Origin of the sequence: Sphaerisporangium rhizosphaerae, from assembly GCF_042665155.1 — a bacterium.
Classification (GTDB): Bacteria; Actinomycetota; Actinomycetes; order Streptosporangiales; family Streptosporangiaceae; genus Sphaerisporangium; species Sphaerisporangium rhizosphaerae.
Window position 1 is genome coordinate 115,344 of sequence record NZ_JBHTCG010000007.1, and the last position, 55,897, is coordinate 171,240.

Genomic DNA, 55,897 nt, shown 5'->3' on the forward strand with positions numbered 1-55,897 from the left:
TCAAGCACATCCGTGCCGACGACGCCGATGGTCAGGGCCGCTGGTCGTTCTCCTCCCAGAAGGCCACCTTGCGCCGTCTGGACAAGGCGTTCACCGCGTTCTTCGCCCGGGTCAGGGCCGGGCGCACGCCAGGCTTTCCCCGCTTCAAAGGCGAAAACCGGTTCGACACCATCCAATGGCCCAAGAATGGTGACGGCTGCCGGTGGGACTCCCAGCCCGAACACCCCACCGCGACGTTCGTCCGGCTCCAGGGCGTCGGGCACGTCCGTGTCCACCAGCACCGCGCCGTGCGCGGCACCATCAAGACGATCAGCGTCAAGCGGGAGGGCATCCGCTGGTACGTCATCCTGTCGTGTGACGACGTGCCCGCCGCATCCCTGCCCGCGACGGGCACGACGGCCGGTATCGACCTGGGGGTGGCGTCGCTGGCCACCACCAGCGACGGCGAGCATCTGGTCAACCCGCGCCACCTGACCGCCTCCGCCGATCGCCTGGCCGCCGCGCAGCGGGAGCTTGCCCTCAAGAAGCGGGGGTCCAAGCGGCGCCGAAAGGCTGTGGCCCGCCTCGCCGCCCTGCACGGCAAGGTCCGCCGGCAGCGCCTGGACGGCGCGCACAAGGCCGCCCTGGCGCTGGTCGCCGCCTACGACGTCATCGTGCACGAGGACCTGCGGATCGCGAACATGACCCGCTCGGCCTCCGGCACGCTCCAAGCGCCCGGCACCAACGTGGCACAGAAATCCGGCCTCAACCGGAGCATCCTGGACGCAGGTTGGGGGGTGTTCCTGACGATCCTGTCGCACAAGGTTGAAAGCGCCGGTCGAGAGCTGATCGCGGTGAACCCCGCCAACACCTCCCGAACGTGCGCCCGATGTGGGCACTGCGCGAAGGAGAACCGCATCACCCAGGCCGAGTTCTTCTGTACGGCGTGCGGGCATGCCGCGCACGCCGACGTGAACGCGGCACGCAATATCTTGAGGGCAGGGCTTGCCCTTCGCGACGCTGCACAAGCGGCCTAGCGAGAAGCCGCTCCCTGCAGGGAGCGGAGGAGTCACTGACATGCCCGGCACGCTAGTGACCGGCCGTGCAGGACGGCTCGAGGTCGGCTCGAAAGCGGGCTTCTAGCGTGCGGGCATGCGAGTGGTGCGGATAGGGGTGCTCGGCGCGTCCCGCGTGGCGCCGGAGGCGCTGTTCGGCCCGGCGCGGGCGGTCCCCGGGGCCGAGGTGGCGGCGGTCGCGGCCCGCGACCCCGAGCGGGCCCGCCGCTACGCGGCCCGGCACGGCGTGCCGCGGGTCCTGCCCGGCTACCAGGCCCTGCTGGACGACCCGGGCGTGGACGCCGTCTACATCGCGCTGCCGAACGCCGCGCACGCCGAGTGGACGCTGCGCGCGCTGGCGGCCGGCAAGCACGTGCTGTGCGAGAAGCCGCTGGCCGCCAACGCCCGGCAGGCCGCCGAGGTCGCCGCCGCCGCCCGCCGGACCGGTCTGGTCGTCATGGAGGGCATGCACTACCGCCACCACCCGCTCGCCGAGCGCATGCGCGTCCTCGCGGGCGAGGCGCTCGGCACGGTCACCCGCGTGGAGACCGCCAACTGCTGGCCCGTCCCGCGCTTCGACGGCCTGATCTACGACTACGCGCTCGGCGGCGGGGCGACGATGATCGCCGGGTGTTACGCGATCGACTGCCTGCGCCTGGTCGGCTCCGCGAGCCTCGGGGAGCCGTCGGCGACCGGCGCCCGTGCCCTGTTGCGCGGCCCCGGCGCCGACCGGGCCATGACCGGGGAGTGCGTCTTCCCCGGCGGGGCGACCGGCCGGTTCCGCTGCTCACTGTGGAGCGCCGCCCGGCCGTCGATGTCGGTCCGGGTAACCGGGGAACGCGGCGAGATGCGGGTGACCGGCTACCTCATGCCGCATCTGTTCCACCGGATCACGGTGCGGGCGGGCGGGCGCACCTGGCACGAGCGGCTGCGGGGCGAGCCGACCTACCACGGCCAGCTCCGGGCATTCGCCGCCGCCGTCCTGGACGGGGCCCCGGTCGCCACCGACGCCGCCAACGCCACGGCCACCCTGCGCCTGATCGACGCCTTCTACCACCACGCCGGCCTCCACCCCCGCGGCCTCCCCTGACTCAGGCCCCCTGCGAGCGCGTCACCCGCGGGGATTGCCCGTCGCCCGGTGGCTTTCATCTCATGTCGACCTCGGCTTGCCGCGTGCGGTGGCTCAAGCCCGGGCGAGGTCCGGGGCCGCTCCCTCGGTGCGCAGGGCCTCGGCGGCCCTGGCCAAGGACTCCCGGTCGGCGGCGTCCTCGCCGCGCCGCGGCGGGAGCAGGGCCAGCGCCGTGCTCCCGGCGCCCACGGCGCGGTGCCGCCGCGCCAGCGTGGTGAGGCTCTGGGACGGGCCCGCCTCCAGCAGGACCAGATCCCCGCCGGACAGCAGCGCGTCCAGGGCCGCGCCGAACACGACGCAGGCGGAGGGTTGCCGCGCCCAGAACCCCGGGTCACGGGCCTCCCGCTCGGTGAGCGGAGCGCCGGTGTAGCACGAGTAGACCGGGATGCCCGGGGCGCGCAGCGGCAGGGCGGCGAAGGCCGCCTCGTCCTGCGGGGCCGTCGCGGCCACCGACGGGCTGTGGAAGCCGATGGTGGCGCGCACCGGCCTGCAGGTGATGCCCCGCTCACGCAGCTCGGCGGCGGCCCTGGCCAGAGGCGCCGCCGCCCCGGCGAGCATGACCTGCCGGGGCCCGTTCACCGCCCCGATCACCACCTCGCCGTCCAGATGCGGCGCCAGTTCCGCCGGGGTCGCCGCCACGGCGAGCATGCCGCCGGGCGGCGTGCGGCTCAGCCGGACCAGCCGCTCCCACATCACCCGGACGGCGTCGCTCAGGGTGAAGACCCCGGCGAGCGTGGCGGCGGCCATCTCGCCCACGCTGTGCCCGAGCAGCGCGGCGGGCCGCACACCCCAGCTCATGACGGTGCGCCCGAGGGCGTAGTCCACGGCGAACAGCAGCGGCTGGGCGCGCAGCACGTCGTCGATGGGCACGGCGGGGTCGGCCGACAGCCAGTCGGCGCGGATGCGCGCGCCCTCCCGTCCCAGCTCGGCGAAGATCTCGTCCATCGTCGCGGTGAACACCGGGTCGTGGTCGTACAGGCCCGTCCCCATCCGCGTGTGCTGCGCGCCCTGCCCGGGGAACAGCAGCGCGACCGGACGGGGCCCGCGCGGCCGGTCGAGGTCTGCGCGGGCGGTGCCCGTCCCGGTGTCCTTGACGGTTCCCATGGCGGGGTCCTTCCTGCTCGGCTCCGGCGGTCATGGTCGGCCTGGACCATCGAGACCCGCTCGACCCCCGGTCGCGCCCCCCGTCGGCCGGGGTGCCGGAACGCCTCGGCGGCCCCGCCGGTCAGGTGGTCACCGGCCGGGCGCGCGGGAAGGAGATTCGAGCGCGACTCCGTCAGGGGTCGAACCGGGCGGCGCACAGTCAGGGGGCCGGTGCAGGACGCGAACCGTCTGACGCGAGTGGTCGATCGACACATGCCGGGGCGGTGAGCTCGCCACAAGCGAGCCCGCTCCGGCCGTCGCCCGTACACGCGCCCCGAGGAGACCGATGCGCCCACGCGACATCCACATCGCCGCGACCGGCAGCGCCCTGGCCCCGCTGGTCACCGTCGAGGAGGCCCTGGCGCGGGGCGACTGCGACCCCGACACGGCCCGGCGCACCGAGGCGCTGTCGGTCGCCGTCGCCGGGGAGGAGTCGCCCGCCGAGATGGCCGCGGCGGCGGCCCGCGCGGCGCTCGGCCGCTCCGGGCGCGACCCCGCCGACATCGGCCTGATCCTGCACGCCGCCGTGTACTACCAGGGCCACGACCTGTGGCCGCCGGCCTCCTACGTGCAGCGGACGGCCGTCGGCAACCGGTGCCCGGCCGTGGAGGTCCGCCAGATGTCCAACGGCGGGATGGCGGCGATCGACCTGGCCGCCGGGTACCTGAGCGCGGCCCGCCCCGGATCGGCGGCCCTGATCACCGCGGCCGACAGGTTCTCTCCGCCCGGTTTCGACCGCTGGCGCAGCGATCCGGGCACCGTGTACGCCGACGGCGGCGTCGCCCTGGTGCTGGCGCGCGGTCACGGCCTGGCCCGGCTGCGGACCATCGTCACGGTCTCCGACCCCGAGCTCGAGGGCATGCACCGCGGCGACGACCCGTTCGGCGTCGCGCCGTTCAGCGTCCGGCGACCCATGGACCTGGAGGTGTGGAAGCGCGCCTTCGTCGCCCGTACCGGGCTGTCCGCCTGCCTGAGCCGCATCGCCGCCGGCCTGCGCGAGGCGGTGGACACGGCGTTGGACGAGGCCGGGGTGAAGCTGGCGGACGTCGACCGGTTCCTGCTGCCGCACTTCGGGCGGCGGCGCCTCGCGGCGGCGCTGCTGCGTCCGCTCGGCGTGGACGTCGAACGCACGACGTGGCCGTGGAGCAGGCGCGTCGGTCACCTGGGGGCGGGCGACCAGATCGCCGCCCTGGACCACCTGCTCTCCTCCGGCGCCGCGGCCCCCGGCGACACGCTCATGCTGCTGGGCATCGGCGCCGGATTCACCTGGTCGTGCGCCGTCCTCGAGGTCACCGAGCGCCCGCGCTGGGCGACTCACTCTCCCGGCCGCCCCGCACCCGGGGAGTGAGCGGAGCCCCCGCGGGCATGACCCCCAGCGCGTCCGGCGCCTGCGTGGGTGTGGTGCCGAGCGCGTTCGGGGTCAGTGGCAGCCGGGCCAGGGCGACGGCGAGCGCGTCGGCCGTCAGCGCCTCGCCGCGCGCGGCCAGGTAGCCGTCGGGGCGGATCAGCAGCCAGTGGCCCTCGACCGGGGCCAGCAGGCCCGGCACCCCCGGGCCGGGCGGCAACGGGTTCGGCAGGCCGGAGCCGGGGCGCGGTGACATCGTGCGCACCGACAGCCAGGCCCCGTACCGCGCGTCCGCCTCCGCCGCGACGGCGCCGAACGCGTCCCGCGGGCCGCCGGTGTAGGTGAGCAGCGTCCAGCGGGGGTCGCGCAGCTCGGCCAGCACCGCCCGCCACGCCGGGTCGGCGGCGCGCGCGGCGTCGGCCTGGGCCACCCGCTCGCCCTGCCCCGGCCCGGAGGCCGCGCCGCCGGAGGGGCCGCGCGGCCCCGGGCCGGAGGCCGCGTCGCCGGAGGGGGTGGTGAGCGAACCGCTGGCGTAGTGCAGGCCCAGCCCCGACACCCCGCCGAGGATGGCGCGCTGCATCCGCACGCGCAGCCGCGGGACGGCCCGCAGCACGGCGAACACCACCGGCAGCAGCCCGGCCAGCACGGGGTTCCTGAGCTGGATGAGCCGGGTCGCCCGCTTGGTCGAGGCGAGCAGCGTGCGGCCCACCGGCACCCGTTCCTCGCCGTAGCTGTCCAGCAGCTCCTCGCCGGCCTGCCCGTGCACGACCATGGCGAGCTTCCAGGCCAGGTTGAACGCCTCCTGCACGCCGGTGTTCATGCCCTGACCGGAGGCGGGGCTGTGCACGTGGGCGGCGTCCCCGGCGACCAGGCACCGCCCCTCGCGCATGCGCGGCGCCATGCGCTGCTGGAAGGTGAACACCGAGATCCAGCTCGGCTCGGCGACGTGGAAGGCGCTTCCGACGCCGGCCGTGATCAGCGATCCGAACCGCCGCGCCACCGCCGCCGGGTCGGGGTCGTGCTCGACGGCCGCGGTGTCCAGCAGCCGCCAGCGCCCGGGCTCGATCATCGGCACCGTCATCATGGTGACGCCCGGGCAGCGCACCCAGTAGATGCTGTCGCGCGGCAGGTCGGTCTCCACCTGGGCGTCGGCGATCAGCCACGTCTCGCTGGACTCGCCCAGCAGCGGCAGCCCGAGGAGCTTGCGCACGGTGCTGTGCCCGCCGTCGCAGCCGACCAGCCACGGCGTCTCGGCGTGCTCCACCGTCCCGTCCGGGCGGACGAGCTTGGCGCGCACCCCGCCGGCGTGCTGCTCGAAGCCGTCCAGGCGCACCCCCCACTCCACGGCCACGCCGCGCCGGGCGGCCGCCGCGCGCAGGGTCTCCTCGGTGGTCACCTGGTCGATCGCGATCGTGAACGGGAAGCGGGTGGGCGTCTCGGCGTAGTCCGCCTCCAGCCGGGTCAGCCTGCGTCCCCGCTGGTACATCGTGAAGGAGGTGATCCGCCGCCCGCGCGGCAGGATGTCCTCGACGATCCCCATCTGGTCGTAGACCTCCAGCGTGCGGGGATGGGTGGCGATCGCCCTGCTCGTCGTCGCCGGGCCCTCCCGGGCGTCCACCAGTCGCACCCGCACCCCCCACCGGGCCAGCTCATGGGCCATGGTCAGCCCCACAGGTCCCGCGCCGGCCACCAGGACCTCGGCCGGCTCCTCGCGTGCGTCGTTTCCCAGCGTCATGGCGGGATGGTCACGCCGCCCCCTCGAGAACCGGTCGAGCCGCCGCCCTCCACCGCGTTTCGAGTGGCACTCGAGGCGCGTTACGCAAGGTCATGACGGGTCCGGAAGGGCCCGTCCTCCGTACGGAAGGAGCCCGATCATGTGCGGAGCCTCGGTGTCCCGGAGGTGCCGATGAAGCGCCGGGTCGCGATCACCGGGATCGGCGTGGTGGCGCCAGGCGAGCCGGGGGCGAAGGCCTTCTGGGAGCGGATCACGTCGGGGTCCACGGCCACCAGGCCGATCAGCTTCTTCGACCCCGCCCCCTACCGGTCGCGCGTCGCGGCCGAATGCGACTTCGACCCCGTCCGCGAGGGACTGTCGGCGCAGGAGGTGCGGCGCCTGGACCGGGCCGCGCAGTTCGCCGTCGTGTGTGCCAGGGAGGCGCTGGCCGACGCCGGCCTGCACGACGGCGACCTGGCCCCCGAGCGGACCGGCGTCAGCCTCGGCAGCGCCGTCGGGTGCACCATCAAGCTCGAATGGGAGTACGCCGTCGTCAGCGACGCGGGCCGGCTGTGGGAGGTCGACCCCGCCTACGCCGTCCCGCACCTGTACGACTACTTCACCCCCGGCTCGCTGGCCGCCGAGGTGGCCTGGGTCGCCGGCGCCGAGGGCCCGGTCACCGTCGTGTCGGCGGGCTGCACCTCCGGCCTGGACGCGGTGGGGCACGGCTGCGAGCTGATCGGCGAGGGCACGGCGGACGTCGTGCTCGCCGGCGGCACCGACGCCCCCATATCGCCCATCACCGTGGCCTGCTTCGACGCCATCATGGCGACCTCGAACCACAACGACGACCCCGAGCACGCCATGCGGCCCTTCGACCGCACCAGGAACGGCTTCGTGCTCGGCGAGGGCGCCGCGGTGCTGGTGCTGGAGGAGTTGGAGCACGCCCGGCGGCGCGGCGCCCGCGTCCTGGCAGAGATCACCGGGTTCGCCAACCGGAGCAACGCCTACCACATGACGGGGCTGCGCTCCGACGGCAAGGAGATGGCCGAGGCCATCCGGGCGGCGCTGGACCGGGCACGGCTCGCGCCCGAGGAGGTCGGCTACGTCAACGCCCACGGCACCGGAACCAAGCAGAACGACCGGCACGAGACCGCCGCCTTCAAGGCCGCCCTCGGCGCGCACGCCTACGACGTGCCCGTCAGCTCGATCAAGTCCATGCTCGGGCACTCGCTCGGCGCGATCGGCTCCATCGAGATCGCGGCCTGCGCGCTGGCCATCGAGCACGGCGTGGTGCCGCCGACCGCCAACCTCCGCGAGCCCGACCCCGAGCTGGACCTGGACTACGTCCCGCTGACGGCCCGCGAGAAGAGGCTGGACGCCGTGCTCACCGTGGGCAGCGGCTTCGGCGGCTTCCAGAGCGCGATGGTGCTCCAGCGCCCGGGGACCGCGGCATGAGCGCCGTCGTCACCGGCATCGGGGTGCTCGCTCCGAACGGGCTCGGCACGGAGGAATTCTGGAGCCGGACGCTGGACGGGGTGAGCGGCATCGGCCCCATCACCCGCTTCGACGCCTCGCGCTACCCGGTGCGGTTCGCGGGCGAGGTGCCCGGGTTCGCCGCCCGCGACCACCTGCCGGGGCGGCTGGTCCCGCAGACCGACCGGATGACGCAGCTCGCGCTGACCGCCGCCGACTGGGCACTGCTGGACGCGGCCGCCGACCCCGGCGACTTCGGCGAGTACGACATGGGCGTGGCCACGGCGGCCTCGGCCGGCGGGTTCGAGTTCGGACAGAAGGAGCTGCAGAACCTGTGGCGGCTCGGCCCGCGGCACGTCAGCGCCTACCAGTCGTTCGCCTGGTTCTACGCCGTCAACGCGGGCCAGATCTCCATCAGGAACGGCCTGCGCGGGCCCATGAACATCAACGTCGCCGAACAGGCGGGCGGCCTTGACGCGGTCGCCCAGGCCAGGCGCATGGTGCGCGGGGACACGCCGCTGGTGGTGACCGGCGCCGTCGACGCCTCGCTGTGCCCGTGGGGGCTGGTCGCCCAGTTGCCGAACGGCCGGCTGAGCACCGGCGACGACCCGCGGACCGCCTACCAGCCGTTCGCCGCCGGCGCGCGCGGTCACCTGCCGGGGGAGGGCGGGGCGATCCTCGTCGTCGAGGACGCCGAGAGCGCCCGCCGCCGGGGCGCGCCGCACCTGTACGGCGAGGTCGCCGGATACTGCTCCACCTTCGACCCCGCACCGCGCACCGGGCGCCCGCCGCGCCTGGCCGCGGCCCTCCGCGGCGCGCTCGCCGACGCCGGCATCGACGCCGGCGCCGTCGACGTCGTCTACGCCGACGGCGCCGGCGTGCCCGAGCTGGACCTGGCGGAGGCCGAGGCGATCGCCGAGGTCTTCGGCAGGAACGGGGTGCCGGTGACGGCGCCCAAGAGCATGACCGGCCGGCTGAACGCGGGCGGGGCGGCTCTGGACCTGGCGGCGGCGCTGCTGTCCATCAGGGACGGGGTCATCCCTCCGACGGCCGGCGTCACCGGCCCCGACGAGCGTTACGGCCTGGACCTGGTGACCGGCGCCCGGCACGTGCGCGTCGGCGTCGCGCTGATCATCGCCCGCGGCTACGGCGGCTTCAACGCCGCGATGGTCGTACGGCGATGCCCCCCGGCCGCGCCGCGGCCCGCACGGGCCGCGGCCGTCATCCAAGGAGAAGGAACATGAGCGAGTTCACCATCGACGACCTCAAGCGCATCCTGCGCGCCTGCGCGGGCGAGGACGAGGCGGTCGGCCTGGACGGCGACATCCTGGACAGCGGTTTCGAGGAGCTCGGCTACGACTCGCTGGCCCTGCTGGAGACGGCGAGCCGCATCGAGCACGAGGTCGGCGTCGCCGTGCTGGACGAGGAGATCGGCGAGGTGACGACCCCCCGCCAGTTGCTCGACCTGGTGAACGGCCGGCTGGTGCAGAAGGTGTGAGCCACTCCGCACCCCGGCCCACGGACCGCACACCCGGCCGGCCCAGGAACCCGCCGCCTCGGCCGGTCCGCGGTCCGCGGTCCGCCGCTCCGCCGGAGCCCGCACCCTCCGGTGGCGCGGCACCGGGCCCTGTGGCCCGGTGGAGAGGTCGCGGCCGGGTCGTCCGCGCGGACCGCGGGCGCCCGGTCCGCCAGGGGCTCGAGGTGAGGACGGCGCATACGGGCGGGGATCACCAGGGCGGCGGCGCTCCGCCTCGGTCGCCGTAGCGGGCGCCGGAATCGCCGCACCACGGCCCGCCGTCTCGGAGCCGATGGTTGTGGCACATGGCGGGGGAGAGGAGTGCCCGGTGGACGGGCGTGGTCGCCGACTAGACCAGGGCGCGTGCGCCGGTGCGCAGCACGTCCTCGTGCGCGTGCTGCAACTCGGGGGAGGGGTCCAGGCCGAGCTCCTCGCTGAGCAGGCCGCGGGCGTTCTGGTAGGCGTGCAGCGCCTCGCTGCGGCGTCCGCACCGGTTCAGCGCGACGACGAGCTGCGCGTGGAACCACTCGTTGAACGGGTGGGCGGTCACCAGCGCGCGCAGCTCGGCGATGAGCTCGTGGTGGTGCCCCAATTCCATTTCCGCCTCTATTCGGAGCTGCAGGGCGGCGATACGTCTTTCTTCCAGATGAATGGCATAACCATGCAGAAGCCGGCCGTAGTTGACGTTGGAAAGCGGCGCCCCGCGCCACAGTGCGAGCGCGTCCGCCGTTTTGCGGGCGGCACCCGCGGTACGGCCGTCATTACGCAGCGCACGCGCCTGCCCGACAAGGGTCTCGAAGGTCAGGTAGTCGGTCGCCTCGAATTCGATTCTGAATATGTACCCCGGCGGCGACGTGGCGAGCATCCGGTTGGAGGTGGCCTCGCCGAGCTCGCGGGAGAAGGACTTCCGTAGCTGGTAGATGTAGGTTTGGGCGGTGGTGACCGCGCTGTGCGGGGGGTGGTCCCCCCACAGCTCCTCGATAATCGCGTCCAGGCTCACCACCTGGTTGGCGCGCATGAGCAGCAGCGCCAGAACCTGCCTTTGCTTGCTGGATGTCGGCGTGCACATCCGGCCACCGCTGACCACTTCGAGCGGACCTAAAAGATTGAATCTCACCGGAACCCTCCAAAGACGGGTGCAATGCCGTGCTGACGGCCGTCCTGCGCGGAGCTCCCTGCCGCGTGTCAAACGTAGTTCGGGGATATTTGCCGGTCAATGCGGGGGCGCGCAGTCTTAGGGAATAATTAAGATGTTGAATACGGGTTACCGGAAGCCCCTCCAGGGGGCGGGCCGGGGTGTGAGATCGGACATGGCCGCCCCGCCGTCGCCGCCCCTGGCGCTCGCCGGCGTCCCCGTCCGTCCCCTTCGTCCCCCTGCTCCGCGCGTCGCCGCGCGCGGTCCGCGCGCCCTCGATCGGGGCTCAAGGAGGGCCCGAGGAGGGCCCGAGGAGGGGCTGCGAGGTTTCGGATGCCGGTCCGAACCGCGGTCGCAGCATGGGAGGCGTCCACCATGTCCATCCCGGAGTCCATCTCGGAGTCGCGCACGCTCGACATCAGCCTCGCGGAGGGGGAGCCGCTCGCGGCCGCCGGCGACATCGCGGGCCCCCGGGTGGACGACCTGCTGCGCAGGGCGGCCGCGCGGGCGCCCTCGCGCGCCGCGCTGCGCTGGACGGGGGGCGAGATCACCTACGCCGAGCTCGACGCCCGCGTGGACCGGTGCGCCGCGGCGCTGGCAGGCCTGGGCGTCGGCCCCGGCGACGTCGTGGCGGTCGCCGCGGTGCTCGACCCGCTCTTCGCCGTCGGCTACTACGGGATCGCCCGCGCCGGGGCGGTGAGCGTGCCGGTGAACCCGCTGATGCGCGCCGAGGCGCTGGAGCACATCCTGCGCACATCCGGCGCGGTGGCGGCGGTCCTGAGCCCGCAGGTGCGCGCCGCGCTGGACCCGGCGCTCGACCGGCTGCCGGAGCTGCGGCACGTCCTGCTCACCAGGCCCGACCCGGCCCGCCCCGAGGCCGTCGTGCTGGACGACCTGATGGCGCGGGCCCCCGCCGCGCCCCCGCCGTCCCCGGCGCCGGAGCCGGGCGGGCAGGACGTGGCGGCACTGCTGTTCACCAGCGGCACGACGGGCGCGCCCAAGGCGGTGCGGCTCAGCCACCGCAACCTCACGGTGAACGCGGCCCAGACCGCGCACGCCCACCGGCTCACCCCCGGCTCGGTGATGTTCAACTACCTCCCCACGTTCCACCTGATGCACCTGAACATCGCCGTCCACGCCGCCTGCACGCAGATCCTGCACGAGGACCCGGACGTGTCCGCCTCCCCCGAGGCGGCCGTCCGCCAGGGCGTCACGCACTACTACAGCCTGCCCATGCGGCTGACGCGGCTCGCGGCGGACCCGCGCCTGGCCGAGATGCGGCTCCCCGGCGTGCGCGCCATCCTGTCCGGCGGCTCCGCGCTGGCGCCCGCGGTGACGACGAGGCTCGCCGCCCACTTCGGCGTCCCGGTGGCGCAGGGCTACGGCCTGGCAGAGGCCTCGCCGCAGACCCACTTCGACCTGCTGGAGGACCCCCGGGCGGGGTCGTGCGGGCCGCCGTCGGCCGGTACGGCGTGCCGCGTCGTGGACGTGGACACCCGCCGCGTGCTGCCCGTGGGAGAGAAGGGGGAGATCCAGGTGCGCGGGCCGCAGCTCATGCTGGGGTACCTGGGCGAGCCCCCGTCGGCGCACCTGGACCAGGAGGGCTGGTTCTCCACCGGCGACATCGGCCGCATGGACCCCGAAGGCCGCCTGTTCGTGGTCGACCGGCTCAAGGACGTCTTCAAGTGCGACAACTTCCTCGTCTCGCCCACCGAGATCGAGCGGGTGCTCGCCCGCCACCCCGCCGTCGCCGACTGCGTGGTCCTCGACCGGCCGGACGAGTTCAGCGGGGCGGTGGCCTGCGCGCTGGTCGTCAGCTGCGTCCCCGGGACCGACCCGGCGGAGCTGGCCCGCTTCGTCGACGACCAGGTCCCCTACTACCAGCGGCTGCGGCACGTCGAGCTCGTCGAGACGATCCCGCGTTCGCAGAACGGCAAGATCCAGCGCCGGGAGCTGCGCGCCCGGCTGCTGGACGGGCCCGGTGCCGGCGCGGCACCGCAGAGCCGGGGCGCCGGGCGACCGGAGGGCCGTGGCACCGATGAGAGGAGCAAGTCCGTGGTCACCATCATCAACAAGCTCACCGTCACGGGGGACCCGATCGAGTTCGAGCAGCTGCTCGGCAAGATCAGCGGCTACATGAAGAGCCGTCCCGGTTTCGTCAGCCACCGCCTGTACCGCTCGCTGAAGGACCCCAACGTGTTCGTCGAGACCGGCGAGTGGGAGGACATGGCCTCCCACCAGCAGGCCGTGATGGGCAGCGGGTTCCAGGAGGTCCTCCCGGAGCTGATCAAGCACGCCAAGGCCGAGATCGACCTCTACCAGACGGTCGAGGACTGATCGCCGATGACCACCGACGCCGGGCTCCACACGGTGATGCTCATGCGGGAGCTGGCGCTGAGCGCCGGCTACGCGGGCATCCTGCGCGCCGCCGCCGAGCTGCGGCTCGCCGACGCCCTCGGCGAGGCCCCCGCCACGGTCACCGAACTGGCCCTGGAGGTGGACGCCGACCCCGAGGCCCTCGCCCGCCTGCTGCGCGCGCTGGCCGTGCACGGCGTCTTCGCCGAGGACGGGCAGGGACGCTACACCCACACCGAGATGTCGCGGCTGCTGCGGGCCGACGCGCCGCGCAGCATGCTCTACATGGTGCTGTGGGCCACCGAGCCCTGGACGTGGGCGCTGTGGGGCCGGCTCGCCGAGGCCGTGCGCCGGGGCGGCGAGGTGTTCGGCGAGGTCTACGGCAAGGACTTCTTCACCCACCTGCACGAGGACGCCCCGGACTCGGCGCAGGTGTTCGACCGGGCCATGACCCAGTCGAGCGTCATGTCCGCGCGCATGGTGGCCGAGATGCTGGACCTCGACGGGGCGGGCGTGGTCGCCGACATCGCCGGCGGCCAGGGCTACCTGCTGGCCACGCTCCTGGAGCGCCACCCCACGGTGCGGGGGGTGCTGTTCGACCTGCCCAAGGTGCTGCTGAACCCCGACCCGCGGCTGGCGGAGGGCGGGACCCTGGCCGGGCGCGCCCGGCTGGTGCCCGGCGACTGCCGCGAGTCGGTCACCCCCGGGGCCGACGTGTACGTGCTGAAGAACATCCTGGAGTGGGAGGACGAGAGCACGCTGCGCGCCCTGCGCAACGTCAGGGCCGCCGCGCGTCCCGGCGCCAAGGTCGTCGTCATCGAGAACCTGGTCGACGGCAGCCCTGAGATGAAGTTCGCCACCGCCATGGACCTGTTGCTGCTGCTGAACGTCGGCGGGCGCCGGCACACCAAGGACGGGCTGGTCGGGCTGATCGGCCAGGCCGGGCTGGAGGTCACCGACCTGCGCCGGGTCGGCCCGTACCTGCACATGATCGAGAGCACCGTGCCGGGCGCCTGACCCGCGCGGCGCGGGACGGAGGCGAGGGGGCGGGCACGAGCCGATCGTGCCCGCCCCCTCACCCATGCCCGGAAACGGCCGGACGTCCCCCAGGAAAGAGCCCTGCACCCGGGAAGAGCCCCGCCGGCCGGAAGGGACCCGCCGACCGCCAAGAGCCCCGCCGGCCGGAAGGGACCCGCCGACCGCCAAGAGGCCCGCCGGCCGGGAGGAACCCGCCGACCTGGAAGAGTCCTAGGAGACGGCGGAAGGCCCCGGCCGGGTGGGCCGGGGCCTGGGCGGGCGGGCGGGTCAGGCGGGTGAGGCGGCGCCGGGGACGAACAGCTCCGCCGAGACGCGCAGGCCCGGGTCGCCGTAGGCGATCTTCTTGAGCATCGAGCGGTAGACGGGGGAGCGCGACACGACCCGCGCCAGCGCCGGCCGCACCATCGAGGCGAACCCGCCGGTGGAGAGCATGACCCTGCTCTGCGCGCGCTGGATCCTGGTCATGCTGTCCACGCTGGGCCTGCGCCTGAGGGTGAAGGCGCCGAGGAACGACGCCCGGGCGTCGCGGGACCGCAGGGAGGCCAGCAGGATCGGATGGACCGCCACCGCGTCCTGGATGGCCAGGTTGATGCCCTGCGCGCCGATCGGCCCGTGGGTGTGCGCGCTGTCGCCGATCAGCACCAGCCCGTCCCGCACCCACCGGTCGGCGCCGCCGGCGAACACGTCCAGCAGGGTCAGGTCGGTGAGCGCCCCGATGCGCTCGCGCACCAGGTCGGCGTACTCGGGGATCGCCGCGCAGATCTGCCGCTTGACGTGGTCCACGCCCTCGGCGGCCAGAGCGGCGTAGCCCTTGTGCGGGAGCGTCCAGCCGACCTGCACGCCGTCGGGCACCGAGGCGTAGGTGAGCACCGGGTTGCCGCCGTCCAGGAACACCCTGACCACGCGGGGCGGCGCCCCGGCGGCGGGGAGCTTGAACCACAGCACGTCCTGGTCGAAGACGTCCAGGCGGGTGTAGCCGATGCCGGCCAGGCGGCGCACCTTGGAGTACCTGCCGTCCGCGCCGACCACGCAGTGCGCGACGATCGCGTGCCGGCCGCCCCGTCCCTCGCACAGCGCGCCCCTCACCGCGCCGTCCTCCTCCAGCAGTCCGGTGACCCTGGTCCCGCCGAGGTAGGTGAAGCGGTCGTGGCGCAGGCAGTGCTCCAGCAGCTCCTGGAGCAGGTGGGGCTGCGGGATGGCGAGCAGGTGGTTGTGCGGCCCGGGCAGCCGGCGGTAGTCGCCGTCCAGCAGCACCCTGCCCCGGTCCACGAGCTGGAACCTGTCGTGTTCGTGGCTGCCGCGCTCGCGGGCCCCGGCGAGCACGCCGAGGGAGTCCAGCAGCGCCGTCCCGCCGGGTTGCAGGATCTCGCCGCGGTACTCGCGGTCGAAGGACGACGCCCGCTCGACGAGCGTGACCCGCGCGCCCGAGCGCAGCAGGACCAGCGCCAGCGTCAGACCGGCGGGACCGCCGCCGACCACGCAGAAGTCGGTCTCGATCTGCCTCTCGGGGCTCTTCCCGACGTCCTGATCGGTGTCCACCCCGGTGTCCGCCGTGATGTCCCGCCTGGTGTCCGCCGTGGGGCCCGCCGTGGTGTGTCGGCCGGTGTCCGTCATCGCCGTCCTCGTTCCTGTCACCGCGGCGGGGCCGCCCGGCCCGGCCCCGGTCACGAAAGCAGCCCCAGGCCGCCGTCCACGTTGATCACCTGGCCGTTGATCCAGGCGGCCTCGCCCGTGCTGAGCAGGGCGACGACCGCGGCGACGTCCTCCGGCGTGGTCAGCCGCCCGGCGGGCGTGCGCCGCGCCAGGAAGCGGATCGCCTCGGGATTCGGCGTGTCGGGCCCCTTGTCCAGCTTGGTGGTGGAGACGCCGTTCACGGTGACGCCGTGCGGGCCGAGCTCGACCGCCAGATAGCGCACCAGGCTCTCCAGCGCGGCCTTGGCCACCCCGAGGCTGACGTACATGGGGATCACGCTGTGCGCGCCGACGCTGGACACGGCGATGACCCGCCCGTCGTCGCCCATCAGCCCCTCGAAGGCCGGTGCCGCGAACAGCAGCGGGTTCAGGGCGGCGGCGACGTCCCCGTGCAGCGCCGCGACGTCGGGCCGGATGGCCGGCATGGGACGCCAGGACGCCGCGTTGTGCACGAACACGTCCAGCCGGCCGAAGCGGCGGCGGATCGCGCCGAGCAGGCGGGCCACCGCGTCGCGGGCCGTCATGTCGGCCCGCATGGTCAACGCGGTGCCGCGCAGCCCGGCCAGGCCGCGCAGCGCCTCGTCGGCGTCCTTGTCGGAGTGGGCGTAGTTGAGGATCACATCGCAGCCGGAGGCGCAGAGCTTGCGCGCGATGGCCAGCCCGAGGCCGCGGGTGGCCCCGGTGACGAGCGCGACCCTCCCGTCGAGCCGCACGGAGGGGTCGGGCGCGGTGAGCGGGTCACTCACCGCGCGCCCCCGCGCCCGTCCGGGACTCGACGAAGGACTTCGCGTGCCGCAGCGTCGTGGTGCTGTTCGCGCTCAGCGCCTGCCGCACCCGCGTACGGGCCTCGGCGAGGGTGGCGTCCGGCCCGAGGAGCTCCTTGACCGCCTCGGGCCGGATCACCACCGTGTGGGAGGAGGTCACCTCGACGCCCTCGCCGCTCTCGCGGAACGACCAGCACCCCGTGTGCGCCGTCATGATCGCGGGCACGACGACCTGCTTGTAGACGATGCGCGAGCAGGGCGTGCACACCCGCACCGACGAGGTGGTGTGCGTCGACCCGTCGGGGGACCTGGTGTCCATCTCCATGACCTGCAGGCCCGGCACATCCTCGGTCAGCTCGACGCGCGCCACGTGCGGCAGCCGCTCCGGCCAGTCCTGGCACCGGTAGATGTAGTCGTAGGCGTCCTTCGCCGGGCCGTCGATGAGCACGGTGTCGTCGAACGACAGCATCAGCTCGCCGAAGGCCAGGCTGCGTTCGGCCGACTCCTTGAGCCCGGCCAGCTCCTTGTCGCTGTTGCGGTCGACCGCGCGCCGGATCCACTCGACCTTCTCGGGGTCGTCGCCGACGGCCGCGAAGTCGTGCTTGAGCACGACCTCGGTCCGCCCGCCGGGCAGGGGGCGGATCACCCACTCGCCGCCCATGGACGCGGCCGGCGGGCGCGGGTCACGCTGGCGGAAGGCCACCCGGCGCTCCTCGCGGCGCAGGGACCGGGCGGAGGTCCAGCTCCGCACCTCTCCGTTGGCGGTCGCCCAGATCCTGATCAGCTCCTCGGTGTCGTCGCCCTCGGCCCGCTCGGCGTGGATCGTCGGCCCGAAGTGCAGGGGCCAGGCGCCGACGTCGGCGATCAGCCCGTAGACGGCGTCCGCGGGCGCGTCGATCGTGACGGTGTGTTCGGTGACGTACGTGGTCTCCACAGCTGCTCGCCCTTTCCGCGCCTCAGTAGTTGCCGAGCCCGCCACAGATGTTGATCGCCTGGGCCGTGACCGGGGCCGCCGCGTCGCTGACCAGGTAGGACACCATCGCCGCCACCTCCTCGGGGGTCGTGTAGCGGCCCAGCGGGATCTTGGCCTCGAAGCGGCGCAGCACCTCTTCCTCGGAGATCCCCCAGTGGGCGGCGTACCCCTGCCGGACCCGCTCGGCCATCGGCGTCTCGACGTACCCGGGGCACACCGCGTTGACGGTGATGCCGGTCGGGGCCAGCTCCAGGCCCAGGGCCTTGCTGAAGCCGACGACGCCGTGCTTGGAGGCCGAGTACGGCGCGCCGAGCACGACGCCCTGCTTGCCGCCGGTGGAGGCGATGTTGACGATGCGCCCGAAGGACCGGCCGGCCAGGCCGCCGGCGGACAGGACCTCCCGGGTGACCAGGAAGACCCCGGTGAGGTTGGTGTCGATGACGCTGTGCCACAGCTCGTCGGGGATCTCCGCGGTGACCCCGCCGCCGCTGCGCCCGGCCGCGTTGACCAGGATGTCGACCGGCCCGTACCGGTCGGTCGCGGCGGCGACCAGGGCCCGCACCTCCTGCGCGGACCGCACGTCGCAGCTCGTGCCGTCCACCTCCAGGCCCTCCTCCGCCAGGTCCTTGACGGTGGCGGCCACGTCGGCGGCGGTGCGGGCGCAGATGTAGACCCGGATGCCCGAGCGCGCGAGCGCGCGCGCCACGCACAGCCCGATCCCGCTGGTGGCTCCGGTCACCAGTGCGGTCCTCGGCGCTTGGTCTGTCATGGGGGCTCCCTCCGCGTAAGGTCGGCTCACCGGGCCCCGGCCCGGGCGTCCGCCGTGCCGCGCCGTGCCTCGGCGACGTAGCCCGGCAGGTACTTCTCGAACACCCCGGCGTAGTAGCCGGGGCCGAATCCGCACAGCTTCACCTCGGGCACCAGCTCGGTGAGCTTGGCGATGGAGATGTCGTGCCTTCCCTCGTCGCGCACCTCGACCAGACGCTTGTCGGCGACCACGCCGAGCCGTTCCTCCAGGTGGGCGACGACGGTCTGCACGGGGATCGCCACGCCCGAGCCGACGTTGACGACCTCCCGCCGCACGCCGAGGGCGAGCAGCCGGTCCAGGCACATCACCACGTCGGCGATGTCGATGAGGTCCCGGCACACTCCGCGGTGGATGTACACGGTGCCGGACAGGATCTGCCGCACGAGCGCCGGCGGGAACTGGTGCGGCCTCTGGTGCGGGCCGACCAGGTGCGTCAGCCGCAGGACCAGGTGGTCCAGCCCCGAGTCGCGCAGTACGGCCTCCATCGCCAGCTTGTGCCGCGCGTACGGCGTGCTGGGGAAGACCGGGCCCCGCTCACGGCCCGGCGGGCCGTGGGTGCCGTACATGCCCTTGGACGCCGTCGACAGGTAGACCAGCCGCCGCCCGCGGGCGCGGCAGCGCTCGACGACCTCGTACAGCATGGTCGCCTCGCGCGCGAAGTCCTCCATCGAGGCGTTCGATCCGCTGGACACCCCCGCCGCGAACACCACGGTCCCGGGGTGCGAGCCGGCGATCGGCTCCAGATTTCGCGCGACGAACCCGCGCCCGACGATCTCCACCGGCTCACTCCTCGCGCTCAACGGTCTCGGTCGAGCATCCGGAGGTCCGTTCGGGCGGGGTTCGACTCCCGCTCGAGCCCGCGCTCCCGTCCGGTCCTCGGCTCTACCTCCAGGGGGGCTCGAGAGCGGCGCAGCACCATGCGGCAGCAGAGACCGAAGGCGAATCCACGGCCCTTCAAGGAGGAGGCGGCATGACCGCAGACCAGGCGACAGCCGAGAAGCTCATCGACATGATCATGAACTACTCCCGGGCGCAGCTCGTGCGCACCGCCGTGGAGCTGAACATCGCCGACCGGCTCGCCGGGGGCCCGCGCACCGCGGGTGAGCTCAACGAGGAGATCGGCGGCCATCTCGACGCGCTGAGCCGCTTCCTCAAGGCGTGCACCGCGATCGGCCTGCTGGAGGAGCCCGAGCCCGAGCGGTTCGCGCTCGCGCCGCTCGGGGAGTTCCTGCGGACCGACACCCACGCCGGCTCGGCGATCTCCAAGGTGGCGCTCGGCGCGGCCGGTCCGGGCATGTACCGGATGGGCGAGTACTTCACCGAGGTGGTGATGACCGGGCAGCCGGTCGCCAAGTCGGCCTTCGGCCTGGACTTCTACGACTACTACGCCGCCAACGCGGTCGAGGGCGCCCGGTTCGGCCAGATGATGGCGCTGATGACCCACGGCTGCGCCGAGGCGCTGGCCACCACCTTCGACTTCGGCCCCTACCGGAAGATCATCGACATCGGCGGCGGGCACGGCATGCTGCTCAGCCGCATCTTGGAGGCCGCGCCGCACACCACGGGGGTGGTGTTCGACATGCCCGAGACGGTGGCCGGGGCCCGCACGTACATGGAGGAGCAGGGCCTGGCCGACCGCGCCGAGTTCGTGGCGGGCGACTTCCACTCCGAGCTGCCCTCCGGCGGCGACCTCTACACGATCAAGACGGTGCTGTGCGACTGGGACGACGAGCACGTCGCGCGCATCCTGGCCAACCTGCACCGGGCGACCACGCCGGGCACCGAGGTGCTGCTCATCGACTGGATCATGCCGGCGGACGCCTACGGCAACAAGGACTTCCTCATCGGCCTGTACCTGGGCAGCTTCAACATGCTCGCCCAGTCGGGCGGCAAGATCCGCACGCTGGCGGAGTGGACGGCGCTGATCGAGGGCGCCGGCTTCCAGATCAGCGACACCCTCACCCTGCCCGACCCGCCCACCCACTGGGACGTGCTCCGGCTCACCCGCCGTTAGACGCGACCAGGGCCCGCGTCCCCGCAGAGGGCGGCGCGGGCCCTTCGCCGTCCCCAGGCGCCGGCGGGGAGGTCAGGAAGGGCGGGCGGCGGCGCCGCGCAGCCGGGGCAGGAAGCCGTCGAGCAGGCAGTCGAGCCCGTAGGCGAAGTCGAGGTCGGGATCGCTCTCCTCGCCCTCCTGCTCGATGAGGCGGCTGAAGGTGGGGTAGCCGCCGCCGGCCACCACCTCCTCGATGTAGGGCTGCACGGTGGCCGCCCACTGCTCCTCGGTCATCCCGTTGCGCCGTTTGGCCTCCTCGCCGGCCAGTTCCTGCAGGACGAAGCCGGTGACGTAGCTGGTCGTGGCGCCGACCATGCGCGCCATCTCGGGCAGGCGCAGCCCGTGCCCGTCCAGGGCGGCCAGGGTGTACTCCAGGTGGCGCAGCGCGTTCGGGCCGAGCGGCGCCCGCGAGGAGGCGGCCGCGACGAACCACGGGTGGCTGCGCAGCACCGCGCGGGTCTGGGTGGCGATGAGCACCAGCGCCGCGCGCCAGTCTCCCGCCGACCTCTCGGGCAGCTCGATCATGCCGTAGACCTCGTCGACCATCAGGTCGAGCAGGTCGTCCTTGTCGGGGATGTGCCGGTAGAGCGACATGGTGCCCGCGCCGAGCCGCACGGCGATGGCGCGCATCGACAGCGCGCCCAGCCCCTCGGCGTCCGCGATCTCGATCGCCGCGGCCACGATCTGCTCCCTGGTCAGCGCCGGGCGGCGGGCCGAGCCGGAACGCCCGAGGCGCGACCATACCAGCCCCGCGCGCGGCGCGGGCCCCCCGCCTTGTCGCTCGCCCATGCGCATCTCCCTTCACGTGCCCGGACGCCCTGCGGCTCCGGCGAGTTCCCCCACCGTCCATTATCCGGGTTGCGTACACCGCACCCTGGGGCGTACGCTCGTATCATAAAGCGTACTAAGTACGCATGACAATGGCGGAGAGGAGGCAGGCGATGGCGGACACAGAGGCTCCCGTGATCGAGGCGGAGGGCCTGCGTAAGCGATACAAGAAGACCATCGCGCTCGACGGCGTCGATCTGGCCATAAAGCCCGGCACCATCTGCGGCCTGCTCGGGCCGAACGGCGCGGGCAAGACGACCGTGATCCGCATCCTCACCACCCTGCTCCGCCCCGACGGGGGCACCGCGCGGGTGGCGGGCTACGACACCGTCAAGCAGGCCGAGCTCGTGCGCTACCGCGTCGGGCTCGCCGGCCAGTACGCCGCGGTGGACGAGCTGCTCACCGGCCGCGCCAACCTGGAGATGATCGGCCGCCTGTGCCACCTGCCCCGCAAGGAGGCCCAGCGGCGCGCCGACGAGCTGCTGCACCGCTTCGCCCTCACCGACGCGGCCGAGCGGCTGGCCAAGACCTACTCCGGAGGCATGCGCCGCCGCCTGGACCTGGCGGCCAGCCTCACCGTCGAGCCGCCCATCCTGTTCCTGGACGAGCCCACCACCGGCCTCGACCCGCGCAGCCGCGCGGGCATGTGGACGCTGATCGCCGAGCTGGTCGAGGCCGGCACGACGGTCCTGCTCACCACCCAGTACCTGGAGGAGGCCGACCGCCTGGCCGACCAGATCGTCGTCATCGACGCGGGCAAGGTGCTGGCCACCGGCTCGCCGGCCGAGCTGAAGGCCGCCACCGGAGGCGAGCACGTGGACGTCGTCGTGCGCCGCGACGACGAGGTCGAGACCGCCCGTGCCGCCCTGGCCCGCCTGGCCTCGGCGCGCCCCCGGGTCGAGCGCCACCTGCGGCGCATCACCGTCCCGGTGACCGGCGGGCCCGCGGCCCTGGTCGAGGCGGTCCGCGAGCTGGACGCCCGCTCGGTCGGCATCGACGACATCTCCCTGCGGCGCCCCACCCTCGACGACGTCTTCCTGCGCCTGACCGGGCGGCTCGCCGACCGGTCGGGCGACACCCCCACCACCGACGAACTGACCTCGCAGGGAGCGGCACGATGAGCATCCCCGGCACTCTGGTCCTGCCGCTGCCCCCGCGCGGCTGGCGCTCGCGCCTGCGCTGGACGGTGGCCGACTCGCTGACCATCACCCGGCGCAACCTCAGCCACATCAGGCAGGTGCCCGAGCAACTGATCGACGTCACCCTGCAGCCCATCATGCTGGTGCTGCTGTTCGCCTACGTCTTCGCGGGCGCCATCCACATCAGCGGGGGCGACTACCGCGAGTACCTGGTGCCCGGCATCTTCGTGCAGTCCATCTTCTTCACCGCCGGCGGCACGGCGGTGAACGTCTCGCTGGACATGACCCGCGGCATCAACGACCGGTTCCTGTCGCTGCCGATGGCGCGGTCGGCGGTGCTGCTCGGCCGCACGGTGTCCGACCTGTTCGAAAGCGCCATCAGCCTGGTCATCATGGCGCTGTGCGGGCTCATCGTCGGCTGGCGGGTGCACACCGACGTCGGCTCGGCCGCCGCCGGGTTCGCCATGCTGCTCGTGCTGGCCTACGCGGTGAGCTGGGTGGCGACCTACGTCGGCCTGGTCACCCGCGGGCCCGAGGCCGCGACCGGTGTGACCATGGCCGTGCTGCTGCCGCTGACCTTCGTCGCCAACACCTTCGTGCCGACCGAGGGCATGCCCGCGCTCGTGCGCCCCATCGCCGAGTGGAACCCGATCAGCGCCGCCGCGGCGGGCGCGCGCACGCTGTTCGGCAACCCGAGCGTGATGCCGCAGGGCGGCGCCCCCGCCTGGCCGCTGCAACACCCCGTCCTTGCCACCTTCGCCTGGTCGGCGGTGCTGCTGGCGGTGTTCGCCTCGCTGGCGATCCACCGCTTCCGCAACGCCATGGCCCGCTGACCCCGCCCGCCGGCCCCGCCCGCCGACCTCGTCCGCGGGCCTCCGGCGGGGCTCGACCGGCGACCGGCATCGTGACAGGACCCACGACGACAGGAGCGGACATGGATCTGAATCTGCGGGGCCGGTCGGTGCTGGTCACCGGGGCGAGCGGCGGCATCGGGCAGGCCATAGCGCGCGTCTACGCCGCCGAGGGCGCCAAGGTGGCCCTGACCTACCACACCGGCGCGGAACGGGCCGAGAAGCTCGCCGAGGAGCTGACCCGTAGCGGCGCGGCCGACGTCATGACCGTGCGCTACTCGCTGGAGGACCCGGCGACGGTGGCCGCCGCCGTCGCCGCCCTCGAACGCTGGGACGGCCCGGACGTGCTCGTCGCCAACGCGGTCCGCTGGGGCACCCGGCGCGCCCTCGGGCAGCGGCTCTGGGAGGTGCCCGAACACGACTGGGAGCCGGTGATCGGCCACAACGTCGCGCCGACCCTGCGCACCGTCCAGCTCGCGGTCCGCGGCATGGCGGCCCGGCGCTTCGGCCGCGTCGTGCTCATCTCCTCCCACGTCGCGCTCAACGGCCACCCCGGCCAGGAGTTCTACGGGGCGGCCAAGGCGGCGCTGCACGGCTTCTGCCGCAGCCTCGCCTGGGAGGCCGGCGGGGAAGGCGTGCTGGCGAACGTCGTGTGCCCGGGCCTGACCCTCACCGAGCGCGCCCGCACCGGCCTGCCCGACCACGTCAGGGAGGCCGAGGCGGCGCGCACGCCGACCGGCCGGCTGAGCTCGCCCGAAGACGTGGCGCGGACGGTGGCCTTCCTCGGCTCCCCGGCCAACGGCAACATCACCGGTCAGCTCCTCACGGTCGCCGGAGGCCGCTAACGCCCCCGGCAAGGAAGGACGATCACCATGCGCATCATGCGGTTGCGTACGACGACCCCCATGGCGGCGGCCCTGCTGTTCGTGCTCCTCGCCGCCCCGGGCGGCTGCGGCGCCGGGGCGGCCATCACCGCCGACTCGGTCGCCCGCATCGGCGCCGACGCCTTCGCGGACGCCGGCCACCCCTTGGCCCACGGGCTCGACTGCACGGCCAAGTCCAAGGGCGCGGTCAAGTACGACGTCGACTGCACCGGCCGCACCAAGGACGGCAAGAAGGCCACCCTGACCGCCAAGAACGTGGCCGAGGACTCCCACGACGACGACGGCGTCTTCGTCGGCAAGGTGGACGGCAAGACCATCTTCAGCCGTAAGTGCCTCGCCTGCTGATCCTCGACCGGCTTTCGAGAGGCCGCTGTGAGCATGTGGTTCCCACCGGAACGGCCGAAGGGAAAGCCGTGGAACGCCGAATCGTCGACCTCGCGCACGTGGTGGCCGAGGACATGGTCGTGAGCCCGTTCATGCCCAGGCCCGTCATCGGCGCGATGCTCGACCGCGCCCAGTCGGCCCGCTTCCTCGCCGAGGGGGTGTCGTGCCTGATGTCGAAGATCGAGGTGGTCGGGAACACCGGCACCTACCTCAACGCCCCGTACATGTTCCACCAGGACGGCCCCGACCTGGCCGCCCTCGACCCGGCGCGCCTGGTCGACCTGCCCGTGCGGGTCGTCCGGGTGCCCGAGGGCGTCGTCGCGATCGACCCCGAGGCGCTGGGCGAGCTCGGCGACCTCTCGGGCGCGGCGCTGCTGATCAACACCGGCCACGACCGCCACTACGGCGGCGAGGCCTTCTTCGCCGCCTCGCCGTTCCTGACCGCCGACGCGGTCAAGCACGTGATCGCGGCCGACCCGGTGCTCGTCGGCATCGACTCCCACAACATCGACGACGGGACCGACAACCACAAGCCCGCGCAGAACCTCCTGCTCGGCGCGGGCATGTGCGTCGTGCAGCAGCTCACCCGGCTCGGCGAGCTGCCCGAGCACGGCGCCCGGCTGACCGTGCTCCCCATGCCCGTCAAGGGCATGGCCAACATCCCCGTCCGCCCGGTCGCCCTGACCGGCTGACCCGCCACCCGCGCCGGGGCCGGGCCGGTACCTGGTGCGCTGACCACCTGCGTTCACCGGGCGCGGCTCTCTACCCCGCCACGTGCTGTGGATGATCGGCGCCGGGTCGGCGGGTCGTGGTACGGCGATGCCGGCGCCGGTTACGGCGCCTGAACCGGTGAACGGTCCGGGCGGCTCGCCGGCCGGGTATGGGAAGGCCCTGCGGCGGCATGAAACCAGGCGGGCCCTGCGGCGGCACCAGGGAGGGCGGATCCGGCGGCGTGCCGGGTCATCCCTGGTCGACCATGCGCATCATCGGCGGGGCGTAACGCTCGCCGGCGGCGCAGCCGGGCGGGAACAGCTCCTCGACCCGGCGCAGCTCGGCGGCGGTGACCGGCATCGTGGCCGCCGCCGCGTCGCGCTCCACGTGGCCGGGGTCCAGCGTCCCGGGAATGACCGCGACGTCTCCGCCCCTGGACAGCAGCCAGGCCAGCGCCAGCTCGGCCGCGCCGTGCCCCAGCTCCGCGGCCAGGGCGGCGAACCGCGCGGCGAGGTCCAGGTTGCGGGCCAGCGCCTCGCCCTGGTGGCGCGGGTCGCGGTGACGCCAGTCGTAGGGTGGCAGCGCGCCCATGTCGGGCCGCTCCCCGGTGAGCATGCCCAGGCCGAGCGGGCGGTAGGCGACGAACCCGATGCCGAGCCGCCGGCACGCGGGCAGGATTTCCCGCTCCACGTGGCGCTCCCACAGGGAGTACTCGGTCTGCACGGCGGTGAGCGGCTGGACGGCGTGCGCCTGCTCGATCGTCGCCGCGGCGGCCTCGCACAGCCCGACGTGGCGCACCTTGCCCTCCGCCACCAGCTCCGCCATCGCCCCCATGGAGTCCTCCACGGGCACCGCGGGGTCGACACGCGCCAGGTAGTACAGGTCGATGACGTCGGTGCCCAGCCGTTTGAGCGACGCCTCGCAGGATCGCCGGACCGCCTCAGGGCGCCCGTCCAGGCCGGGCGGGCCCGCGTCGCGGTGCACGACGCCGGTCTTGGTGGCGACGACGGCCTGCTCGCGCCGGCTGCCGAGCAGCCGTCCGAGGGCCTCCTCGCCCGCGCCGCCGCCGTAGTAGCCGGCGGTGTCGAACATCCGCACTCCGAGGTCCAGGGCGCGCGCCACGGTGGCCGCCGCCCGCTCCCCGCGCCCGGCCGGCGTGGCCAGGCCCATGCAGCCCAGGCCCACCGCCGGCACCGTCAGTCCCTGTCCCAGGGTCGCCTCGCGCATCGCCGTGCCTCCTCGGTCGTTCAGCCCTCGGTCGTTCAGCCCTCGGTCGTTCAGCGCTCAGTCGTTCAGCACGGCGACGGCCCGGGCCCAGCCGGCGCCCGCGCCCGCGATCTTGACGGGGAAGCAGACGACCTGGAAGCCGAACGGCTCGGGCAGCGCGTCCAGGTTCGCCAGCCGCTCGATCTGGCAGTACTCGCGCTGCCTGCCCAGGAAGTGCGCGGGCCACAGCACGCTGGTGTCGCCGGTCTCGTGGTAGGTCCTGATGATGTGCGGGAATGGCGCGTCCAGGCTGAAGGCGTCGGTGCCGATCACCTTCACGCCCATGTCGAGCAGCAGCCGCGTCGCCGGCCCGTCCAGCCCGGTGAAGTCGGTGAAGTAGGCCGGTGTGCCCACTCGGGCCGCCGCACCGGTGTTCAGCAGCACGATGTCGCCCGGGCTCGGGGTGTACCCGATCCTGGCCAGCTCCTTCTCGATCACCGTCGGCCCGGCGGCGCCCGTCCCGAACGAGGTGAGGTCCAGGACCACCCCGGGCGCGAAGAACCAATCCAGCGGCATCGCCTCGATCGTCCTCGGCGTGCCGTAGGAGGCGGCCGAGCCGTAGTGGGCGGGCGCGTCCACGTGGGTGCCGGTGTGCACCGTCAGCGAGAGGGTGTCGTTGTTGAGGAACTCCCCGCCGGGCAGGGCGTCCACGTCGAACTCGATGCCCATGTGGGCGCGCAGCTCCTCGCTCATGTGGCGCGCCCCCTCGGCCGGGGACATGGCCGTGTGGATGACCGGGTCGGGTTCCCAGAAGCGCGCGTCGATGGGCGAGGACAGGTCGATCAGCCGCATTCCAACTCCCGCGTCACAGGTCGGCGGCCGGCTCGGGCGAGCCGGGGCTCACAGCCGTCACCGTCCACCGCGCTGCTCGAAAGGCGCTCGAGGCGGTCTCCAGCCGGCGCGGTCACGCTGGGCGGGTCACGCCACCACCGCGGAAGGGACGGCCCCATGGTGTTGCCATCGGTCATCGGCACCCTGTCGATCGACGAGCTGCACGTGCGCGTGCAGCGCTTCTACGCCGAGCAGATGCGCCTCCTCGACACCGGAGCCACCGGCGAGTGGGCCGAGACGTTCACCGAGGACGGCACCTTCAGCGTGCCGACGTTCGCCGAGCCGGTCCGTGGCCGGGCCGCCATCGCCGCGGGGGCGCGGGAGGCGGCCAGGGCCCGGGCGGCGGCCGGCGTCGTCCACCGCCACTGGATGGGCATGCTCACCGTCGAGCCGGGCGAGGACGGCACCGTCCGCGCCCGCTCCTACGCCCTGGTCATCGAGACCCCGCTGGGGAAGGCGTCCAGCGTCCACCGCAGCACCGTGTGCGAGGACCTCCTGACCCCCTGCGCCGACACCTGGCAGGTCCGCGAACGCGTCGTCACCCGGGACGACCTGCCTGCCCGCTGACCCCCTCGGCCGCCCCGCCCGATGGTCCCGCCCGGCGCCGGCCCTCGCCCGCCGTGCGTCCCGGTGCGTCCCGGTGCGCGGTGGGACGCGGGCGGCGCCGGCCGTGCGGGCGGGCGGCCGGTGAACGCCGACCGTCCGATGACCCGGCGTTGATCGTCGGCTGACCTTCCTCCCCCTAGCGTTTCGATTCGATGGCCGGCCGTAAGCCGGGTGCTCGGAGCGCGAAGGGGAGTCATGCAGCGGCGCACGTTGCCGGTTCGGTCGCCCGGGGGTCGTAGCTGATGCGGGAGGCCCGACGCGGGGCCGCCCGGCCGCTGCTCGCCGCCTGCGCCCTGACCCTGACGACGACCATGTCGGCCTGCGCCGGTGAGGGGCCGCGTCCCGCGGCCACGCCGTCCGCCCCGGCGCCCACGGCCGCCGCCGCCGCGCCCGTGCCGCACGGCGGCGCGAAGAAGGCGCCGGCCCGGGACGTCTACGCCGGGGATCGGGCCGGGATGCTCAGTCCGGTCGTCGCCTCCTTCCCGTCGCTGGTGTACGTGCCGAACAGCGAGAGCGGCACGGTCAGCGTCATCGACCCCAGGACCTACAAGGTCGTGCGCCATTTCCACGTCGGCCGCCGGCCCCAGCACGTGGTCCCCTCCTGGGACCTGAAGACGCTGTGGGTCAACAACAACGACGGCAACACGCTGACGCCGATCGACCCGGCGACCGGCGAGCCGGGCAAGCCGATCCGGGTCGAGGACCCCTACAACCTGTACTTCACCCCGGATGGCGCATCGGCGCTGGTCATGGCCGAGCGGCTCAACCGGCTGGACTTCCGCGACCCGCACACCTTCGCGTTGCGCGGCTCGCTGCCGATGCCGTGCCGGGGGATCAACCACGCCGACTTCACCGCCGACGGTGAGACGATGCTGGCCAGCTGCGAGTTCTCCGGCCACTTGGTGGCGATCGACCTGGCCCGGCGCGAGGTGCGCGAGGTGGTGAGCCTGCCGCACCGCGGCATGGCCCACCACCCGAACATGCCGCAGGACGTCAAGCTGTCCCCGGACGGCACGACCTTCTACGTCGCCGACATGGCCGCGGGCGGGGTGTGGCTCGTGGACGCCCGGGACTTCAAGGTGGAGGATTTCGTCAGGACCGGCGCCGGCGCCCACGGGCTCTACGTCAGCCGCGACTCGCGGAACCTGTACGTCTCCAACCGGGGCGCGGGCTCGGTGTCGGTGGTGTCCTTCGCCCGCCGCCGCCCGGTGGACACCTGGCGCATCCCCGGCGGGGGCTCGCCGGACATGGGCGGGGTGTCGGCCGACGGCCGGCGGCTGTGGCTGGCCGGCCGCTACCACGGTGTCGTCTACGTCTTCGACACCGAGAAGGGCCGGCTGATCCACACCATCCGCGTCGACGCGGGCCCCCACGGCCTGGCCGTCTACCCCCAGCCGGGCGCCCACTCCCTCGGCCACACGGGCGTCTTCCGGTAAGGCGCCCGCACGGCGGCGCTCAGCCCACCGGGACCTGGTAGTCCCTGGCGAGGTCGGAGACGGCGGCCTCCTTGAGGATGACCGTGCCGCCGACCGCCGTCTTGTCCGGGACGACGACGTAGGAGGCGCGGGAGGCCGGCTGGTCGACGTGGGAGAAGTCCATCGGCCGGCCGAATCCGCCGTCCCAGGAAGGCTGCGACCGGTGCGCCCTGACGATGCCGTCACGGCTGAGGTCCTTGTTCGCGCACGCCTGCTTCAGCGCGTCACCCACGATCATCGCCGCGCCGTAGCCCGCGCCGACGCCGCTGTCGACGGGCTGCCCGGGGTACTTGGCCCGGTAGTCGGCCACCAGCTTCTGGACGGCCGGGATGGGCGCGCTCATGGGCGCCGCGGCGGTCATGACGTAGAAGCTCTCCAGCAGCGCGGGCGCGGCCGGGGTGCCGAGCAGCTGCGGGCTGTAGGCCGAGTTGCTGCCGACGAACGGGATGTCCATGCCCTTGGCGACGGCCACCCCGACCAGGGAGGCCGCCTGCCGCGGGCCCACCGACACCATGATCGCCTTGACGCCGGCGTCCTTGAACGCCGACACCTGGGCGCTCATGTCCTGGTCGGTGGCCTTGATCTTCTGCTCGACGACGGTGAGCCCCAGCTTGCCGGCGGCGTACTTGGACCCGTTGAGCGCGCTCGCGCCGTAGTCGCCCTCGAAGTACAGGTGGCCGATCTTGTCGCCGGACCTGATGCCCTTGTCCTTGGCGAGGAAGTCCACCCCGTTGATCATGTCGATGTCGTAGGTGGTGCCGGTGACCTGGACGGCCTGCCCGCCGAGCAGGCTGGTGGCCCAGGCCATGGGCAGCGTCAGCATCTTGTCGTCCTCGATGCGCCGCTTGAGCGCCGTGACCATCGGCGAGCCGATGAACTGGGGGACGGCCGCGGACTTCGGCGCGATCTCGGTGTAGGCGGCCACCGCCTTCTGCACGTCGTAGCCGTGGTCGCGGACGATGCCCGCGAGCTTGCGCCCGCACACCCCGCCCGCCGCGTTGGCCTGCTCGAAGTACAGCTGCTGCGCCTGGGTGAGGCTCTTGCCGAAGGAGGCGTAGGGGCCGGTCAGGTCGGTGAGGATGCCGAGGGTGATGGCGTCGGCGCTCACGCCGGGGCCGGTCTTCACCCCGTCTCCGCCGGTGGCGGGCTCGCCGCCCGTGGCCTTGCCGCTCGCGCACGCGCCGGCCGTCAGCGCGAGCGCGAGCGCGGCCAGCGGGACGCCTGCCGTACGCATGCCGGATCTGCCCATGTCAGCTCCTGGTGTCGGGGGAGGGAGAGGGAGTGGGGGAGTGGGGGGCGGGCGCCCGCGGGGCGCGGGCGAGGAGGGTCACCCGGGCTCCGGCCGCCGCGCGCAGCCGGGCGAGCAGCCCGGCCAGGCCGCCGGGAAGGAAGAGGACCACGGCGACCACGGCGGCGCCGTACAGGATGCGGGCCGCCTCGGCGGGGGAGAGGCCGCCGGAGCCCGGCTCGGCGATGAGCGGCAGGTCGTCGCTGTAGCGGGTGAGGAGCTGGGGCAGGACCGAGACGAACACCGCGCCGAGGACCGCGCCGCCGACCGACCCCAGGCCGCCGATGACGATCATGGCGAGGTAGTCCAGGGACAGCAGCACGCCGAAGTAGTCCGGCACGGTCCGCTGGAACACCAGGGCGAGCATCACCCCGGCCAGCCCGCCGTACATGGACGACAGCACGAACACCCCGGCCCGATAGCGGGCGACCGGGACGCCCATGACCCCGGCGGCGATCTCGTGGTCGCGGATGGTGTTCATCGTCCGGCCGGGCCGCCCCCGCAGCACTCCCCGGGCGAACGCCGCGGCGCCGAGCACGAGCAGCAGTCCGAGGAACCACAGCCGCTCCAGCGAGCCGAACGGCACGCCGAACAGCACCAGGGACGGGGTGTCGGCGAAGACCAGCCCGAACAGCTCCATCGGCGGGACGGCCCGCCCGTTGTACCCGCCGGTGAGCGGTTCGGCGTTGAACAGCACGTGCTGGCCGAGGAAGATCAGCGCCAGCGTGGCGATGCCCAGGTAGGCGCCCTTCAGCCGCCCGGCGATCGGGCTGAACAGCCCGCCGGCCACCCCGGCCGTCAGCACCGCGAGCGCCGCGGCGAGCGGGGTGGGCAGCCCGAGACCCGCCGCCGCGTGCGAGGCGCCCACGCCCGCGGCCGGGGCGTCGGCGAAGTAGACGTAGGAGTAGGCGCCGACGGCGAGGAAGAAGGCGTGGCCCATCGACAGCTGCCCGGTCGAGCCGGTCAGCAGGGCGATGCCGATGGCGCCGACCGCCGCCGACATCGCGAACAGCCCGGTCTGCAGCCAGAACCCCTCCAGGTAGAAGGGGATCGCGATCGCGGCCGCCGCCCCGGCGGCCCACACCAGTGCCCGGCGCGCCCGGGAGCGGCCGTCAGACACGGACGGTCTCCCTGGTGCCGAACAGGCCGGCCGGGCGCAGCAGCAGGATGACGACCATGACCAGGAACGGCGCGACGTCGCCGATGCCGCGCCCGAGGAAGGCGAGCTGGTTCTGGTAGCCGCTCATCAGCGCCTCGGTGACCCCGACGATCAGACCCCCTGCCAGCGCGCCGGTGGTGGAGTCCAGCCCGCCGAGGATGGCCGCGGGGAACGCCTTGATCGCGGCCAGGGAGGTGCCGCGGTCCAGCCCGGGCGTGGGGAACACGCACAGGAACAGCGCGGCCACCGCCGCGAGGGCCCCGGCGACCGCCCACGCGCTCAGCGAGACCCGGCCGAGGCGGATGCCCATCAGGGCGGCGGTCTCGGCGTCCTCGGCGGTCGCGCGCATCGCGATGCCCCAGCCGGTGTACTTGAACGCCAGCAGGAACAGCGTGATCAGCGTCGCGGCCGCGCCGAGCGCGACCAGCCGCGTCTCGGCGACGGTCACCTGGCCGAGGTGGACGACCGCGTCGCCCCAGGGGTCGCCGAGCGCGAGGATCTCGGTGCCGATCTGGCGGGTCAGCTCGGTGGTCAGGACGATGTCGACGCCGATCGTCACGATGGCCAGCACGTTGTGGGACCCGGCGCCGGCCCGCCGGATGATGAGGAACTCGATCAGCGCCCCCACCGCCGCCGCGGCGGCGACGCCCACCAGCAGCGCGGCCCAGAAGCCGGTGACCGGCTGGAGCCGGGCCACCAGGTAGCCGCCGGCCAGCAGCAGCGAGGCGTGGGCGAAGTTCACGACCTCGGTGGCCTTGAAGATGACGACGAAGCCGAGGGCGATGAGCGCGTAGACGGCCCCGATGGAGATCCCGTTGAGCAGGAGCTCCAGGAATGTGATCACTTGTCCTCCTGGTCGGCGCTCGGGCCGAGGTAGGCCCGGATGACCTCGGGGTCGTCCTGCACCTGTCCGGGCGTGCCGTCGGCGATGCGGCGCCCGAAGTCGAGCACGGTGATCCGGTCGGCCAGGCGCATGACCATGCCCATGTCGTGCTCGACCAGCAGGACCGAGATGCCGAGGCCGCGGCGGACCTCGGCGATCAGCCCGGCCATCTCGGCGCGCTCGCCGGCGTTCATCCCGGCCACCGGCTCGTCCAGCAGCAGCAGCCGCGGCTCCATGCACAGGGCGCGGGCCAGTTCCACGCGCTTGCGCACCCCGTAGGGCAGCAGCCCGACCGGCGTGCCGAGCAGGCCGCCGAGGCCCGCGAACTCGGCGATCTCGGCCGCCCGTTCCCGGTGCCGCGCCCATTCGCGGCGGGCGGCGGGCAGCCGCAGGCCGGAGGAGACGAACCCGGCGCGGGTCAGCCGGTGCCGTCCGAGCATCAGGTTGTCGATCACCGGCTGGTGACCGGACAGGGCGATGTTCTGGAACGTCCGCGCGACCCCGAGCGCGGCGATGCGGTGCGGCGCCAGCGCCGTGAGCTCCGCGCCGGCGAAGCGGACGCTGCCCGAGGCCGCCCGGTACACCCCCGACAGCACGTTGAAGCAGGTGGACTTGCCCGCCCCGTTCGGCCCGATGACCGCGTGGACGCTGCCCGGCGCCACGGTGAAGCTCACCTCAGACAGCGCGGTCAGCCCCGCGAACCGCACCGTCACCTCCCGGACCTCCAGCAGCGCCGGGCCACTCGTCCCGTCCCGCGACCCAGGCATACCGTCCGGTTGGTATGACCCGGTCACGCCGCTTCGCTCAGTGGTGCCATCCGGTCGGGGCGACGAGCTCATTCCGCCTCGGTCCGGGATACCGTCCGGTTGGTATGACGGGGTCATCCCTGCCACCTCCCGATCGCCCGCCGTCCGGCGGGGCCGTCCAGGGGCCGGCCGTCCGCCGGGTCGCCCATGCCGAGGTAGCGCCGCCGCACCTCGTCGCCCGCGGCCAGTTCGGCGGCCGGGCCCTCCAGGGCCACCTCGCCGACCTCCAGCACATAGGCGTAGGAGGCCAGCGACAGCGCCGGCGCCACGTTCTGCTCGATCAGCAGCACCGAGGTGCCGCGCGCGTTGATCTCCTTGACCGTCTCGGCGATGCGGGCGGCCATCATCGGCGCCAGGCCCAGCGTCGGCTCGTCCAGCAGCAGCATCGACGGGCGCGCCATCAGGGCCCGGCCGATCGCGAGCATCTGCTGCTCGCCGCCCGACAGCAGCCCCGCCCGCTGGTGGGCCCGCTCCGCCAGCACCGGGAACAGGCCGAGGACCTCCTCGCGCGCCGCCGCCGAGCGCCGGCCCCCGCCGAGCCCGCCGGCGCGCAGGTTCTCCTCGACGGTCATCCGGGCGAACACCCGCCGGCCCTCGGGGACCTGCGTCACCCCGCGCGCCACCACGGCGGGGGCCGCGAGCCCCGACAGTCGTGTCCCCGCCCAGCGGACCGTCCCGCCGCCGATCGCGCCCCGGTGGAAGCGCAGCGTCCCGGAGATGGCCCGCAGAAGCGTGCTCTTGCCCGCGCCGTTCGCGCCCAGCACGGCGACGATCGCCCCGGGAGGCACCCGTAAGGACACCCCGCGCAGCGCGGGAACCGCTCCGTAGCTCACCGCCAGTCCGCTGACCGTGAGCCCGGCGTCGGCCGGGGGCGCCGTGGCCGCCATCGCTCCTCCTTCGGGTCGGTGAGCCACATACGAACGCCGCTCGCGCACCGTCGTCCAGATGCGGCGGTGAAGTCGCAACCGGTGCCCACCGCCGCGGGAGGGCCGTTGTGCGCCCGCACAACGGCGCGTCACGAAACGAAACCGAACCTTGTTCCGTACGGGCGGCGGATGGCAATCTACGAAAGATGCCCGCCAAGCGAAACGAGCACGTTGACGACGATGTGCGGCACGTCCTGCGCATCGTCGCCGCCCGGCTGCTCGAACGGCTCCCGGAGCTGGCCGACGAGCTGGTGGCCCGGGTGCGCGAAGGCGACGAGGCCTACCGCAGGCTCGTCTCGCCGGAGGAGCACCGGCAGAGCACGGAAGAGGGCCTGCGCATCGGCATCTCCGCCATCCTGCAGCGGCCCCAGAAGCGCCGCGACCTGGAATTCGCCCGGTCCATGGCCCGCCGCCGCGCCGAGCAGGGGCTGCCCATGGACTCCCTCATGCGCATGTACCGCCTGGCGGCGCAGGTCACCTGGGCCGGGTTCGTCGACCTGGTCGAGCGCGAGCACCCCGAACTGCTCGGCGCGCTCGTGCGCACCGCCACCCACGTCTGGCACGCCATCGACCGGCAGGCGCTGACCGCGGCCGAGACCTACCGGCGGCGCGAGAAGGAACTGCTCGGCCGCGGCACCGAGCGGGTGAACGCGCTGCTGGACGACCTGCTGGAGGGCACCGGCGACGCCGCCGTCGCCCGCTCGGCCGCCGCCGCCCTCGACCTGCCCGAGCGCGGGCGTTATGCGGTCGTCACAATCAGGCTGCCGGTCCGCCAGACCCCCTGCGCCGACTCCCACCCCGAGACGCTCGGCGCGATGCGGCTGGTCTGGCGCATGCGCACCCACTACGAGGTCGCCGTCGTGGCGCTCGGCGACGGCAGCCTCGACCGCCTGGTCGAGGGCATGGCCCCGGTGGTCTGCGGCCCGGCGGGGGTCAGCCCGGTCGTGGAGGGGCTGGAGGAGCTGGCCTCGGCCAGGAAGCTCGCCGAGCTGGCCATGCGCACCTGCGCGGGATGCGGGCCCGAGATCGCCCGGCTGGACCGGCGGCTGCCGGCCGCGCTGGTGGTCGCCCAGCCCGAGCTGTCCGGCCGGCTGACCGGCGAGGTGCTCGGCGCGCTGCTCGCGCTGGACGCGGCCGACCGCGAGGTGCTGCTGGCCACCCTGTCGGCCTGGCTGCGCTGCGAGGGCTCGGCCGTGCGCGCCGCCGGCCAGCTGTACTGCCACCGCAACACGGTCTTCAACCGCATCCGCCGCGTCGAGCGGCTCACCGGGCGCTCGGTGTCGCGTCCCCGCGACATCGTCGAGCTCGCCCTGGCCCTGGAGGCCGTCCGCCTCCTCCCGGCCGGCTGACCGCCCGCCGCCGGGCGCCCGGTCCCCTTCTCCCTGGGCGGCTGACCACCCGCCGGGCGCCCGGTCCCCTTCTCCCGGGGCCGCTGACCGCCCGCCGCCGGGCGACCGGTCCCGTCTCCCCGGGCGGCCGACCCGGTCGCGGCCCGGCGGCGGGGTTGGTGAAGCAGGGCGGCGGGATGACCTTGAATTGGCCGGTGCGTGACCGGTGTCTTCCTAACGTGGCGGTAGCCGGGCGCACCAGGCGTTCCGGGCACGAACACGGCCAGATCGGAAGCACCGCCGGTGATCAGAAGAGCGCTCGACATCCTGGGGCCGCCCCTGCTGCTGCTCGCCGTCGCGCCGGCCCTCGGCCTGGCCGCCCGGACCTCCGAGTGGACCGGCGCCGACCTGCGCCTGGACGAGACGGTGCGCGCGACGCGGTCCGCCCCGCTGACCGAGCTGGCCCACGCCCTGCACGCGGCCTTCACCCCGCCCGCCGGAGTGACCATGATCGCGCTGCTCACGGCCGTCCTGCTGCTGGTCCGGCGGCCCCGCACGGCGGTCGTCACGTTCCTGCTGGTCACCGTCGGATGGACGATCAACTCGGTGGTCAAGGCGCTCATCGACCGGCCCCGGCCGCCGGTCGCCTTCCAGCTCGTCCCCGAGCTCGGGCACGACAGCTTCCCCAGCGGCCACGTGGCCCTGACCATGTCACTGGCGTTCGCCGCGGCCTACCTCGCCCACGGCACCCGGTACTTCCCCGTGGTCGCCGCGGCGGGCGTGCTGCTGGTGGTCGCGCAGGCGCTGGCCCGGCTGTACCTGGGCGTCCACTACCCGACGGACGTGGCCGGGTCGATCTTCACCAGCACGGCGGGCGCCTGGGCCGTGCTGCGGCTGAGCGCCGCCCGCGAGAGCCGCCGCGTCCGGGGCCGGCCCGGCGAGAAGGACGACCCCCGCCCGGTCACCGGCCTGCCCATCTGACGAAGCCTCGCGCCCACCCGGCCACCGAGGTCACGGGGAGCCCGGGCCCCGTCCCGGGGCCGGAGAGCCCGGGCCCCGTCCCGGGGTTCAGCTTCGCGAGTCGCGCGGGGAGCCGGGCGCGCCGCCCGCGACGGCGGCGATCGAGGCGGCCACGTCCGGATCGAGGGCGAACGCCGTGTCCAGCCGGGTCAGCGCGAGCAGCCGGCGCAGGAACCCCTCGGCGCCCGCGAGCCGCACCCAGCCCCCCGACGCGGCCACCCGCTGGCGGAGGTCCAGCAGCAGCCACACGCCGCCCGAGTCGCAGAACCGCAGCCCCGCGACGTCCAGGATGACGCGGTCGCACCCCTGCGCCAGCAGGCCGTCCAGAGCCTGGCCCGTCTTGGCCCGCGTGGTCGCGTCGAGCTCGCCATCCAGCGTGACCACCGTGCAGGCGGGGTCGCGGTGGGGGACGATCGCCAGCTTCAAAGGCATCCGGCCGCTCCCTTTGCCGAACGTCGAAGACGGCAGCGTCAGCTCACATGGACGGGGGTTGTCGTCGTTCCTGTCGTTCTCCATCGTCGCATCGGGCCATCGCCTCCGGCTCCCTTAGGCGCGCTATGTACCTGGATCGAGACCTGGTACCGCACCGTACGCCAGAAGGGTCATTTTTATATGTAATGCTGACGATATGGAGTCGGCACCTTCGGAAACCGTCTATCCCCAGTCCATCGAGTCGAGCGAGCTGCTCGACCGCACCCCTGGCCTGTGGGTGGACGCCAGCGACGACGACGATCCGGTCCTGCTGTACGCCGACGGGCGCACCGTGGACACCTGGCGCGAGCATTATCCCTATACCGAGCGGATGTCGCGCTCGGAATACGACCAGACCAAGCGGCTGCTGCAGATCGAGCTGCTGAAACTCCAATACTGGATCAAGGACACCGGCGGCCGCCTGGTGATCCTTTTCGAGGGCCGCGACGCCGCGGGCAAGGGCGGCACGATCAAGCGGTTCATGGAGCACCTGAACCCGCGCGGGGCGACCGTCGTCGCCCTGGAGAAGCCCAGCGAACGCGAGCGCACGCAGTGGTACTTCCAGCGGTACATCGCCCACCTGCCCGCCGCGGGGGAGATCGCCCTGTTCGACCGGTCGTGGTACAACCGCGCCGGCGTCGAGCGGGTCATGGGCTTCTGCAGCCCCGAGGAGTACCAGGAGTTCATGCTCCAGGCCCCGCTGCTGGAGCGGATGCTCGTGCGAGAGGGCATCAGCCTGGTCAAGCTGTGGTTCTCGGTGTCGCGCCGCGAGCAGCGCACCCGGTTCGTCATCCGCCAGGTCGACCCGGTCCGGCAGTGGAAGCTGTCACCGATGGACCTGCAGTCGCTGGACAAGTGGAACGACTACACCAGGGCCAAGGAGGACATGTTCCTCAACACCGACACCGAGGACGCGCCCTGGACCGTCATCAAGAGCAACGACAAGAAGCGCGGCCGCATCGAGGCCATGCGCCACGTGCTCAGCCTGTTCGAGTACGCCAACAAGGACCACGAGGTCGTCGGCGCCCCCGACCCGCTCATCGTCCGCTCGGCCGCCGACATCGTCGATGAGGACAAGTCGGACCGCGAAGGGGGCCCGCTGGACCTGCCCGCCGCCGAGACCGGGGAAGCGAGATGACCACGCCACGCCATGCCCCCCAGGCCACCCATGCCGCCCGCGCCGCCGCGAACGCGGCCCGGTGAGTGGGAGCGACCGCGTTGGAGACGGCATTCCTACCTTTCGGCGACATCTCACAACGCCACCCGGGCGTCCTTAACACGGTGCGGGCAGATGACTACCGGGGGGTCGCATGACTTCATCAGGCTTTGGCAGGGCGCAACCGGACAGCGACCGCGTCCTGCACCTGGCCGGGGACCCTGACGCCGTCGCCCGCGCCCGGCGCCTGGTCTCCTCGGCGCTGGGCAAGGGCCACCCGCTCCACGACGACTGCGTCCTGCTGACCAGCGAGATCGCCACCAACGCGGTGGTGCACTCCGACTCCGGGCACGGGGGCACCTTCACCCTCAGCGTGTCCTACTCCGCCGACTGGGTGCGCATCGCCGTCCAGGACGCCGGCTCCCTCGACCCGCCGTTCGGGTGGCGGCCCTCCTCGCCGCTCGACACCGGCGGGCGGGGCCTGCTCCTGCTGGAGGCGCTCGCCCACCGCTGGGGGTTCATCAGGGAGGCGGGGACCAACAACGTCTGGTTCGAGATGCACGTCGACCTGCTCAACCCCTCGGCGCCCTCCAACGGCTCCCTGCGGGTCGCCCGCTGACCCGGCGGGGACGGGTCAGGGCAGGTCGGGGACGGGTCAGGGCAGGTCGAGGCGGCACAGGCCCTCGGCCAGCACCTTGGTGGTCAGGCGGGTGCGGCTGTCGCAGCCCAGCTTGGCGAAGATGTGCTCCAGGTGCGTGGTCACCGTGCGCACGCTGAGCACCAGCGCCGCGGCGATCTGGGGGTTGGAGTCACCCAGCGCGACCTGGGTGAGCACCTCCACCTCCCTCGAGGTCAGGTCGTAGGGCAGGGCGCACGGCCGCTCGGCGATGACCGCGCCCTGGATCGCGCCGTGGAAGCCGACGCCCGCGCGGTGCACCCGCACCTCGCGCCACTGGCCGCAGGAGTCCAGCCACAGCCCCCGCCGCGACAGCTCGCGGGAGTCGATGAAGTCCCGGGCCAGCTCGGCCATCGCCGGCTCGTGCTCCAGGGCCCGTGACGGCGGCCATCCGGCGACCGAGCGGCGCCGCCCGCCGCGCTCGAAGGCGACCGCGTGGAAGCCGGGCGGCAGGCCCATCGGGTCGATCACGCACCTGGTCAGGTCGGTGACGTGGGCCAGGGTGCCCGAGACCGCGGTGAGCACCGTCGCGGTCTCGGGTGGAAGCGTGTCGCGGCTGCTGACGTGCAGCAGACCGGTGTAGCGGCCCTCGTTCACGAACAGCGGCGCGGTCAGCCCCGAACGCCAGCCGTACGGCTCCAGGTGCCTGCGGTAGTACAGCTCGGTGCCCGGGGAGCCCATCGACAGCGGGACGCGCGAGCTCATGGCGCGCCGGTAGGGATCAAGCCCGGCGTACTCCTCGGCGGCGTCCTCGTCCACCCGCGCGTACCCCGAGGAGACCAGGCTGCGGTGGCGCCCGGTCGCCGGGTCGAACGCGACGAACTCGTACGCCTCCACCGGGATGATCTTGCGCAGGGCCGTCATGGCGCCGTGGGCCCCCGACCCTCCGGCCACCTGGAACCCCACCTCGGTGAACGCGTGGAGGTGACCTGCGCTCAGGGTGATCTGATCCATCAGTCCTCCGCGCTCAGCTTGCCCGACACAGATCTTTTCACGGAATACGTAAACCATCCGATGCAGACCACTGCCTTGCTATTTAGCCTCTCCGGCATCACGCCGGAGCGACGGAGAGGCAGAGGAACAGTGACGGTCCACAACAAGGCGCGAGGTGCCGCCGTCCTCCTCGCGGCGACGCTCGCGCTGAGCGCGTGCGGCGGTTCGGGCGGGAGCACGGGCGGCGACCAGGGCGGACAGGGGCCGAAGCAGTTCTCGGTCGCGCTCAACGAGCCCGACCACCTGACGCCCGGCAACACCTCCAGCAGCTACTCCATCACCGTACTGCAGGCGCTGTTCGACACGCTCGTCGTGATCGACCCCCAGGGCAAGCCGCAGATGCGCGCGGCCGAGTCGGTGACCAGCCAGGACCAGAAGACCTGGACCATCAAGATCAAGACCGGGCAGAAGTTCCACAACGGCGAGGCGGTCACCGCCGAGAGCTTCGCCGACGCGTGGAACGCCGCCGCCTACGCCCCGAACGCGTGGACCAACAACTACTACTTCGCCAACATCGAGGGCTACGACAAGCTCAACCCCGAGGCCGAGGGCGCCAAGCCCGAGACCGACAAGCTGAGCGGGCTCAAGGTCGTCGACCCCGCCACCCTCGAGGTCCACCTGACCGCGCCCTTCAGCCAGTTCCCGATCACCCTGGCCTACACCGGCTTCGCGCCGATGCCCAAGGCCGCCTTCACCGACCTGAAGGCCTATGACCAGAAGCCGATCGGCAACGGCCCCTTCGCCCTGGACGGCGACTGGGCGCACAACCAGCAGATCAAGCTGAAGAAGTTCGACGGCTACGCCGGTCCGCGCCCGGCCAAGTCCGGCGCCGTCCTGTTCAAGATCTACGCCAGCCGCGACACCGCGTACACCGACCTGCGGGCCAACAAGGTCGACCTGCTGCAGACCATCCCGCCGGCGAGCGCGTCCGAGGCCAAGAAGCTGCTCGGCGACCGTTTCGTGCCCACGCCCAGCGGCACCATGGACTACCTCGGCTTCCCGACCTTCGACAAGCGGTTCCAGAACGCCGACCTGCGCAAGGCGATCTCGATGGCCATCGACCGGCAGGGCATCGTGGACGCCGTCTACAACGGCGCGTTCAAGCCCATGGCCTCGCTGGTGGCGCCGCTGGTGCCCGGCTACCGCGACAACCCCTGCGGCGAGGCGTGCACCTACGACGCCGCCAAGGCCAAGGCGCTGTTCGACAAGGCCGGCGGGTTCTCCGGCACGCTCAACCTCTACTTCTCCAACGCCGACCCCAGCTACGAGCAGTGGATGCAGGCCGTCGCCAACCAGCTCAAGCAGAACCTCGGCATCACCGACATCCAGTTCAAGAAGATCCCGGCCGCCGACTACCTGTCCACGCTGCGGGAGAAGAAGGAGGACGGTCCCTACCGCAACAACTGGGTCATGGACTACCCGAGCCCGCAGAACTACCTTGAGTCGATGTGGGGCGCGGGCAACCGGATGGGCTGGGACAACAAGCAGTTCAACGACCTGGTCGCCAAGGCCAACGCCGCGCCCAGCATGGAGGCGAGCATCCCGCTGTACCAGCAGGCCGAGGACATCGCGCTCGCCGAGATGCCGATGATCCCGCTGTGGAACTGGCAGGACCAGGCGGGTTTCAGCAACAAGGTCGGCGACGTGCGCATCGACGCCTACAGCCCCAACCTCGACACGATCACCGTGAAGTAGGCACCGTCAAGTAAGGCACCGACGAGCAGGCGCGGGCCGGGCAAGGCACCGTCTAGTAAGGCATGGTCGAGCAAGAATGCACGCGATGGGCACTCCGCACCTGGTCATCTCCCGCGGCCGGGCGGGGTGCCCGGCCGCGCGCGAGGGGGAGGGCCGCCGGTGAGGTACGCCGTCCAGCGGCTGCTGCAGGCCGTCCCGGTCTTCGTGGCCACCACCTTCCTCATCTACGCCATGGTGTGGGCCCTGCCGGGCGACCCCATCCTCGCGCTCGCCGGTGACAAGCCGCTGCCCGAGAACGTCCTGCAGACGCTCCGCGACCACTACCACCTCAACGACCCGCTGATCGTCCAGTACGGCCTCTACATGGCGGGGGTGTTCCTGCGCGGCGACCTGGGGGAGACCTTCACCGGCCAGAAGGTCAGCGAGCTGCTCACCGACCGCTGGACGGTGACCGCGCAGCTCGCCGTCACCGCCTGGGTCTTCGAGCTGGTCGTCGGCATCGGGCTCGGCGTGCTGGCGGCGCTGCGGCGCGGCAGGCTCGCCGACACCGCGGTGCTGGCCGGCACGACGTTCGTCATCGCCGTCCCGGTCTTCGTCGTCGGGTACACCGCGCAGATCCTGCTCGGCCTGAACCTCGGCCTGTTCCCGACCGCCGGCACCGACGAGGGCTGGCCGGTCAGCTACCTGCTGCCCGGCATGGTGCTCGGCTCGTTCGGCCTGGCGTACGTCGCCCGGCTGACCCGGGCCAGTGTGGTGGAGAACCTGCGCGCCGACTACGTCCGCACCGCCACGGCCAAGGGGATGCGGCGCTCGCGGGTCATCGGCAGGCACGCCCTGCGCAACTCGCTGATCCCGGTGGTCACCTACCTCGGCGTCGACTTCGGCAACCTCATGGCCGGGGCGGTGGTCACCGAGGGCATCTTCAACCTGCCGGGCATCGGCCAGCAGGTCTTCCAGTCCATCCAGCTCCAGGAGGGACCGGTCGTCGTCGGCGTCACCACCCTGCTGGTGATGATCTTCATTCTGGCCAACCTGCTCGTCGACCTGCTGTACGGCGTGCTCGACCCGAGGATCCGCCGTGGTTGACCTCAAGGCCTCCGTCGAGTCCGCCGCCCCGGGCCCGAAGGCCCGCCGCGGCGAGCGCGGCTCCCTCTGGTACGACGCGTGGCTGGAACTGCGCGGCCGGGTGGTGTTCTGGATCTCGATGGCCATCCTGCTGCTCGCCTGCGCGATGGCCGCCTTCCCCTCGCTGTTCGCCCGGTTCGGGCCGAACGACGACTGCAACCTGCGGATGTCCAAGAAGGGCCCGGGCGGCGGCGCCCTGTTCGGCTACGACCTGCAAGGCTGCGACTACTGGTCCCAGATCGTGCACGGCACCCGCGCCTCGGTGCTCATCGGCATCGCCGTCACCGTGTTCGCCCTGCTGATCGCCGTCCTGCTCGGCCTGGTCGGCGGCTACTACGGCGGCGCGCTTGACGCGATCATCGCCCGGGTGACCGACGTGTTCTTCGGCATCCCGTTCGTCCTCGGGGCGACCGTCGTCCTGGTCGCCTTCCCCGGGCACGGCATCTGGGCGATGACCGCGGTGCTGGTGCTGCTGGGCTGGACCACCATGACCCGCCTCATGCGCGGCCAGGTCATCGCGGTGCGCGACTCCGACTACGTGCAGGCCGCGCGCGCGCTCGGCGCGGGTGACCTGCGCATCATGGTCAAGCACATCCTGCCCAACGCGATCGCCCCGGTGTTCGTGGTCGCCATGCTCAACATCGGCAACGTCATTTCCGGCGAGGCGACCCTGGACTACCTGGGCGTCGGCCTGCAGTACCCCGACGTGTCCTGGGGCCTGCAGCTCAACGTCGCCCAGTCGTTCTTCGCCGAGTATCCCCACCTGCTGCTGTTCCCGGCCCTGTTCCTCACCGCCACCGTCCTCAGCTTCCTCATGCTCGGCGACGTCGTCCGCGACGCGCTCGACCCCAAGCTGCGCTGACGCACCCGACTTGCGCGGCGATCCCCGTCGCCGGTCGCCGGCGTGCTCTACACGCCTGACGGCCGGGGCCGCACCAGGGCGGCTGTCGCAGATGCGACATGTCATATTTCCGACAAGTCACTCCCGTTGCTGGCGTCACATGCGCTTCGTCACCATTGCAGAGATTTCTGGCGGTTTGCCTAATTTTTGGAGTGGCTTCGTGCAGCGCCCCCCTTCCCTACGGCTCGGGTTCACCTCCCTGGCCGCGGGACTCAGCCTCGTCATGGCGGCCTCGCCGCTCACCGGCGGGACCGCCTCCGCCGACGCCCCCGGCTCCCGGCTCGCCACGGCCTCCGGACTCGCCACGGCCTCCCGGGCCGCGACCGGCCCGTCCGCCGGCACGCGGACCGTCACGCTCATCAGCGGTGACAAGGTCACCTACCGGTCCGGCGGCGACACCCCGGCGATCGTCTCCGTCCAGGGACCGCACGGCGGCCGCGCCGCGGCCCGCATCACCACCGTCGGCGACGAGGTGTACGTGGTGCCGGACACGGCCGCCCCGTACGTGACCGCCGGACTGGTCGACCGGTCGCTGTTCGACGTCACCAAGCTCGCCGCCTACGGCTACGACGACGCGAGCAGCGACCACATCCCGCTGATCGTCACCTACACCGACGCCGCCGTCCGCAAGCGGGCCGAGCCGGCGCCGGGCGGCGCGGCGAAGGTCCGCACGCTCAGCAGCATCCAGGGCGCGGCGCTGAGCGCCGGCCACGACCGGGCCGCGGACTTCTGGAACTCCCTCACCGGCACGGCCGGCGCGGGCGCCTCCTCCCGCCGCGCCGCGCCCGGCACGGCTCTCGCCGGCGGCATCGCCAAGGTGTGGCTGGACGGCAAGGCCAAGGCCGACCTCGCCGACACCGTCGCCCAGGTGCGCGCCCCCGAGGTGTGGGCCGCCGGGAACACCGGCACCGGCGTCAAGGTGGCCGTGCTGGACACCGGCGTCGACGCCGCGCACCCCGACCTGAAGGACCGGATCACCGGCACGGCGACCTTCGTCCCCGGCCAGGACGTGACCGACCGCAACGGCCACGGCACCCACGTCGCCTCCACGATCGCCGGCACCGGCGCCGCGTCCGAGGGCGTGGAGAAGGGCGTCGCCCCCGGCGCCGACCTGCTGATCGGCAAGGTGCTCGACAACGCGGGCAGCGGCCAGGACTCCTGGATCATCGCGGGCATGGAGTGGGCCGCCCGCGACCAGAAGGCCAAGGTCGTCAGCATGAGCCTCGGCGGCGGCCCGTCCGACGGCACCGACCCGCTCAGCCAGGCCGTGAACCGGCTCAGCGAGGAGACCGGCGCGCTGTTCACCATCGCGGCCGGCAACTCCGGCCCCGAGGACGAGACCGTCAGCGCGCCGTCCACGGCCGACGCCGCGCTCTCGGTCGCCGCGGTGAGCGTCGGCGGCAAGGGCACCTCCCTCGCCGCCTTCTCCAGCAGGGGCCCGCGCGTGGGTGACTACGGCCTCAAGCCGGAGATCTCCGCGCCCGGCGTGGACGTGCTGGCGGCCCGCTCGCAGTACGCCCCCGAGGGGGAGGGCGCCTACCAGACGATGAGCGGCACCTCCATGGCCACCCCGCACGTCGCCGGGGTCGCCGCGCTGCTCTCCGCCGCGCACCCGGACTGGACCGGGCAGCGGCTGAAGGACGCGCTGATCAGCAGCAGCAAGGTCCTGTTCCAGTTCGGCCCCTACCAGGCCGGCGGTGGCCTGGTGGACGCGAGCGCCGCCGTCGGCGGCACGGTCTTCGCCACCGGCACCGCCCACATCACCACCCACTGGCCCTACACCACCGGCCAGAAGGCGACCCGTCAGGTGACCTACACCAACACCGGCGACGCCCCGGTCACCCTGAACCTCAACGTCACCGGAGGCGCCCCCGAGGGCCTGTTCGAGCCGTCGGCCGGCACGGTCACCGTCCCCGCGCACGGCACCGCCACCGCCGAGGTGACGCTGGACGTCGACCGGGCCGAACTGGACGGCCACCTGGCCGCGCGGCTCGACGCGGTGGACCAGGAGGGCGTGCTGCGCGCCCACACCGTGCTCGGCTACTACAAGGAGGGCGAGCGGGCCCAGCTCACCGTCCACGCCAAGGACCGGTCCGGCAAGCCGCTCGCCGGCGAGATGGTCGTGACCCGTCGGCTTCCCAACGGGCACCAGAGCCTCGACGCGTACGCGATCGACGAGTCCGGCACCCGCACGCTGCGGCTGCCGACCGGCACGTACTCCATCTGGATGTGGGGCGAGGTGCAGGGCGCGAACGGCCCGCACTCGCTCGGCGTGGCGCTGCTCGCCAAGCCTAGCGTCGACCTTTCGGCCGACACCGCCGTCACCCTGGACGCCGGCGCCGCCCGGCAGGTCTCCTCCGTCCTGCCGAAGGGCGTGGACCGGCCGCGGACCACGGTCGACACCCGCGTGGACTTCGTCCGCGGCTTCGGCGGCGAGGAGGCCGTCGCCGACAGCCGCCTCCTCGGCGTCCAGCACGACAGCGTGTGGGTGCTGCCGACCGGCGGCAAGGTGACCGGCGGCCGGCTGGACCTCGCCGCGCGCTGGCGCGACGAGCAGCCCCGCCTGGCGGTCTCCTCGAAGGACGATGACTTCGACGACCTGCTGATCCAGTCCCGGTACACCCCGCTGCCGGAGGGCAGCCACTCCTTCGACGCCGTCTTCGCCGGGCAGGGGAGCGCCGCCGAGCTCGCCGCGGCGAAGGTCAAGGGGAAGGTCGCGGTCGTGCGCTGGAGCGACGACGCCGACCCGGTCGCGATGGCCGAGGCCGCCCGCGCCGCCGGTGCCAGGCTGCTGCTCCTGGTGGGCAACGGCCGCGGCAGGCTCGACGCCTGGGACGCGGTGCAGACCCCCGCCCCGATGCCGGTGGCCTCGGTCACCATGGACGAGGGCGAGCGCCTGATCGGCCGCATACTCAACAAGGGCAAGGCCCCGCTGCAGGTGACCTCGCACCCCTCCGCCGGCTACCTCTTCGACCTGGTGCACAGGTGGACCGGCGCGGTGCCCGCCGACCCGGTCTACCGGCCCGGCGAGCGTGACCTCGCGCGCGTCGAGATGTCGTTCGCCAACCACAAGCAGGCCACGGCGCGGGACTTCCGCACCGACGTGCTGCCCGACTGGCCCCGCGGATTCAGCGGCTACCTCACCGAAGGGCCGGCGCGCGGCACCCGCACCGACTGGGTGTCCGCCGACGGCGGCGTGCGCTGGATGGAGTACGCGCTCGCCCTGGACGGCGGGGCGCAGGAGCAGTCCGACCTGGTCACCTACAAGGCGGGCGCGACCGGCGACTCCCGCTGGTTCGGCCCGATCGTGCGCCCGCGGATGAACGACGGCACCGGTTGGTTCCCCCTGCGCGGCGGCGACGCCCTGATCTTCTTCCTGCCCGCCTGGGGAAGCTCCGGCGGCGACCACCAGGGCGAGATGCTGTTCAACGAGCACGTCACCCAGACGGCCTCGCTGTACCAGGGGGACACCCTGGTGGACCGCGTCACCAACGACCGCACCGACCGCTCGGTCGTCCTGGCCCCGATCGTCAGCCCCGACCGGCTGCCCTATCGCCTGGTCAACGAGGCCGCCCGGGACGCGTCGCTGTACCCCTACTCGACGCGCACCCTCACCGAGTGGAACTTCACCAGCGGATACGTCGAGACCGACCACACGCTGACGCTGCCGATCATCCAGGTGGACTACGACGTCGACGTGGACGCCGACGGCCGGGCCCAGCGCAAGGCCGACCTGACGGTCACTCCCCGGCAGCTGCCGTACGCGGTGGACGCCGGGCCGATCAGCGCCGTCACCGTCGAGGTCTCCTACGACGACGGCGCCACCTGGCGGAGCGCCCGCCTGGCCCGCTCCGGCGACGGCTGGAGGACCAGGCTGGACGCGCCCCGCACGGCCCACGCGGTCACCTTGCGCGCCTTCGCCAAGGACACCGAGGGCAACAGCGTCAGCCAGACCATCACCCGGGCCTTCGGCCTGAGGTGACCCCCGAGCCCGGGGCCCGGTCCATCCCGGGCCCCGGGGCGCCCGCGCGGACCCACGGCGCGCACCGGAGTCCGCGCGGGCGCCGCCCGGAGTCGGCGCGTGCCACGATGGGATCAGGGACGTGAGGGGGCGCTGTGGGGGAGCCGGACCAGGGGTCGTACGCGTGGATGCTCCGGTTCCACCTGGGTGAGCGGACGGTGCGGGGCACCGGCGTGCTGACGGTGCGCCGGGGGCCGGGCCCACTCGCGCGGCTGGCCTGCGCCCTGCTCGGCCTCCCCCGCACGGGCACGGCCGTCCCGCTGCACGTCACCGTGACCCGCCTGACGGCCGCGCGGACGGCCCCCGCTCCTCTAGAACGACCCGTCCCGGACGGGGAGGCGGGCAGGCGGGAAGTGCCCGTGGTGGAGCGCTGGGAGCGCGTCATCGGCGGGCGCAGGCTGCTCAGCCACCAGATCCGCCTCGGCGAGCGAGGGTGGGAGCGGCACGGGCCGCTGGAGGTCCGCACGCGCACCGTGGCCGGCGCCGCGGACGTCGAGGTGGTCCAGCTAGGCGTCGTCCTGCGCGCCGGCCGGCACGAGATCCCCGTCCCCGCGCGCCTGGCGCCCCGCGTCCACGCCCGCGCCTGGACCGGACCGGAGGATCCGGACGGCGGTCCGCCGAGCTTCCGCCTGGAGGTGGAGGTCGCGCTGCCCGTGATCGGCCGGCTGTTGTCGTACCAGGGGCACTGCCGGGAGGAAAGGGCCTAGGCTGTCCGGTCATGAGCGTCGATCTCCACGGGCGAACGCAGCGGCTCGAGATGTCCGACCAGAACCTCCGCGCCTTCGAGGCCGTCGTCCTCGCGGCGACGCCCGAGGGCATCGTGCTGGACAGGTCGGCCTTCTACCCCGGAGGCGGCGGCCAGCCGGCCGACCACGGGGCCCTGGTGTGGCAGGGCGTCGAGACCCGCATCGTGGGCGCCCGCAAGGGTGAGGACCTCTGCCTGATCCCCGCCGAGGGCGACCCGATCCCGCCCGCGGGCACCGAGGTGCGCGCCGCCGTCGCCGACGAACGGCGCTCGGCGCTGATGCGCACCCACTCCGGGCTGCACGTCCTGTGCGGCGTGGTCTTCCGCGACTATGGCTCGCTGGTGACCGGCGGCAACATGGAGCCGTTCAGCGCCCGCATGGACTTCAACCTGCCCGAGGTGCCGCCCGGGTTCAAACAGACCGTCGAGGACGCCTGCAACGCCGAGATCGCCGCCGGCCGCCGCATCGACGTCCGGGTGCTGCCCCGCGCCGAGGCGTTCGCGCTCCCCGACATCATCCGCACGGCCACCAACCTCGTGCCCGAGGACGCCGAGCAGGTCCGCATCGTCGACATCGTGGGCCTGGACACCCAGGCCGACGGCGGCACGCACGTGGCGACGACCGCCCAGATCGGCCGCATCATGGTCACCAAGATCGAGAGCAAGGGCAGGGGCTTCCGCCGCCTCCGCATCGCCATCTCCGACTAGCCCCCTTCCAGCCCGGCCGGCCCAGGCCGGTGCGGTGAGGCCGACGGGAGGCGCATGACGGCCGAGTTGTTCCCGCCCACGCTGCCGATCATGACGACCATGGGCCGCACGCAGGACGGGCGCTCGTGGCTGGCGGCGCTCCCGTCGCTGGTGGAGGAGGTGCGCGAGCGGTGGTCGCTGAGGCTGGGCGCCCCGTTCCACGGCGGGAGCTGCTCGTGGGTTGCCCCCGCCCGGCTCCCGGACGGCGGCCCGGCCGTGCTCAAGATCACCTGGCCGCACCGGGAGGCCGCCGGCGAGGCCGAGGGCCTGCGGTGGTGGGGCGGGCGCGGCGCCGTGCGGGTGTACCGCCACGACGAGGCCGCGTACGCCCTGCTGGTCGAGCGCTGCGACCCGGGGGAGCCGCTGGGGGTCGCCGCGCTCGCGCCGGAGGAACGCCTGCTGCTCGCCGCGGAGGTGCTGAACGAGCTGTGGTCCGCGCCGCCGCCCGCCGAGACCGCGCTGGAACGCCTCGGCGACGTCACCGCCGAATGGGCCGATCTGGTGGAGGAGCGCATGGAGCGGCTGCGCCCCGGGTTCGACCCCGGCCTGGTGGCGCACGGCGTCCGGCTGCTGCGCGAGCTGCCCGGCGGCGCCGCCCGCCGGGTCGTCCTGCACGGCGACTTCAACCCCGGCAACGTGCTGGCCGCCCGGCGCCGCCCCTGGCTGGCCATCGACGCCAAGCCCATGATCGGCGACCCCGGTTACGACCCGTGGCCGGTGGTGGAGCAGATCGACGACCCCTTCCTGCACCCCGATCCCTCCGCCGTGGTCGCCGTCCGGTGCGCGCTGGTGGCGGACGCCGTCGGGGAGGACGTGCGGCGTCTGCAGGCGTGGGCGGTGGCCCGCCGCGTCGAGATGGCCCTGTGGGCGGCCGAGCACGACATCCCCGGCGGCGCGACTCCGATCATGGAGGAGGTCCGCGTGCTCGCCGGCCTGGCGGGCCTGTGACGACCGGCGCCCCGGTGGCGCCCCGGTGGCGCCCGGTGGCGCCCGGTGGCGTCCGGCGGGCGTCCTGGCAGGCCGGCCGAGGTGTCCCCGCCGGCTCCTCGCGCCGCGTCCTCCACCTCCTCGCCGCGTCCTGGCGGCGCCGTCACGGAGATGAGGCCGGGTGCCCGCGGCGGCGCATGAGGGCGAGTACGGCGGCGCCGGACAGGTAGGTGACCAGCACGCCCCACGGCAGCCCGGTCGGACCGTGGTCCGCAGGGCCGGCCAGGGCGACGCCGAGCAGGCCCGCCACCACGGCGGCGGCCCCCGCGGCGGTGAGCACGGCGGCCGGCGTCCCCTCCACCCGCTCCGCCCGCGACCGCCGGCTCGCCCGGCGCTCGAAGCGCCCGAAGACCGCGACCAGGACGGCCAGCAGGACCGCCAGGCACGCCAGCCAGGGCAGCCGCAGCACCAGCCAGAGCGGCGACCCCGGCGCGGCGGGGGGCAGCAGTCCCGTGCCGTACAGCAGCGGGACGGCGGCCACGACGGCGGTCATGTGCCACAGGAACAGCGTCATGATCACCGAGTTGACGGCGACGACGGCCGTCCACGGTCCCGGCCGCCGCAGCCACCGCTCCGCCCACGGGCGCAGCGACAGCGCGACGCCCGTCTGCGCGGTCGCCAGGGCCAGCAGCGCCAGCGTGGGCGGGGCGGTGTTCTGCGTCCGCTCGCCGCCGGTGCCGACCATGCTCACCGGGTAGGGGCCGGCCACGGTGAGCAGCACCAGGGCGGCCAGGCCCGCGAGGGCCAGCGGCACGGTGACGGCCCGTCGCGACGGGAGCCGCCCGTCCTGCACGGCGAAGCCGAGCTGGTGCACCGCGAGCCAGGCCAGCAGGTAGTTCGCCGGCCCCACGTACGGGACGCCGAAGCCGAGCCGTGCCACGTCGTCCGCCCCGACCAGGATGGTCAGGACGGCGGGCACCGCCAGGCCGGCCCGCCGGTGCAGCGCGTGCATGAACGGCGTCAGGAACACCACGGCGATGTAGGCCACCAGGAACCACAGCGGGATCGAGGCCAGCCATACCGCCGTGCCGACCGGCGCCGGCGGGGCGCCGAGGGTCCTGGCGGCGAAGGCCCCCGCGGCCAGCCCGCACAGCAGGACCGTCGTCGGCTGGACCAGCCGCGCGGCCCTGGCCAGCGCCCACCCCGTGCGGTTCCCGCCGCGCGCGAGGTGGGAGGTCAGCGACGCCGCGTTCGCGAACCCGCCGACCAGGAAGAACAGCGGCATGACCTGGAAGATCCAGGTCAGCGGGTGCGTCCACGGCACCAGCTCCAGGATGCTGCGGCCCGTCGGCCCCGAGGGGCCCCAGGTCACGTACACGACCAGCCAGTGCCCGGTGACCACGGCCGCGATCGCGACGGCGCGGATCAGGTCGACATGCCGGTCACGCCCCGCCGGTGTGGAGGCGGCCATCCGCCGCCATCCCGTGACCACCCGGCGGACCCCGTCTCGCGGCCGCGTCGTCATGCCTCCGACGTTAGTTTCCCCGCCCGCCGCCGGCGGGACCGGGCTCCGGCCGTCCGCGGCGGCCGGGGTGCGCGCGGAGCCCGCTCCCGAGGGCGCGGGTCATCTCGCAAGGCGGAGGCCGCTTCAGAGGTAGGTCAGTTCAAGGGAGTCGTGGTTGGAGCCCCAGGAGAGGTCCAGGGCCCAGCAGCCCGCCGACGGGACCTCCACGATGGACGGGTAGATCTCCCCGGGCCCGGAGTCGGCGGGCACGCTGACCCGGACGACCGGGGCCCGGGCGCCCTTCGGACGGGCGGTGATCTCCAGCGGGTGGCCGTCGCGGGGCTGCCGGACGTACCAGAGGATCTTGTTGGCCGGGTCGGTGGGCCGCCCGGCCCGCAGCGGATCGGCGAACAGGTAGCCGAGCGCGTCGCCCCGCACGCCCATCCTGACGGGCAGCCCGCCCGGGGCGTTGACGCTCGCCCACGACGGGACCGGCGCCCGAGCCCCGGCCGATGAGCCGGCGGCGCGGTCCTGGCAGGCCCCGTCCGCGGGCGCGGCCCGCACGGCGCCGCCATCGGCGCAGGCCCCCGCCGTCAGGACCACCACCAGGGCCGCGATGAACATCGAAGGTGTCGTCATGCCCTCACTACCGCCCGGCGGCGGTGGAGGTTCCGAGGAGGAGATCGTCCTCCATGAACCTGCGAAGCGGGCGGAATCAGGTGGCGAAGCGGGCGAGGTTCCCCGCAGCGTGCCGGCTCAGGTGCGGCGCGCCGCCGGGGACCGGCCGGGTCAACCGCCGGAAGGTCGTCGGCCCGCTCCGGCCCTCCCGCGAATGGGAGCGGTGGGACCGGCGGTACGCCGGGCGACGCGGGTGGCCGATGATGCGCGGGCGGGCGGCGGGCGACATGGCGGAGCTTTTGTCGGTTCAAGGTCGCCGGCTTGGGTGGAGGGGAAGGCGCTCGGTGATAATGAGAGGGACGCTGATGCGCGGGGCCTGCCGAAACGATCGCGCGCAAGGCGCAGTTGACTGAGCGAGGGCACGCGCGTGCGGCCCTCTCATACAAGCCGTCGCCGCGGGGATTGCGCGAGGGACGGGGCGCCCGCTGACACACCCGGGGCCGCGACGGACGCGGCCGGCGGGCCGTCGAAGGACGAGGCCCGTGAAGGCGCGGGCCGGGAGCGGCGCCCGACCGTCGCGTCGCCGGTGTGAAGGGCCGGCGACCCCCGCCCGTGGCGAGCCGGTGACGATCGCCGGCTCACGATCAGGCCGGCCGAACCCGCGCCGCCCCGATCACCGGCCGGTGAGACCACCGGCCGGGCGCCCGCCGCGGCCACGGCCCCGACACCGTTCCGTTCTGCCGATCTCCCATGCCGCCGTCCAGGCAGCGAAGCCGTGGCCACTGCCCGGTGGCCCGTCCTTCGCGGGGTGGCCACTGCCCGGTGACCGCCCGTCACGAGAGCGCAAAAAGGGGAAACCCATGAACACTCGTCTACTCGTCCTTCCGCTCGCAACGGCACTGTCGTTCACGGCCGCCTCCGTAGCCGGAGCCGGCGCCACCACGAGCGGACGGGACGCGGGAGCCGGCACGCTCGTGCCGGGAGCGGTGCGGACGCCGGTGCCCTCGCCGGTCTCTCCCACCTCGACCTTCTCGACGCCACCGGGCTCGCCGTCGGGGTCTCCCGGGTCGCCGATCCCCTCGGAGTCGCCCTCCGGGTCGCCGAGCGAAGGGTCGCCCTCGCCGACCGCTCCGGCCGCCTCGCCCTCGGGGCCGGCCTGCGCGTCCCTGCCCACCTCGGGCCCCGGCAGCCCGGCGCAGCTGGCCGGCGAGCCGCTGGCGACCGCCGTGTCGCACATCCCGGACCTGTCCACGCTGGCCGACGCCGCGAAGAAGGCGGGCGCGGTGGACACGCTCAACTCGGCCAAGGACATCACGGTCTTCGCCCCGACCAACTCCGCGTTCAACAAGGTGCCGCAGGACCAGCTCAACCGGATCATCGGCAACCGGCAGGCGCTGACCCGGCTGCTCACCTTCCACGTCGTCCAGGGGCGCAAGACCCCGGCCGACCTGGAGAACGGCCCGCTCACGTCGCTGGAGGGCGGCAAGCTCACCGTCGGCAAGTCCGACGACACCTACAAGGTCAACAACGCCAAGGTGACCTGCGGGCCGATCCAGACCCGCAACGCCACGGTCTACATCATCGACTCGGTCCTCAAGCCCGGAGGATGAGCGCGACCGCTCCGGGACGGGCGCCGGCCGCGCGCGGCGGGGCCGGCGCCCGTCCACGCCCGGCGGGCCGGCGCCCCGTCCACGCCCGCAGAGCCGATCTCGCCGGATGGCGCCGGATAAAGGACCGGCCTCGTGCGCGCACGACCGCGGGGTGGCGCTCGGTCAGGCGTCGGGCCGGCAGTTGGGCAGGGTCCGGTCGGACGGCGCGCACAGGGTGATGCCGAACGGGATCCGGAAGGTGCCCTCGGCGCCCCCGCTGTCGTAGGTGATGACGAAGCCGGGGCTCCACGCGCTGGTCGCGGTGGGGCGGGAGATCTGCAGCACGACCTCGCTGAACTCCACCCTTGAGTAGTCCTCCGGCAGGCAGACCTGGGTGACCGTGCGGGAGGCGGTGGAGACGCCGCGCTGCCGAAGGCCGACGGGTTCGCCCCAGCCGACGCCGTCCTCGCCGAACCCGCGGTAGAACGGCCGGAGCGCGAATTCCTGGACGGCCAGGCCCCCGCGCGAGTTCTCGAAGCGGACCCCGGTGACCTCGGCCGCGCCGGCGCGGTCCAGGCAGACGGCGAAGCTCCCGAACAGGTAGGGCATGCCCTGGACGGTGCGCCGCAGCGTCAGGGACTGCCGGCCGCCGTCACCGGGCGGCGCGATCAGCCGGACCGCCTGCGGGTTCCGCGCGGCGCCCGGCCCCGCGCAGGCGGCCACGGACAGCAGCACCAGGCACCGCGCCACGGTGGAGGACCATCGGGGCGAGCCCCTGCCACGGGTCGCCGGCGGTGTTCTCGGAATGGTGTTCAGCCCTTGTGCGCCTCGACGATGGAGGAAAGCCAGACGCCTGCGCCCCTGTTCCCACAGAGGCGGGTGAGTTTCGTCGGCCGGAACGACAGTTTCGAGCGGACATCGTATCCGCTCTGCGCCGAAGCGGTGAAACCCGCCACGCTGACGCCGCCGCCGATGACGACGTTTCTCGCCTGGTCCTTGTCCCAAACCGAAGAATGCCCATAAAGGGTTATGCACTGCGCTTTCAGCGATGGATGATAAGCGCGGGCGAAACGTTTGATCGGGTCTCCGAGGCTCAGCGGCACCAGGTTCCGCCGGCCGTCGCAGCCGTTGGCGAGGACGCCGTAGTTGACGGTGCCGATGGCCCACGCGTCGGCGACCCGCGAGGCGGTGTGGCTGTCGCCGGCCCGCACCGACAGCGTGAGCGAGCCGTTGGAGGACCACCGGCCCCCGGCCCGCGCCGCGCCCGTGCTCAGCGTGTGGTCGGCGCCGTTCGCCTGGGTCACCGTCGCCAGCGCCCCCGGCCAGGCGTAGACCCCCATGTAGGTCTCCTCGCGCCCGTTGTGGCGCTTCACCACGCGCGGGATGCACGGACCGGGCGACCTGCGCGCCGCGGCCAGCCGCCCGGCGGAGATCTGCGCGGCGGTGACCGCGCCGTCCTTCAGGGCGGCGGCGATGGCGGGGAAGGCGGGCGCGCGGGGCGTGACGAGCGCGCGGCCGATCTCCCGGGCCGCCGCCGCGCCGAACGGCCGCGACGGGGCCGGCGGCGGCGGGGACGGGACGGAGAGCGGCCGTGAGGGGGCGGAGGTCGGTCGTGTGGAGGTGGAGGCCGGTCGTGACGGTGTGGAGGTGGGTTCTGGCGGTGCGGAGGACGGCCGTGACGGGGGAGGGGACGGCGGGCCGGGAGGCGTCCGGCCGCCGGCCTCGCCCTCGGGGGTGACCTCCTCCCCGGCGGGCGCGGACACCCAGGCGGCCGGGTCGTCGTTGGCGTCGGCGGCCGTCGGATCGGCGCCCAGGTCGACGCGGAGCTGCCGGGGGACCGACACCCCGGCCGCCTCGCTGGAGGCGGTGGACCAGACGGGCACCACCGGGCGCCCCTCCGCCGTGGGGACGACCACCACCAGCCGTTCCGACCCGCCGGCGCCGGAGACGACATAGACGGGGTCGCCGGGGTCGCCGGGATCGCAGCTCCGCCCCACGGCCGCGCCGCACCGCGCGGGCGTCCCGCCGATGGGGCGGGCGTGCGAGGAGCGGACCGCGGTGGTCATCCAGCGCACCTCGCGGTCGCCGTCCGAGATGGCCACCTCCAGGTTGAGCTGCCCCCGTTCGCTGGTGTACGGAGCGGGCAGCGCGGCGGGGTCGATGTTGACC

At 73.5% G+C, this 55,897-nt stretch carries 50 protein-coding genes (2 of these 50 only partly in view); 28 read left to right on the forward strand and 22 right to left on the reverse strand.

The window, feature by feature from the left end:
* Both ACFQSB_RS12775 and ACFQSB_RS12780 read left to right on the forward strand, forming a co-directional pair.
* Positions 1–1,016: the 3' portion of an RNA-guided endonuclease InsQ/TnpB family protein gene (locus ACFQSB_RS12775; RefSeq protein ID WP_380826493.1), read on the forward strand. Its footprint begins 169 nt before the window's first position; 1,016 of the gene's 1,185 nt are visible here — the last part of the coding sequence; its start codon lies off the left edge, out of view; the stop codon is at positions 1,014–1,016.
* A 115-nt stretch (positions 1,017–1,131) separates the two neighbouring features.
* A complete protein-coding gene (locus tag ACFQSB_RS12780; protein ID WP_380826495.1) occupies positions 1,132–2,124 on the forward strand; it encodes a Gfo/Idh/MocA family protein in 993 nt (330 codons plus the stop codon).
* Positions 2,125–2,217: 93 nt separating this feature from the next.
* Here ACFQSB_RS12780 and ACFQSB_RS12785 read toward each other — a convergent pair whose 3' ends face one another.
* A complete protein-coding gene (locus tag ACFQSB_RS12785; RefSeq protein WP_380826496.1) occupies positions 2,218–3,267 on the reverse strand; it encodes an acyltransferase domain-containing protein in 1,050 nt (349 codons plus the stop codon).
* Between the two features lie 325 nt (positions 3,268–3,592).
* On the opposite strand from ACFQSB_RS12785, the gene ACFQSB_RS12790 reads away from it, so the two are divergent.
* Entirely contained in the window at positions 3,593–4,654 is a 1,062-nt protein-coding gene (locus ACFQSB_RS12790; protein WP_354923876.1) for a ketoacyl-ACP synthase III family protein, read from the forward strand.
* Here ACFQSB_RS12790 and ACFQSB_RS12795 read toward each other — a convergent pair.
* On the reverse strand, positions 4,596–6,386 hold the full coding sequence (locus ACFQSB_RS12795) for an FAD-dependent monooxygenase (RefSeq protein WP_380826498.1): 1,791 nt from the start codon (positions 6,384–6,386) through the stop codon (positions 4,596–4,598). The genes ACFQSB_RS12790 and ACFQSB_RS12795 overlap by 59 nt on opposite strands.
* A 171-nt stretch (positions 6,387–6,557) precedes the next feature.
* On the opposite strand from ACFQSB_RS12795, the gene ACFQSB_RS12800 reads away from it, so the two are divergent.
* Genes ACFQSB_RS12800 through ACFQSB_RS12810 form a run of 3 tightly spaced genes read left to right on the forward strand, consistent with a single transcriptional unit; the run spans position 6,558 to position 9,339 of the window.
* Positions 6,558–7,823 (forward strand): beta-ketoacyl-[acyl-carrier-protein] synthase family protein, encoded by a 1,266-nt coding sequence (locus tag ACFQSB_RS12800; protein WP_354836580.1) that lies wholly within the window; start codon positions 6,558–6,560, stop codon positions 7,821–7,823.
* Positions 7,820–9,085, forward strand: coding sequence for a ketosynthase chain-length factor (locus ACFQSB_RS12805; protein WP_380826500.1), 1,266 nt, complete (start codon positions 7,820–7,822; stop codon positions 9,083–9,085). The genes ACFQSB_RS12800 and ACFQSB_RS12805 overlap by 4 nt, the downstream gene beginning before the upstream one ends.
* Complete coding sequence (locus ACFQSB_RS12810; protein WP_354836400.1) at positions 9,082–9,339, forward strand: acyl carrier protein; 258 nt, start codon at positions 9,082–9,084, stop codon at positions 9,337–9,339. Before ACFQSB_RS12805 ends, ACFQSB_RS12810 begins: the two co-directional genes overlap by 4 nt.
* 367 nt (positions 9,340–9,706) lie before the next feature.
* Here ACFQSB_RS12810 and ACFQSB_RS12815 read toward each other — a convergent pair whose 3' ends face one another.
* Positions 9,707–10,474 carry an AfsR/SARP family transcriptional regulator gene (locus ACFQSB_RS12815; RefSeq protein ID WP_380826501.1) on the reverse strand — a complete coding sequence of 256 codons (768 nt, stop codon included), beginning with the start codon at positions 10,472–10,474 and terminating at the stop codon, positions 9,707–9,709.
* A gap of 351 nt (positions 10,475–10,825) precedes the next feature.
* Here ACFQSB_RS12815 and ACFQSB_RS12820 point away from each other — a divergent pair, with 351 nt between their 5' ends.
* Both ACFQSB_RS12820 and ACFQSB_RS12825 read left to right on the forward strand, forming a co-directional pair.
* Complete coding sequence (locus tag ACFQSB_RS12820) at positions 10,826–12,829, forward strand: AMP-binding protein (RefSeq protein WP_380826503.1); 2,004 nt, start codon at positions 10,826–10,828, stop codon at positions 12,827–12,829.
* A gap of 6 nt (positions 12,830–12,835) precedes the next feature.
* On the forward strand, positions 12,836–13,864 hold the full coding sequence (locus ACFQSB_RS12825) for a methyltransferase (RefSeq protein ID WP_380826505.1): 1,029 nt from the start codon (positions 12,836–12,838) through the stop codon (positions 13,862–13,864).
* A 288-nt stretch (positions 13,865–14,152) separates the two neighbouring features.
* Here ACFQSB_RS12825 and ACFQSB_RS12830 read toward each other — a convergent pair whose 3' ends face one another.
* Genes ACFQSB_RS12830 through ACFQSB_RS12850 form a run of 5 tightly spaced genes read right to left on the reverse strand, consistent with a single transcriptional unit; the run spans position 14,153 to position 18,901 of the window.
* The gene (locus tag ACFQSB_RS12830) at positions 14,153–15,499 is read right to left on the reverse strand and encodes an FAD-dependent monooxygenase (protein WP_380826507.1); all 1,347 of its coding nucleotides are present in this window, start codon (positions 15,497–15,499) and stop codon (positions 14,153–14,155) included.
* A 50-nt stretch (positions 15,500–15,549) separates the two neighbouring features.
* On the reverse strand, positions 15,550–16,323 hold the full coding sequence (locus tag ACFQSB_RS12835; RefSeq protein WP_354836390.1) for an SDR family oxidoreductase: 774 nt from the start codon (positions 16,321–16,323) through the stop codon (positions 15,550–15,552).
* A complete protein-coding gene (locus ACFQSB_RS12840; protein ID WP_380826509.1) occupies positions 16,316–17,275 on the reverse strand; it encodes an aromatase/cyclase in 960 nt (319 codons plus the stop codon). The genes ACFQSB_RS12835 and ACFQSB_RS12840 overlap by 8 nt, the downstream gene beginning before the upstream one ends.
* Before the next feature lie 22 nt (positions 17,276–17,297).
* Positions 17,298–18,083 carry a 3-oxoacyl-ACP reductase FabG gene (fabG, locus tag ACFQSB_RS12845; protein WP_380826511.1) on the reverse strand — a complete coding sequence of 262 codons (786 nt, stop codon included), beginning with the start codon at positions 18,081–18,083 and terminating at the stop codon, positions 17,298–17,300.
* A gap of 26 nt (positions 18,084–18,109) precedes the next feature.
* Positions 18,110–18,901: an NAD-dependent epimerase/dehydratase family protein gene (locus tag ACFQSB_RS12850; protein WP_354923892.1), complete on the reverse strand. Its 792-nt coding sequence runs from the start codon at positions 18,899–18,901 to the stop codon at positions 18,110–18,112.
* Positions 18,902–19,092: 191 nt separating this feature from the next.
* Between ACFQSB_RS12850 and ACFQSB_RS12855 the strand changes: the two genes are divergently transcribed.
* Positions 19,093–20,136 carry a methyltransferase gene (locus ACFQSB_RS12855; RefSeq protein ID WP_380826513.1) on the forward strand — a complete coding sequence of 348 codons (1,044 nt, stop codon included), beginning with the start codon at positions 19,093–19,095 and terminating at the stop codon, positions 20,134–20,136.
* 72 nt (positions 20,137–20,208) lie between these two features.
* Here the strand turns inward: ACFQSB_RS12855 and ACFQSB_RS12860 are convergent, their stop codons facing one another.
* Complete coding sequence (locus ACFQSB_RS12860; protein ID WP_380826515.1) at positions 20,209–20,964, reverse strand: TetR/AcrR family transcriptional regulator; 756 nt, start codon at positions 20,962–20,964, stop codon at positions 20,209–20,211.
* Between the two features lie 152 nt (positions 20,965–21,116).
* On the opposite strand from ACFQSB_RS12860, the gene ACFQSB_RS12865 reads away from it, so the two are divergent.
* The 5 genes from ACFQSB_RS12865 (at position 21,117) to ACFQSB_RS12885 (ending at position 24,953) form a co-directional block, all read left to right on the forward strand.
* Complete coding sequence (locus tag ACFQSB_RS12865; RefSeq protein WP_354836378.1) at positions 21,117–22,124, forward strand: ATP-binding cassette domain-containing protein; 1,008 nt, start codon at positions 21,117–21,119, stop codon at positions 22,122–22,124.
* Entirely contained in the window at positions 22,121–22,975 is an 855-nt protein-coding gene (locus tag ACFQSB_RS12870) for an ABC transporter permease (RefSeq protein WP_380826517.1), read from the forward strand. The genes ACFQSB_RS12865 and ACFQSB_RS12870 overlap by 4 nt, the downstream gene beginning before the upstream one ends.
* A gap of 101 nt (positions 22,976–23,076) precedes the next feature.
* A complete protein-coding gene (locus ACFQSB_RS12875; protein ID WP_354836374.1) occupies positions 23,077–23,838 on the forward strand; it encodes an SDR family NAD(P)-dependent oxidoreductase in 762 nt (253 codons plus the stop codon).
* A gap of 27 nt (positions 23,839–23,865) precedes the next feature.
* Positions 23,866–24,222, forward strand: coding sequence for a hypothetical protein (locus ACFQSB_RS12880; RefSeq protein ID WP_354836372.1), 357 nt, complete (start codon positions 23,866–23,868; stop codon positions 24,220–24,222).
* A 68-nt stretch (positions 24,223–24,290) separates the two neighbouring features.
* Positions 24,291–24,953 (forward strand): cyclase family protein, encoded by a 663-nt coding sequence (locus ACFQSB_RS12885; RefSeq protein ID WP_380826519.1) that lies wholly within the window; start codon positions 24,291–24,293, stop codon positions 24,951–24,953.
* A 268-nt stretch (positions 24,954–25,221) separates the two neighbouring features.
* Here the strand turns inward: ACFQSB_RS12885 and ACFQSB_RS12890 are convergent, their stop codons facing one another.
* Positions 25,222–26,199: an aldo/keto reductase gene (locus tag ACFQSB_RS12890; protein WP_380826520.1), complete on the reverse strand. Its 978-nt coding sequence runs from the start codon at positions 26,197–26,199 to the stop codon at positions 25,222–25,224.
* A 57-nt stretch (positions 26,200–26,256) separates the two neighbouring features.
* Positions 26,257–27,030: a cyclase family protein gene (locus ACFQSB_RS12895; protein ID WP_380826522.1), complete on the reverse strand. Its 774-nt coding sequence runs from the start codon at positions 27,028–27,030 to the stop codon at positions 26,257–26,259.
* A gap of 156 nt (positions 27,031–27,186) precedes the next feature.
* Between ACFQSB_RS12895 and ACFQSB_RS12900 the strand changes: the two genes are divergently transcribed.
* Together ACFQSB_RS12900 and ACFQSB_RS12905 are read left to right on the forward strand one after the other, a co-directional pair.
* On the forward strand, positions 27,187–27,636 hold the full coding sequence (locus tag ACFQSB_RS12900) for a nuclear transport factor 2 family protein (protein ID WP_354836364.1): 450 nt from the start codon (positions 27,187–27,189) through the stop codon (positions 27,634–27,636).
* Between the two features lie 281 nt (positions 27,637–27,917).
* Positions 27,918–29,111, forward strand: a complete 1,194-nt coding sequence (locus tag ACFQSB_RS12905) for a YVTN family beta-propeller repeat protein (RefSeq protein WP_380826524.1) — start codon at positions 27,918–27,920, stop codon at positions 29,109–29,111.
* 19 nt (positions 29,112–29,130) lie between these two features.
* Here ACFQSB_RS12905 and ACFQSB_RS12910 read toward each other — a convergent pair whose 3' ends face one another.
* The 5 genes from ACFQSB_RS12910 to ACFQSB_RS12930 all read right to left on the reverse strand — a co-directional run bounded on the left by ACFQSB_RS12910 (position 29,131) and on the right by ACFQSB_RS12930 (position 34,173).
* Positions 29,131–30,399 carry an ABC transporter substrate-binding protein gene (locus tag ACFQSB_RS12910; protein WP_380826526.1) on the reverse strand — a complete coding sequence of 423 codons (1,269 nt, stop codon included), beginning with the start codon at positions 30,397–30,399 and terminating at the stop codon, positions 29,131–29,133.
* 1 nt (position 30,400) lies between these two features.
* On the reverse strand, positions 30,401–31,558 hold the full coding sequence (locus tag ACFQSB_RS12915; RefSeq protein ID WP_380826528.1) for a branched-chain amino acid ABC transporter permease: 1,158 nt from the start codon (positions 31,556–31,558) through the stop codon (positions 30,401–30,403).
* Positions 31,551–32,441, reverse strand: coding sequence for a branched-chain amino acid ABC transporter permease (locus tag ACFQSB_RS12920; protein WP_380826529.1), 891 nt, complete (start codon positions 32,439–32,441; stop codon positions 31,551–31,553). The genes ACFQSB_RS12915 and ACFQSB_RS12920 overlap by 8 nt, the downstream gene beginning before the upstream one ends.
* Positions 32,438–33,247 (reverse strand): ABC transporter ATP-binding protein, encoded by an 810-nt coding sequence (locus tag ACFQSB_RS12925; protein WP_380826531.1) that lies wholly within the window; start codon positions 33,245–33,247, stop codon positions 32,438–32,440. Before ACFQSB_RS12925 ends, ACFQSB_RS12920 begins: the two co-directional genes overlap by 4 nt.
* Positions 33,248–33,360: 113 nt before the next feature.
* A complete protein-coding gene (locus tag ACFQSB_RS12930) occupies positions 33,361–34,173 on the reverse strand; it encodes an ABC transporter ATP-binding protein (protein ID WP_380826533.1) in 813 nt (270 codons plus the stop codon).
* Positions 34,174–34,358: 185 nt separating this feature from the next.
* Here ACFQSB_RS12930 and ACFQSB_RS12935 point away from each other — a divergent pair, with 185 nt between their 5' ends.
* Both ACFQSB_RS12935 and ACFQSB_RS12940 read left to right on the forward strand, forming a co-directional pair.
* Positions 34,359–35,561: a PucR family transcriptional regulator gene (locus ACFQSB_RS12935; RefSeq protein WP_380826535.1), complete on the forward strand. Its 1,203-nt coding sequence runs from the start codon at positions 34,359–34,361 to the stop codon at positions 35,559–35,561.
* A gap of 282 nt (positions 35,562–35,843) precedes the next feature.
* Positions 35,844–36,521 carry a phosphatase PAP2 family protein gene (locus ACFQSB_RS12940; protein WP_380826537.1) on the forward strand — a complete coding sequence of 226 codons (678 nt, stop codon included), beginning with the start codon at positions 35,844–35,846 and terminating at the stop codon, positions 36,519–36,521.
* Between the two features lie 87 nt (positions 36,522–36,608).
* Here the strand turns inward: ACFQSB_RS12940 and ACFQSB_RS12945 are convergent, their stop codons facing one another.
* Positions 36,609–36,992 (reverse strand): STAS domain-containing protein, encoded by a 384-nt coding sequence (locus ACFQSB_RS12945; protein WP_380826539.1) that lies wholly within the window; start codon positions 36,990–36,992, stop codon positions 36,609–36,611.
* 196 nt (positions 36,993–37,188) lie between these two features.
* Here ACFQSB_RS12945 and ppk2 point away from each other — a divergent pair, with 196 nt between their 5' ends.
* Positions 37,189–38,169 carry a polyphosphate kinase 2 gene (ppk2, locus tag ACFQSB_RS12950; protein WP_354923917.1) on the forward strand — a complete coding sequence of 327 codons (981 nt, stop codon included), beginning with the start codon at positions 37,189–37,191 and terminating at the stop codon, positions 38,167–38,169.
* Positions 38,170–38,341: 172 nt separating this feature from the next.
* Entirely contained in the window at positions 38,342–38,806 is a 465-nt protein-coding gene (locus tag ACFQSB_RS12955) for an ATP-binding protein (RefSeq protein ID WP_354923919.1), read from the forward strand.
* Positions 38,807–38,842: 36 nt separating this feature from the next.
* On the opposite strand, the gene ACFQSB_RS12960 is transcribed toward ACFQSB_RS12955, so the two are convergent.
* Complete coding sequence (locus ACFQSB_RS12960; protein WP_380826542.1) at positions 38,843–39,817, reverse strand: helix-turn-helix transcriptional regulator; 975 nt, start codon at positions 39,815–39,817, stop codon at positions 38,843–38,845.
* Between the two features lie 129 nt (positions 39,818–39,946).
* On the opposite strand from ACFQSB_RS12960, the gene ACFQSB_RS12965 reads away from it, so the two are divergent.
* The 7 genes from ACFQSB_RS12965 to ACFQSB_RS12995 all read left to right on the forward strand — a co-directional run bounded on the left by ACFQSB_RS12965 (position 39,947) and on the right by ACFQSB_RS12995 (position 50,038).
* The gene (locus ACFQSB_RS12965; protein WP_354836338.1) at positions 39,947–41,551 is read left to right on the forward strand and encodes a peptide ABC transporter substrate-binding protein; all 1,605 of its coding nucleotides are present in this window, start codon (positions 39,947–39,949) and stop codon (positions 41,549–41,551) included.
* A gap of 159 nt (positions 41,552–41,710) precedes the next feature.
* Positions 41,711–42,637: an ABC transporter permease gene (locus ACFQSB_RS12970; RefSeq protein ID WP_354836336.1), complete on the forward strand. Its 927-nt coding sequence runs from the start codon at positions 41,711–41,713 to the stop codon at positions 42,635–42,637.
* Positions 42,630–43,538 (forward strand): ABC transporter permease, encoded by a 909-nt coding sequence (locus ACFQSB_RS12975; protein WP_354836334.1) that lies wholly within the window; start codon positions 42,630–42,632, stop codon positions 43,536–43,538. Before ACFQSB_RS12970 ends, ACFQSB_RS12975 begins: the two co-directional genes overlap by 8 nt.
* A gap of 199 nt (positions 43,539–43,737) precedes the next feature.
* Entirely contained in the window at positions 43,738–47,559 is a 3,822-nt protein-coding gene (locus ACFQSB_RS12980) for a S8 family serine peptidase (RefSeq protein WP_380826545.1), read from the forward strand.
* A gap of 134 nt (positions 47,560–47,693) precedes the next feature.
* Entirely contained in the window at positions 47,694–48,305 is a 612-nt protein-coding gene (locus ACFQSB_RS12985; protein WP_380826547.1) for a DUF4166 domain-containing protein, read from the forward strand.
* An 11-nt stretch (positions 48,306–48,316) separates the two neighbouring features.
* Positions 48,317–49,051, forward strand: coding sequence for an alanyl-tRNA editing protein (locus ACFQSB_RS12990; protein ID WP_380826548.1), 735 nt, complete (start codon positions 48,317–48,319; stop codon positions 49,049–49,051).
* A gap of 54 nt (positions 49,052–49,105) precedes the next feature.
* On the forward strand, positions 49,106–50,038 hold the full coding sequence (locus tag ACFQSB_RS12995; protein ID WP_380826550.1) for an aminoglycoside phosphotransferase family protein: 933 nt from the start codon (positions 49,106–49,108) through the stop codon (positions 50,036–50,038).
* A 142-nt stretch (positions 50,039–50,180) separates the two neighbouring features.
* On the opposite strand, the gene ACFQSB_RS13000 is transcribed toward ACFQSB_RS12995, so the two are convergent.
* Together ACFQSB_RS13000 and ACFQSB_RS13005 are read right to left on the reverse strand one after the other, a co-directional pair.
* Positions 50,181–51,542: an acyltransferase family protein gene (locus ACFQSB_RS13000; protein WP_380826551.1), complete on the reverse strand. Its 1,362-nt coding sequence runs from the start codon at positions 51,540–51,542 to the stop codon at positions 50,181–50,183.
* Between the two features lie 123 nt (positions 51,543–51,665).
* Positions 51,666–52,160, reverse strand: a complete 495-nt coding sequence (locus ACFQSB_RS13005) for a hypothetical protein (protein ID WP_380826553.1) — start codon at positions 52,158–52,160, stop codon at positions 51,666–51,668.
* 839 nt (positions 52,161–52,999) lie between these two features.
* Between ACFQSB_RS13005 and ACFQSB_RS13010 the strand changes: the two genes are divergently transcribed.
* A complete protein-coding gene (locus ACFQSB_RS13010) occupies positions 53,000–53,749 on the forward strand; it encodes a fasciclin domain-containing protein (protein ID WP_380826554.1) in 750 nt (249 codons plus the stop codon).
* A 162-nt stretch (positions 53,750–53,911) separates the two neighbouring features.
* On the opposite strand, the gene ACFQSB_RS13015 is transcribed toward ACFQSB_RS13010, so the two are convergent.
* Complete coding sequence (locus tag ACFQSB_RS13015) at positions 53,912–54,478, reverse strand: hypothetical protein (protein WP_380826556.1); 567 nt, start codon at positions 54,476–54,478, stop codon at positions 53,912–53,914.
* Positions 54,479–54,540: 62 nt separating this feature from the next.
* Positions 54,541–55,897, reverse strand: partial view of a hypothetical protein gene (locus ACFQSB_RS13020; RefSeq protein WP_380826557.1) — the 3' portion only. The gene runs 338 nt beyond the window's last position; 1,357 of the gene's 1,695 nt are visible here — the last part of the coding sequence; its start codon lies off the right edge, out of view; it ends in the stop codon at positions 54,541–54,543.

Excerpts from the sequence above, each read along its gene's own strand:
- ACFQSB_RS12830 (WP_380826507.1), bottom strand. The coding sequence starts at position 15,499 with ATGACGGACACCGGCCGACACACCACGGCGGGCCCCACGGCGGACACC.
- ACFQSB_RS12995 (WP_380826550.1), top strand. The coding sequence starts at position 49,106 with ATGACGGCCGAGTTGTTCCCGCCCACGCTGCCGATCATGACGACCATG.
- ACFQSB_RS12945 (WP_380826539.1), bottom strand. The coding sequence starts at position 36,992 with ATGCCTTTGAAGCTGGCGATCGTCCCCCACCGCGACCCCGCCTGCACG.
- ACFQSB_RS12790 (WP_354923876.1), top strand. The coding sequence starts at position 3,593 with ATGCGCCCACGCGACATCCACATCGCCGCGACCGGCAGCGCCCTGGCC.
- ACFQSB_RS12955 (WP_354923919.1), top strand. The coding sequence starts at position 38,342 with ATGACTTCATCAGGCTTTGGCAGGGCGCAACCGGACAGCGACCGCGTC.
- ACFQSB_RS12890 (WP_380826520.1), bottom strand. The coding sequence starts at position 26,199 with ATGCGCGAGGCGACCCTGGGACAGGGACTGACGGTGCCGGCGGTGGGC.
- ppk2 (WP_354923917.1), top strand. The coding sequence starts at position 37,189 with ATGGAGTCGGCACCTTCGGAAACCGTCTATCCCCAGTCCATCGAGTCG.
- ACFQSB_RS12860 (WP_380826515.1), bottom strand. The coding sequence starts at position 20,964 with ATGGGCGAGCGACAAGGCGGGGGGCCCGCGCCGCGCGCGGGGCTGGTA.
- ACFQSB_RS13010 (WP_380826554.1), top strand. The coding sequence starts at position 53,000 with ATGAACACTCGTCTACTCGTCCTTCCGCTCGCAACGGCACTGTCGTTC.
- ACFQSB_RS13000 (WP_380826551.1), bottom strand. The coding sequence starts at position 51,542 with ATGACGACGCGGCCGCGAGACGGGGTCCGCCGGGTGGTCACGGGATGG.
- ACFQSB_RS12870 (WP_380826517.1), top strand. The coding sequence starts at position 22,121 with ATGAGCATCCCCGGCACTCTGGTCCTGCCGCTGCCCCCGCGCGGCTGG.
- ACFQSB_RS12875 (WP_354836374.1), top strand. The coding sequence starts at position 23,077 with ATGGATCTGAATCTGCGGGGCCGGTCGGTGCTGGTCACCGGGGCGAGC.
- ACFQSB_RS12785 (WP_380826496.1), bottom strand. The coding sequence starts at position 3,267 with ATGGGAACCGTCAAGGACACCGGGACGGGCACCGCCCGCGCAGACCTC.
- ACFQSB_RS12800 (WP_354836580.1), top strand. The coding sequence starts at position 6,558 with ATGAAGCGCCGGGTCGCGATCACCGGGATCGGCGTGGTGGCGCCAGGC.
- ACFQSB_RS12795 (WP_380826498.1), bottom strand. The coding sequence starts at position 6,386 with ATGACGCTGGGAAACGACGCACGCGAGGAGCCGGCCGAGGTCCTGGTG.
- ACFQSB_RS12810 (WP_354836400.1), top strand. The coding sequence starts at position 9,082 with ATGAGCGAGTTCACCATCGACGACCTCAAGCGCATCCTGCGCGCCTGC.
- ACFQSB_RS12865 (WP_354836378.1), top strand. The coding sequence starts at position 21,117 with ATGGCGGACACAGAGGCTCCCGTGATCGAGGCGGAGGGCCTGCGTAAG.
- ACFQSB_RS12910 (WP_380826526.1), bottom strand. The coding sequence starts at position 30,399 with ATGGGCAGATCCGGCATGCGTACGGCAGGCGTCCCGCTGGCCGCGCTC.
- ACFQSB_RS12780 (WP_380826495.1), top strand. The coding sequence starts at position 1,132 with ATGCGAGTGGTGCGGATAGGGGTGCTCGGCGCGTCCCGCGTGGCGCCG.
- fabG (WP_380826511.1), bottom strand. The coding sequence starts at position 18,083 with ATGACAGACCAAGCGCCGAGGACCGCACTGGTGACCGGAGCCACCAGC.
- ACFQSB_RS12990 (WP_380826548.1), top strand. The coding sequence starts at position 48,317 with ATGAGCGTCGATCTCCACGGGCGAACGCAGCGGCTCGAGATGTCCGAC.
- ACFQSB_RS12820 (WP_380826503.1), top strand. The coding sequence starts at position 10,826 with ATGCCGGTCCGAACCGCGGTCGCAGCATGGGAGGCGTCCACCATGTCC.
- ACFQSB_RS13005 (WP_380826553.1), bottom strand. The coding sequence starts at position 52,160 with ATGACGACACCTTCGATGTTCATCGCGGCCCTGGTGGTGGTCCTGACG.
- ACFQSB_RS12895 (WP_380826522.1), bottom strand. The coding sequence starts at position 27,030 with ATGCGGCTGATCGACCTGTCCTCGCCCATCGACGCGCGCTTCTGGGAA.
- ACFQSB_RS12900 (WP_354836364.1), top strand. The coding sequence starts at position 27,187 with ATGGTGTTGCCATCGGTCATCGGCACCCTGTCGATCGACGAGCTGCAC.
- ACFQSB_RS12805 (WP_380826500.1), top strand. The coding sequence starts at position 7,820 with ATGAGCGCCGTCGTCACCGGCATCGGGGTGCTCGCTCCGAACGGGCTC.
- ACFQSB_RS12960 (WP_380826542.1), bottom strand. The coding sequence starts at position 39,817 with ATGGATCAGATCACCCTGAGCGCAGGTCACCTCCACGCGTTCACCGAG.
- ACFQSB_RS12930 (WP_380826533.1), bottom strand. The coding sequence starts at position 34,173 with ATGGCGGCCACGGCGCCCCCGGCCGACGCCGGGCTCACGGTCAGCGGA.
- ACFQSB_RS12855 (WP_380826513.1), top strand. The coding sequence starts at position 19,093 with ATGACCGCAGACCAGGCGACAGCCGAGAAGCTCATCGACATGATCATG.
- ACFQSB_RS12880 (WP_354836372.1), top strand. The coding sequence starts at position 23,866 with ATGCGCATCATGCGGTTGCGTACGACGACCCCCATGGCGGCGGCCCTG.
- ACFQSB_RS12825 (WP_380826505.1), top strand. The coding sequence starts at position 12,836 with ATGACCACCGACGCCGGGCTCCACACGGTGATGCTCATGCGGGAGCTG.
- ACFQSB_RS12925 (WP_380826531.1), bottom strand. The coding sequence starts at position 33,247 with ATGCCTGGGTCGCGGGACGGGACGAGTGGCCCGGCGCTGCTGGAGGTC.
- ACFQSB_RS12935 (WP_380826535.1), top strand. The coding sequence starts at position 34,359 with ATGCCCGCCAAGCGAAACGAGCACGTTGACGACGATGTGCGGCACGTC.
- ACFQSB_RS12905 (WP_380826524.1), top strand. The coding sequence starts at position 27,918 with ATGCGGGAGGCCCGACGCGGGGCCGCCCGGCCGCTGCTCGCCGCCTGC.